Origin of the sequence: Lentzea terrae (genome assembly GCF_003265345.1) — a bacterium.
GTDB lineage: Bacteria > Actinomycetota > Actinomycetes > Mycobacteriales > Pseudonocardiaceae > Lentzea > Lentzea terrae.
Genome location: NZ_QFWW01000003.1, coordinates 113,408 through 171,078 on the forward strand (window position 1 = coordinate 113,408; position 57,671 = coordinate 171,078).

At 67.9% G+C, this 57,671-nt stretch carries 57 protein-coding genes (2 of these 57 running past the window's edge); 11 read left to right on the top strand and 46 right to left on the bottom strand.

All coding sequences use genetic code 11. The features are described from left to right. Together DI276_RS06215 and DI276_RS06220 are read right to left on the bottom strand one after the other, a co-directional pair. Positions 1 to 332 carry the beginning of an AfsR/SARP family transcriptional regulator gene (locus DI276_RS06215; RefSeq protein WP_112262323.1) on the bottom strand. 2,344 nt of this gene lie to the left of the window's left edge, so only the first 332 of its 2,676 coding nucleotides appear in the window; its start codon is at positions 330 to 332; its stop codon lies beyond the left edge, outside the window. A 3-nt stretch (positions 333 to 335) separates the two neighbouring features. After that, complete coding sequence (locus tag DI276_RS06220) at positions 336 to 3,167, bottom strand: AfsR/SARP family transcriptional regulator (protein WP_198680486.1); 2,832 nt, start codon at positions 3,165 to 3,167, stop codon at positions 336 to 338. A 138-nt stretch (positions 3,168 to 3,305) separates the two neighbouring features. Here DI276_RS06220 and DI276_RS06225 point away from each other — a divergent pair, with 138 nt between their 5' ends. Then, positions 3,306 to 6,035, top strand: a complete 2,730-nt coding sequence (locus tag DI276_RS06225; RefSeq protein WP_112262325.1) for an AfsR/SARP family transcriptional regulator — start codon at positions 3,306 to 3,308, stop codon at positions 6,033 to 6,035. Positions 6,036 to 6,240: 205 nt separating this feature from the next. Here the strand turns inward: DI276_RS06225 and DI276_RS06230 are convergent, their stop codons facing one another. From DI276_RS06230 to eccCa, 3 genes are all read right to left on the bottom strand, one after another. Then, complete coding sequence (locus tag DI276_RS06230) at positions 6,241 to 9,048, bottom strand: AfsR/SARP family transcriptional regulator (RefSeq protein ID WP_157984546.1); 2,808 nt, start codon at positions 9,046 to 9,048, stop codon at positions 6,241 to 6,243. A gap of 38 nt (positions 9,049 to 9,086) precedes the next feature. Beyond that, positions 9,087 to 11,780 (bottom strand): AfsR/SARP family transcriptional regulator, encoded by a 2,694-nt coding sequence (locus DI276_RS06235; RefSeq protein WP_157984547.1) that lies wholly within the window; start codon positions 11,778 to 11,780, stop codon positions 9,087 to 9,089. Positions 11,781 to 12,369: 589 nt separating this feature from the next. Next, entirely contained in the window at positions 12,370 to 16,398 is a 4,029-nt protein-coding gene (eccCa, locus tag DI276_RS06240) for a type VII secretion protein EccCa (RefSeq protein WP_112262328.1), read from the bottom strand. Between the two features lie 231 nt (positions 16,399 to 16,629). On the opposite strand from eccCa, the gene eccD reads away from it, so the two are divergent. Together eccD and mycP are read left to right on the top strand one after the other, a co-directional pair. Next, positions 16,630 to 18,033, top strand: a complete 1,404-nt coding sequence (gene eccD, locus DI276_RS06245) for a type VII secretion integral membrane protein EccD (RefSeq protein WP_112262329.1) — start codon at positions 16,630 to 16,632, stop codon at positions 18,031 to 18,033. Continuing rightward, a complete protein-coding gene (gene mycP / locus DI276_RS06250) occupies positions 18,030 to 19,433 on the top strand; it encodes a type VII secretion-associated serine protease mycosin (protein ID WP_112262330.1) in 1,404 nt (467 codons plus the stop codon). Before eccD ends, mycP begins: the two co-directional genes overlap by 4 nt. A gap of 61 nt (positions 19,434 to 19,494) precedes the next feature. Here the strand turns inward: mycP and DI276_RS06255 are convergent, their stop codons facing one another. The 4 genes from DI276_RS06255 to eccB form a co-directional block, all read right to left on the bottom strand. Continuing rightward, positions 19,495 to 19,830 (bottom strand): hypothetical protein, encoded by a 336-nt coding sequence (locus DI276_RS06255; protein ID WP_112262331.1) that lies wholly within the window; start codon positions 19,828 to 19,830, stop codon positions 19,495 to 19,497. A 77-nt stretch (positions 19,831 to 19,907) separates the two neighbouring features. Next, complete coding sequence (locus tag DI276_RS06260) at positions 19,908 to 20,975, bottom strand: WXG100 family type VII secretion target (protein ID WP_112262332.1); 1,068 nt, start codon at positions 20,973 to 20,975, stop codon at positions 19,908 to 19,910. Beyond that, the gene (locus DI276_RS06265; RefSeq protein ID WP_112262333.1) at positions 20,972 to 21,304 is read right to left on the bottom strand and encodes a hypothetical protein; all 333 of its coding nucleotides are present in this window, start codon (positions 21,302 to 21,304) and stop codon (positions 20,972 to 20,974) included. The genes DI276_RS06260 and DI276_RS06265 overlap by 4 nt, the downstream gene beginning before the upstream one ends. Positions 21,305 to 21,503: 199 nt before the next feature. Beyond that, positions 21,504 to 23,111, bottom strand: coding sequence for a type VII secretion protein EccB (gene eccB / locus DI276_RS06270; protein WP_112262415.1), 1,608 nt, complete (start codon positions 23,109 to 23,111; stop codon positions 21,504 to 21,506). Positions 23,112 to 23,375: 264 nt separating this feature from the next. On the opposite strand from eccB, the gene eccE reads away from it, so the two are divergent. The 3 genes from eccE (at position 23,376) to DI276_RS06285 (ending at position 27,095) form a co-directional block, all read left to right on the top strand. Then, positions 23,376 to 24,590, top strand: a complete 1,215-nt coding sequence (eccE, locus tag DI276_RS06275; protein ID WP_408610501.1) for a type VII secretion protein EccE — start codon at positions 23,376 to 23,378, stop codon at positions 24,588 to 24,590. Next, entirely contained in the window at positions 24,587 to 25,312 is a 726-nt protein-coding gene (locus tag DI276_RS06280) for a hypothetical protein (protein WP_112262335.1), read from the top strand. Before eccE ends, DI276_RS06280 begins: the two co-directional genes overlap by 4 nt. 220 nt (positions 25,313 to 25,532) lie before the next feature. After that, on the top strand, positions 25,533 to 27,095 hold the full coding sequence (locus tag DI276_RS06285) for a S8 family peptidase (RefSeq protein ID WP_112262336.1): 1,563 nt from the start codon (positions 25,533 to 25,535) through the stop codon (positions 27,093 to 27,095). Between the two features lie 185 nt (positions 27,096 to 27,280). On the opposite strand, the gene truA is transcribed toward DI276_RS06285, so the two are convergent. The 37 genes from truA to rpsL all read right to left on the bottom strand — a co-directional run bounded on the left by truA (position 27,281) and on the right by rpsL (position 51,096). After that, a complete protein-coding gene (truA, locus tag DI276_RS06290; RefSeq protein ID WP_198680487.1) occupies positions 27,281 to 28,072 on the bottom strand; it encodes a tRNA pseudouridine(38-40) synthase TruA in 792 nt (263 codons plus the stop codon). A gap of 59 nt (positions 28,073 to 28,131) precedes the next feature. After that, positions 28,132 to 28,692 (bottom strand): 50S ribosomal protein L17, encoded by a 561-nt coding sequence (gene rplQ, locus DI276_RS06295; protein ID WP_112262338.1) that lies wholly within the window; start codon positions 28,690 to 28,692, stop codon positions 28,132 to 28,134. Between the two features lie 48 nt (positions 28,693 to 28,740). Beyond that, on the bottom strand, positions 28,741 to 29,799 hold the full coding sequence (locus DI276_RS06300; RefSeq protein WP_089915248.1) for a DNA-directed RNA polymerase subunit alpha: 1,059 nt from the start codon (positions 29,797 to 29,799) through the stop codon (positions 28,741 to 28,743). A 151-nt stretch (positions 29,800 to 29,950) separates the two neighbouring features. Beyond that, on the bottom strand, positions 29,951 to 30,556 hold the full coding sequence (gene rpsD, locus DI276_RS06305; protein ID WP_030472035.1) for a 30S ribosomal protein S4: 606 nt from the start codon (positions 30,554 to 30,556) through the stop codon (positions 29,951 to 29,953). Positions 30,557 to 30,579: 23 nt separating this feature from the next. Continuing rightward, positions 30,580 to 30,987, bottom strand: a complete 408-nt coding sequence (rpsK, locus tag DI276_RS06310) for a 30S ribosomal protein S11 (RefSeq protein ID WP_030472036.1) — start codon at positions 30,985 to 30,987, stop codon at positions 30,580 to 30,582. 37 nt (positions 30,988 to 31,024) lie between these two features. Continuing rightward, positions 31,025 to 31,405 (bottom strand): 30S ribosomal protein S13, encoded by a 381-nt coding sequence (gene rpsM / locus DI276_RS06315; protein WP_045309821.1) that lies wholly within the window; start codon positions 31,403 to 31,405, stop codon positions 31,025 to 31,027. Positions 31,406 to 31,624: 219 nt separating this feature from the next. Continuing rightward, positions 31,625 to 31,738: a 50S ribosomal protein L36 gene (rpmJ, locus tag DI276_RS06320; protein WP_010148647.1), complete on the bottom strand. Its 114-nt coding sequence runs from the start codon at positions 31,736 to 31,738 to the stop codon at positions 31,625 to 31,627. A gap of 25 nt (positions 31,739 to 31,763) precedes the next feature. Next, positions 31,764 to 31,985 (bottom strand): translation initiation factor IF-1, encoded by a 222-nt coding sequence (infA, locus tag DI276_RS06325; RefSeq protein WP_005166804.1) that lies wholly within the window; start codon positions 31,983 to 31,985, stop codon positions 31,764 to 31,766. A 122-nt stretch (positions 31,986 to 32,107) separates the two neighbouring features. Further along, complete coding sequence (locus DI276_RS06330; protein ID WP_157984548.1) at positions 32,108 to 32,794, bottom strand: hypothetical protein; 687 nt, start codon at positions 32,792 to 32,794, stop codon at positions 32,108 to 32,110. Between the two features lie 95 nt (positions 32,795 to 32,889). Continuing rightward, a complete protein-coding gene (gene map / locus DI276_RS06335) occupies positions 32,890 to 33,672 on the bottom strand; it encodes a type I methionyl aminopeptidase (protein ID WP_112262340.1) in 783 nt (260 codons plus the stop codon). A gap of 139 nt (positions 33,673 to 33,811) precedes the next feature. After that, a complete protein-coding gene (locus DI276_RS06340; RefSeq protein WP_112262341.1) occupies positions 33,812 to 34,372 on the bottom strand; it encodes an adenylate kinase in 561 nt (186 codons plus the stop codon). Then, positions 34,373 to 35,683, bottom strand: coding sequence for a preprotein translocase subunit SecY (secY, locus tag DI276_RS06345; protein ID WP_112262416.1), 1,311 nt, complete (start codon positions 35,681 to 35,683; stop codon positions 34,373 to 34,375). 872 nt (positions 35,684 to 36,555) lie between these two features. Continuing rightward, on the bottom strand, positions 36,556 to 36,996 hold the full coding sequence (gene rplO / locus DI276_RS06350; protein WP_112262342.1) for a 50S ribosomal protein L15: 441 nt from the start codon (positions 36,994 to 36,996) through the stop codon (positions 36,556 to 36,558). Continuing rightward, complete coding sequence (gene rpmD, locus DI276_RS06355; protein ID WP_112262417.1) at positions 36,993 to 37,178, bottom strand: 50S ribosomal protein L30; 186 nt, start codon at positions 37,176 to 37,178, stop codon at positions 36,993 to 36,995. The genes rplO and rpmD overlap by 4 nt, the downstream gene beginning before the upstream one ends. Beyond that, positions 37,178 to 37,786, bottom strand: coding sequence for a 30S ribosomal protein S5 (gene rpsE / locus DI276_RS06360; RefSeq protein ID WP_030473451.1), 609 nt, complete (start codon positions 37,784 to 37,786; stop codon positions 37,178 to 37,180). Before rpsE ends, rpmD begins: the two co-directional genes overlap by 1 nt. Positions 37,787 to 37,820: 34 nt before the next feature. Then, the gene (rplR, locus tag DI276_RS06365) at positions 37,821 to 38,222 is read right to left on the bottom strand and encodes a 50S ribosomal protein L18 (RefSeq protein WP_030473452.1); all 402 of its coding nucleotides are present in this window, start codon (positions 38,220 to 38,222) and stop codon (positions 37,821 to 37,823) included. Position 38,223: 1 nt separating this feature from the next. After that, complete coding sequence (rplF, locus tag DI276_RS06370; RefSeq protein WP_090094708.1) at positions 38,224 to 38,763, bottom strand: 50S ribosomal protein L6; 540 nt, start codon at positions 38,761 to 38,763, stop codon at positions 38,224 to 38,226. A gap of 12 nt (positions 38,764 to 38,775) precedes the next feature. After that, positions 38,776 to 39,174: a 30S ribosomal protein S8 gene (rpsH, locus tag DI276_RS06375; protein WP_030473454.1), complete on the bottom strand. Its 399-nt coding sequence runs from the start codon at positions 39,172 to 39,174 to the stop codon at positions 38,776 to 38,778. A 120-nt stretch (positions 39,175 to 39,294) separates the two neighbouring features. Continuing rightward, positions 39,295 to 39,480, bottom strand: coding sequence for a type Z 30S ribosomal protein S14 (locus tag DI276_RS06380; RefSeq protein WP_030473455.1), 186 nt, complete (start codon positions 39,478 to 39,480; stop codon positions 39,295 to 39,297). Between the two features lie 4 nt (positions 39,481 to 39,484). Beyond that, positions 39,485 to 40,048: a 50S ribosomal protein L5 gene (gene rplE / locus DI276_RS06385; protein ID WP_112262343.1), complete on the bottom strand. Its 564-nt coding sequence runs from the start codon at positions 40,046 to 40,048 to the stop codon at positions 39,485 to 39,487. Between the two features lie 2 nt (positions 40,049 to 40,050). Then, positions 40,051 to 40,365 carry a 50S ribosomal protein L24 gene (rplX, locus tag DI276_RS06390; RefSeq protein WP_045309812.1) on the bottom strand — a complete coding sequence of 105 codons (315 nt, stop codon included), beginning with the start codon at positions 40,363 to 40,365 and terminating at the stop codon, positions 40,051 to 40,053. A gap of 2 nt (positions 40,366 to 40,367) precedes the next feature. After that, positions 40,368 to 40,736, bottom strand: a complete 369-nt coding sequence (gene rplN / locus DI276_RS06395; protein WP_112262344.1) for a 50S ribosomal protein L14 — start codon at positions 40,734 to 40,736, stop codon at positions 40,368 to 40,370. A 71-nt stretch (positions 40,737 to 40,807) separates the two neighbouring features. Then, positions 40,808 to 41,089: a 30S ribosomal protein S17 gene (rpsQ, locus tag DI276_RS06400; RefSeq protein ID WP_109628768.1), complete on the bottom strand. Its 282-nt coding sequence runs from the start codon at positions 41,087 to 41,089 to the stop codon at positions 40,808 to 40,810. Next, a complete protein-coding gene (rpmC, locus tag DI276_RS06405) occupies positions 41,086 to 41,328 on the bottom strand; it encodes a 50S ribosomal protein L29 (protein WP_089915286.1) in 243 nt (80 codons plus the stop codon). Before rpmC ends, rpsQ begins: the two co-directional genes overlap by 4 nt. Next, entirely contained in the window at positions 41,328 to 41,747 is a 420-nt protein-coding gene (gene rplP / locus DI276_RS06410; RefSeq protein ID WP_030473461.1) for a 50S ribosomal protein L16, read from the bottom strand. The genes rpmC and rplP overlap by 1 nt, the downstream gene beginning before the upstream one ends. 3 nt (positions 41,748 to 41,750) lie before the next feature. Beyond that, on the bottom strand, positions 41,751 to 42,587 hold the full coding sequence (rpsC, locus tag DI276_RS06415) for a 30S ribosomal protein S3 (RefSeq protein ID WP_112262345.1): 837 nt from the start codon (positions 42,585 to 42,587) through the stop codon (positions 41,751 to 41,753). Continuing rightward, positions 42,587 to 42,985, bottom strand: a complete 399-nt coding sequence (rplV, locus tag DI276_RS06420) for a 50S ribosomal protein L22 (protein ID WP_112262346.1) — start codon at positions 42,983 to 42,985, stop codon at positions 42,587 to 42,589. Before rplV ends, rpsC begins: the two co-directional genes overlap by 1 nt. Positions 42,986 to 43,019: 34 nt before the next feature. Beyond that, positions 43,020 to 43,301, bottom strand: a complete 282-nt coding sequence (gene rpsS, locus DI276_RS06425; RefSeq protein ID WP_015105260.1) for a 30S ribosomal protein S19 — start codon at positions 43,299 to 43,301, stop codon at positions 43,020 to 43,022. Positions 43,302 to 43,319: 18 nt separating this feature from the next. Beyond that, complete coding sequence (gene rplB, locus DI276_RS06430) at positions 43,320 to 44,153, bottom strand: 50S ribosomal protein L2 (protein WP_030473464.1); 834 nt, start codon at positions 44,151 to 44,153, stop codon at positions 43,320 to 43,322. A gap of 19 nt (positions 44,154 to 44,172) precedes the next feature. Further along, positions 44,173 to 44,472, bottom strand: coding sequence for a 50S ribosomal protein L23 (gene rplW, locus DI276_RS06435; RefSeq protein ID WP_030473465.1), 300 nt, complete (start codon positions 44,470 to 44,472; stop codon positions 44,173 to 44,175). Further along, positions 44,469 to 45,155 (bottom strand): 50S ribosomal protein L4, encoded by a 687-nt coding sequence (rplD, locus tag DI276_RS06440; protein ID WP_112262347.1) that lies wholly within the window; start codon positions 45,153 to 45,155, stop codon positions 44,469 to 44,471. Before rplD ends, rplW begins: the two co-directional genes overlap by 4 nt. Continuing rightward, positions 45,155 to 45,805, bottom strand: coding sequence for a 50S ribosomal protein L3 (gene rplC, locus DI276_RS06445; protein WP_112262348.1), 651 nt, complete (start codon positions 45,803 to 45,805; stop codon positions 45,155 to 45,157). The genes rplD and rplC overlap by 1 nt, the downstream gene beginning before the upstream one ends. Positions 45,806 to 45,832: 27 nt before the next feature. Then, positions 45,833 to 46,138: a 30S ribosomal protein S10 gene (gene rpsJ, locus DI276_RS06450; protein ID WP_003938093.1), complete on the bottom strand. Its 306-nt coding sequence runs from the start codon at positions 46,136 to 46,138 to the stop codon at positions 45,833 to 45,835. 589 nt (positions 46,139 to 46,727) lie between these two features. Further along, a complete protein-coding gene (gene tuf / locus DI276_RS06455; RefSeq protein ID WP_112262349.1) occupies positions 46,728 to 47,921 on the bottom strand; it encodes an elongation factor Tu in 1,194 nt (397 codons plus the stop codon). Positions 47,922 to 48,071: 150 nt separating this feature from the next. Then, entirely contained in the window at positions 48,072 to 50,174 is a 2,103-nt protein-coding gene (gene fusA / locus DI276_RS06460; RefSeq protein ID WP_112262350.1) for an elongation factor G, read from the bottom strand. Positions 50,175 to 50,251: 77 nt separating this feature from the next. Then, complete coding sequence (rpsG, locus tag DI276_RS06465) at positions 50,252 to 50,722, bottom strand: 30S ribosomal protein S7 (protein WP_065915967.1); 471 nt, start codon at positions 50,720 to 50,722, stop codon at positions 50,252 to 50,254. Then, positions 50,722 to 51,096, bottom strand: coding sequence for a 30S ribosomal protein S12 (rpsL, locus tag DI276_RS06470; protein ID WP_030473471.1), 375 nt, complete (start codon positions 51,094 to 51,096; stop codon positions 50,722 to 50,724). Before rpsL ends, rpsG begins: the two co-directional genes overlap by 1 nt. Positions 51,097 to 51,395: 299 nt before the next feature. On the opposite strand from rpsL, the gene DI276_RS06475 reads away from it, so the two are divergent. The 5 genes from DI276_RS06475 to DI276_RS06500 form a co-directional block, all read left to right on the top strand. Further along, a complete protein-coding gene (locus DI276_RS06475) occupies positions 51,396 to 51,914 on the top strand; it encodes a hypothetical protein (RefSeq protein ID WP_112262351.1) in 519 nt (172 codons plus the stop codon). A 111-nt stretch (positions 51,915 to 52,025) separates the two neighbouring features. Then, positions 52,026 to 52,523 (top strand): YbaB/EbfC family nucleoid-associated protein, encoded by a 498-nt coding sequence (locus DI276_RS06480; RefSeq protein WP_157984549.1) that lies wholly within the window; start codon positions 52,026 to 52,028, stop codon positions 52,521 to 52,523. Beyond that, on the top strand, positions 52,520 to 52,831 hold the full coding sequence (locus tag DI276_RS06485) for a WXG100 family type VII secretion target (protein ID WP_157984550.1): 312 nt from the start codon (positions 52,520 to 52,522) through the stop codon (positions 52,829 to 52,831). Before DI276_RS06480 ends, DI276_RS06485 begins: the two co-directional genes overlap by 4 nt. A gap of 21 nt (positions 52,832 to 52,852) precedes the next feature. Beyond that, positions 52,853 to 57,295, top strand: a complete 4,443-nt coding sequence (locus DI276_RS49755; RefSeq protein WP_157984551.1) for a WXG100-like domain-containing protein — start codon at positions 52,853 to 52,855, stop codon at positions 57,293 to 57,295. Further along, positions 57,288 to 57,671 carry the 5' end (the start) of a hypothetical protein gene (locus tag DI276_RS06500; protein WP_112262356.1) on the top strand. 1,572 nt of this gene lie beyond the right edge of the window, so only the first 384 of its 1,956 coding nucleotides appear in the window; its start codon is at positions 57,288 to 57,290; its stop codon lies beyond the right edge, outside the window. The genes DI276_RS49755 and DI276_RS06500 overlap by 8 nt, the downstream gene beginning before the upstream one ends.

Genomic DNA, 57,671 nt, shown 5'->3' on the forward strand with positions numbered 1-57,671 from the left:
CCGGAACCCGCCAGTGCGCGGAACCGCAGCAGGTCCAGCTCGTCCTGTCCGATCTCCGCCCGGTAGCCGCCGCTGGCCGTGCGCACGCAGCTGGCGGGGCCGAGCGCCTGCCGCAGGCGGGTGACGACCATCTGCAGGGTCTTGTGGCCCCGGTCAGGCGACGGTGGCTCGCCGTCCCACAGCCGTTCGACCAGCTCGTCGACTGAGACGAACTGGTTGGCGCGCAACAACAACGTCGACAACAGCACCCGTCCGCGACCAGCCGGCACCTCCACCGGTTCGCCGCCGACCAGCACTTCCAGCGGGCCGAGCACCCGGAACTCGACGGTCACCGATCACGCCTTTCGCCGGGCCTCCGCCAGCGCGGCCCGCAGTCGTTGCTCGGCAACTGCGTCACCGGCATCGGCGTAATCCTCCAGGGCGGCGGTGGCCATGTCGATCACCTTGCCGTACAGCTCAAGCGCCAGAGTCGCCTCGACGACCACGGCCACCGCGCGCACGGCGCCGCGCCGCTCGCCGAGTCCTTCGAACAGGGAAAGAGCTTGCTGCGCACCGGCCAGCGCGAGCGCCGCGTCTCCGAGCGCGAGATCGACCTGGGCCACCTGGGTCGTGCAGTAGGCGGTACCTCTGTTCTCATCGAGCTTCACCATCAGCTCCAACGCCTCACGGCTCGCCGCACTCGCCCGCTCGAGATCACCGTTGGCCAGTGCGCTCGACGCGATCCTGCTGAGCACGAGTGCGGCCTCGTCCGGGGCACCGCCACGAGCGGTCGCCAACGCCTCGTCCATGAGTCGCACCGATTCCTCGTAGCGCCCGCCGGCGGCGAGCATCATGCCCAGCTCCCGCAAGCTGCCCGACAGGAGCTGCCGCAGTCCACTCGCCCGCGCTGCGACCACGGCCCGCTCGGCCAGCGCCACCTGCGGCTGCCCGGTGTGGACCATCGTGTAGTAAGTCAGCGAACCCAATGCGACGGCCAGCTCCGCCTGAGCGTCGATGGCCTCGAATGCGTCGGCGCATCGCGCGTACCCGGCGAGATTCTCGTCGGTGACACCACGCGTCACCTGCTGGTGGAGCAGATCCAGGTGTGAGCGCCACGCCACGAGCTCGTCGCCGTTGGCGAACGCCGCCTCTCGAAGCAGTTCGCGGAGCTGTACGACCCGCTCGTGGGAGTAGTAGACGTCGAGGTAGTAGAGCGCGCGATCCTCGAGGTGAGCGGCTTCCTGGATCCAGTTCGCCCGCAGGCAGTACGTGATCGCCCGGTCGATGTTGACCATCTCGGCTACCAGGAGCCGCTGGTCGTCCCCTGCCAACCGCGCGATCTCGGCGCGATCCAGTGCGGTCGAGGCCACGATGGGCTGCAACGGCAACGCATCGGCTCCGACCCAGTCCGCGACGGCCACGTCGGCGAGGGTCGTGAGCAACGCGATGTAGTTGCGCATGGCCGCCTGCACGACCTGTTCGTCCTCCTCCCGCACGAGCTCGGCGGCGTACACCGCGAGCAGGTCGTGCAGGCGGTAGCGGGGCTCACCGGTCGCATCGACGCCCACCTCGTCGAGCAGGTTCGCTTCCACGAGCCGTTCGACGAGGCGCTCGCCATCACCGTCGGCCAACACGCCCACCGCCCACGACGCGACGTCCGTGGCGCCGAGCAGACCGAGCCTGCGGAACGCCGTGGCCGCGTCGGCCGGCAGCGCCTCGTAGCTGGGCCCGAACGCCGCACGCACCTCCAGGTCGCCCATGGTGAGCTCGTCCAGGCGGTGACGTTCGTCGGACAACCGGCGGGCCAGTGAGCTCAGCGGCAACGACTCACGCGCGACCAGGCGTGCCCCCGCGACCCGCAGTGCGAGCGGAAGGCCGCCGCACGCACCGGCGATCGCGCTGACCGCAGCCTGGTCAGTGGCGGCCCGTTCGGCTCCGACGATGCTCGACAGCAACGCGATCCCGTCGTCGCCCCCGAGCGGCGGCACGCGTACGCTCTGCGCCCCTTCAACCTGGACGAGCTGATTCCTGCTGCTGATCAGCACCGCGCACCCGGCCGTGCCCGGCAACAGCGGCCGCACCTGGTCGGGGCCGGCCGCGTCGTCCAGCACCACCAGCATCGCGCGATCGGCCAGCCGCGCGCGGAAAGCAGCACTGCGCGCTTCCACGCCGTCCGGCAAAGCGGAAGCGGGCACGTCCAAGGCGACCAACAGCTCGGCGAGGACCTCCACCGGTTCACGCGGGGCACCACCGGCGCCGTTGAGCCGGACGAAAAGCTGGCCGTCGGGAAAGCGAGGACGCAGCCGATGCGCGGCCTTGATCGTGAACGCGCTCTTGCCGACGCCGGGAGCACCGGTCAGGACGACCACCGGCACACCCGGTGCCGCGAGCTTCTCCTCGATCTTGCTGAACAGCTCCGCCCGGCCGACGAAGCCGGCGGTGTCGGGCGGCAGCTGGCAGACCGACTTCCGGCCGGAGGGCTCCAGCACGTCACCGTTGAGCAGCGCGAGGTGCAGCTGCCTCAGTTCCGGTGACGGGTCGACGCCCAGCTCGTCGGCCAGCAACCTGGTGAGCTCGCGGTAGCTCTCGAGCGCCTCACCCTGCCGTCCGGAGCGGTAGAGCGCGGTCATCCGCTGGGCCCAGAACCGTTCCCGCAGCGGGTGCTGCCTGGTCAACGCGATCAGCTCGGTCACGAGGTCGCTCGCCCGGCCGCGGCCGAGGTCGGCGTCGATGCGACGTTCCAGCGCGTCGAGGCGTTCGGCTTCGAGCCGCGGCAAGTCGTCGCGGTGCAACGCGTCCGACGCCACGTTCGTGAGCGCCGGACCACGCCACAGCTCCGTGGCCGACGCGAAGTCACCTGTCTTCACCAGCTCGCGGAACCTCAGCAGGTCGAGCTCCTCCGGCCGGACCTCAGCCAGATAACCGCCAGGAGTCGTGCGCACGCAGTTGGCCTCGCCCAGGGCCTGCCTGAGGCGCAGGACCGTCGTCTGCAACGTCTTGTGCGCCCGGTCGGCCGTGGGCGGCTCGCCTTCCCACAGGCGGTCGATGAGCTCGTCCACCGACATGAACTGGTTGGGGCGCAGCAACAACGTTGCGAGCAACACGCGCCCGCGTCCACCTGCGACGGTCACCGGCTCGCCGTCGAGCAGCACTTCGAGAGGTCCGAGCACGCGGAACTCGACGTTCACGGTCCCCCTTCCGCCGGGTGGACGAGTGTGACATCCGTTCACAAGTCTGCCCAAGTCCTGGTAGATCCACATGTCGCTGTCGCCGGTTTCACGCCTGCGGGACGTCGCAGGTTGCCCGACCGGCCATAGAATTCGCGCGTGCAGGGGGCGGAATATCGCGTGCTGGGGCCGTTGGAGGTGTTCTTCAACGGCGCACCGGTGGCGGTGCCCACCGGCAAGGGCCGCGTGCTGCTCGCGACATTGTTGTTGCGCCCCAACCGGTTCGTCTCGGCTGACGAACTCGTCGAGCGCCTGTGGAACGGCTCACCTCCGTCCGTCGACCGGGCGGCCAAGACCTTGCAGATGACCGTCCTTCGCCTGCGACAGGCGCTCGGCCCGGCGAACTGCATCTCCACCAGCGCGAACGGCTATCTCGCCGGGGTCGAGAACCTCGATCTCCTGCGCTTCCGCTCACTGGCGCACACCGAGCCGCACGCGGCGCTGGCGCTGTGGCGCGGCGCGGTCCTCGGAAACGTCGTCTCGGAGGCGTTGCACCGCGAGGACGTACCAGGGCTCGTCGAGGAGCATCTCGTGGTGCTGGAGCGGCGGATCGAGCACGACCTCGACGCCGGCCGGACGACCGAGCTGGTACCGGAGCTGCGAGCGTTGACCACCGAGCACCCCCTGCGGGAACGGTTCTGGGCGCACCTCATGATCGCGCTCTACCGCTCGGACCAGCAGGCGGCGGCGCTGGGGGCGTACCAGCAGGTCAGTCGCCTGCTGGCCGACGAACTGGGCATCGATCCGGGCCTGCTGCTGCGCGACCTGCACCAGTCGATCCTGCGGTCCGAGCCGGTGCTCGGCACGCGACGCGACGCCGTGGTGCCGCGGCAGCTGCCGGCTGATCTCGCCCGCTTCACCGGACGCACCGACGACCTCGCCCGGCTCGACGCGCTGTTGCCGACGGGCACCGTCGGACAGGCGGTCGTGATCTCGGCGATCGCCGGCTCCGCCGGTGTCGGGAAGACGGCTCTCGCCGTGCACTGGGCACATCGAGTGCGGGATCGGTTCCCGGACGGGCAGCTGGCGGTGAACCTGCGCGGCTACGACCGCGAGGAGCCGCTGACCCCGCACGACGCGCTCGGCCAGCTGCTGCGCGGCCTCGGTCACTCGAAGCACGAGATTCCCGTCGAGACCGAGCAGCGAATCGGCGTGTACCGGTCGTTGCTCGCCGACCGGCGCGTCTTGGTGCTCCTCGACAACGCGCGCACGGCAGAACAGGTGCGACCGCTGCTGCCCGCGGGCGACCGGTCCGTCGTCGTGATCACGAGCCGGTCCGATCTGCGCGGCCTGGTCGCGTTGAACGACGCCAAGGTGCTGAAGCTCGGTGTGCTGCCGCTCGACCAAGCGGTGCAGCTGCTGGAGAACGTGATCGGCGTGGACCGCACACGGGCGGAACCCGAGGCCACCGCCGAACTCGCCAGGCTGTGCGCATGTCTCCCGTTGGCGTTGCGCATCGCCGCGTCTCTACTCGTGGGCGAGCCGCAGCTGCGAGTGCGCGAGTTGGTGAACCAGCTCAGCACCGAGGACCGGCTGGCGACGCTGGAGGTCGACGACGACCGGCAAGCGGCGGTCAGTGCCGCGTTCGATCTCTCCTACACCGCGCTCACGCCGGAACAGCAACGGATGTTCCGCGTGCTCGGGCTCGCGCCCCGCGCCGACTTCACGCCGATGTCCGCCGGTGCCCTGTTGGGAGTGCCGAGCAGCCAGGCGCTCAAGCTGTTGCGCGCACTGGCACGGGCTCATCTCGTCGAAGAGCAGGCACCTCAACGGTTTTCCCAGCACGACCTGCTCCGGCTGCACGCCCGCGAACGTGCGCTGACCGAGGAATCCGCTGAGCAGCGACGGGCCTGCGCCGTGCGACTGCTCGACCACTACCTGCACTCCATCGACAACGCCGGTCGCCTGACCAACGCGCATGGTGCCGACAAGCCGCTGACGAAGCGTGACCCAGTGGTCGAAGCGGTCGGTTTCAGCGACAAGGACACCGCACTGGCGTGGTGCCTGGCAGAGCACGACCTGCTCGTCGAGCTCTGCGAGTTCGCGTCCACCGAGAGGCACTTCGAACACGCGTGGAAGCTGCCGTACGCCATGCTGGCCTACCTGTCGCGCCACGCGACGACCGGCGAGTACCTCCGCATCTTCACCATCGCGCTCAACGCGGCCCGGCAGCTGCAGGATCGGCACGGCGAGTCCGTCGCGTTGCACCTCCTGGGTCTCACCAACAAGAACCTGCACCGCTACGAGGAAGCGGAGCGGGCTCTGCTGGAAGCGCTCCGCATCCGGCACGAGATCGGCTTCCAGCGCGGTGTCGCCGTCACCGAAGCGGAGCTGGCGAGCACCTACCTCTGGCAAGGCCGCCACGACGAGGCCCAGCTGCACTACCGCGAATCCGTCGAACAGTGGCGGCAGCTGGGCAACGACGTCGGCTGGTCCGTTTCGATGAACAGCCTCGCGTGGACCCTCGTTCGCGGAGGCGACTTCGCCGAGGCGGTCGTGGTCGCGAAGGAAGCGCTCGCCGTGCAGGAACGGCTGGAAGCGCCGAGACATTCGACCTATGACACGCTCGCCCAGGCATATGCCGGATTGGGCGATCTGAACGAAGCGGCGCGGACCTACCGCGACATCTTCGCCTCCGGGACCCTCGCCAACGCGGGCGTTCGGGAGAAGGCCGAGATCATGTGTCACGGTGCCGACGTCCTCAACCGTGTCGGAGACCGGCAGGCGGCGCTGGAGCACGCTCGCGAAGGTCTGGCGCTCGCGGAGCGCGGTGGTCAGGCCCTGGCCGAGCGGGCTCGGCGGCTGGTGCAGGAAATCGAGGCGGGCTAAGCGATTTCGGCGATGCGGGCTCGCCGTCGAGCAGCACCTCCAACGGCGTCAGGACGCGGTGCTCGGCTCGCGCAACATCCACCCAGGTCATGGGCAGTGCAGACGCGCTGTGACGGCAGTGTGAGCAAAGTGTGAGCGGCCTCGGGCAGAGTTCTCCTCAGCGGTGCTGGTGGCGCAAGACCTGGGGGGCCACCAGCACCGCTCATCAGTTTTCGGGGAGCGCGGCGAGCTTGGCCCGCACTTTGTCCGCAAACGGATGCTGGTGGTGCTCGTAGGTCGCGAGCGCCTCAATCCACCAACGGCGCGCTTCGCCGATGTCACCGACACCCTGATGCGCCTCGCCCAGCCATCTCTGGACATTGACGATATCGGCCCAACTTCCCGCTCGTTCGAACAGACCGATGGCGGAAGTGAGTGCCGTGACGGCCTTGCCGAACTCACCGAGTTTCACGAGGATGGCGCCCTTGGTCATGAAGTCGTGCCCCCGGTCATAAGCGTTCTCCCTGGCCGTCCCCAGCGCTTCAAGCGCAGCGCAGCGCTCAAGTGCTTTCTGGTAGTCGCCCACGGCCAACAGGCCTTCAACAACCTGATGCAGAGCCATACCGATCCGCGCGGCATTCGCACTGACGTCCCGGCGCTGCAACTCAAGGGCCGCCTCGGCGACCTCCAACGACTCGTGGGGCCGATCCAGCAGCACCAGCGTCCACGCGATGCCGCTCTGGCAGCGCACCTGCCCAGGCACGTCTCCCAGTTCTGCATACGCACGACTGGCGGCTTCGAACCTGGACTTGCTTTCCTCGAACCCGCCGAGCCGGCTGCAGACGACGGCTCCGAAGAACATCATCTTCGCGGCGTGCTGGTGTTCACCGATTCGGGCCGCGGCCAGCTCCGCGCTGCTGAGCACCCACAACCAGTCCCGCCACGGACCGAACCGATCGATCAGGTCGAAGGCGATCCACGCCAGTTGCCAGGTGTGGCGATCGAAGTTTTGCGCCTCGCTGTGCGCGATCACCGCTCGCAACACGTTCTGCTCGGCACGGAACCAGCCGTGGACCGCCGAGAGGTCCTCGAACACTTCCGGACAAGTGCCCGGCGTCATGAGCGGCTCGTTCGGAAGCGGCCGGTGACTCGCCTGATGGGTCGCGTGGATGGCGATCAAGGTGTGGAGATAGTGGTCGAACGTGCGCTCCATAGCGGCTGCGCGAGCTTCGGCGGTCTCCTCCGCTGCCACCCGATCGGCTGCGTACACGCGCAACAGGTCGTGGCACGCGAACCGGCCGGGCACGTGCTCGACCAGCAGGTTCGCCCTGACCAGCTCTCGCACGCATTCCCGCGCCTCATCCGCGGACACGCCCGCGAGACTCGTCGCAGCGGGCACCGTGATGTCCGGCCCAGGATGGACTCCGATGAGCCGGAACATCCGCGCCGCCGCAGCGCTGAGCTGCTGGTACGACCACTGGAACACCGCACGGACGCTGGTCGCCGCGTCACCCGTGTCCAGGGTGTCGAGCCGGGTGCGTTCATCGGCCAGCTCCGCGACCAACGCGGACAGCGGCAGCTTCGGAGACTGCGCCGCACGTGCCGCCACGATCGCGAGGGCGAGAGGCAAGCCGCCACACCACTTGATCAGCTCGTCGGCGACCCCGACGCGTTCGGCACCCAGACGGCTGACCAGCAAGGCGTAGGCCTCGGCAGGACTCAGCACGTCCAGCGCCAACTGCTGCATGCCCTCGTTGACGACCAGCCCGGTGAGCCGGTCGCGGCTGGTGATCAGCACCAGGCAGGCGGAAGGACCCGGCAGCAACGGGCGAACGTGCTCGGCGTCGCGGGCGTTGTCGAGCAGGACCAGCATCCGGCGGTCGGCGACAAGGCTGCGGTACAGCGCAGCCTGAGCCTCAAGATCAGGCGGGATTCGGTCGGGGGCAATGCCGAGGGCGCCGAGGAAGCGGCTCAGCGCGTCGCCTGGCGCCATCGGGTCGCGGTGCTGGTCGAAGCCGCGCAGGTTCACGTACAGCTGGCCGTCCGGAAAACGATCGGCAACCCCGCGCGCCCAGTGCACGGCCAAGGTCGTCTTCCCGACACCAGCCGTGCCGGTGATGGCCGCGATCACCAGGTCTTCACCGCGCACCAGGTCGCTGAGGCCACCCAACTCGGAGGCCCGGCCGACGAACCGCGGCACGGCAGTCGGGAGTTGGCGAGGGATGGGCCCGCGCACACGCACCGAGCCGGACAACACCTGTTGGTGCACAGCCCGCAGTTCCGAGCCGGGATCGACGCCGAGCTCGTCAGCCAGCAGCGCGCGCACATCCTGGTACGCCGCCAGCGCCTGCGCCTGTTGCCCGGACTGCGCCAACGCCAGCATCAGCTGGCCCCAGAACACTTCCCGGAACGGGTGTGCGACAACGAGTCCGCGCAGCTCGGCGACCAGGTCGGCGGCTCGGCCGGCGTCCAGGTCGGCGCCGATCCGTCGTTCCAGCGCCAGCAACCACTCCTCGGTCACCGGAGCGACGTCGTGCTGGTGCAGTGGGTCGGACTGCACGTCGGAGAGCATCGGACCGCGCCACAAGCCCACCGCGGCAGCGAAATCGCCGCTCGAAACCAACGCGCGGAACCGCGTCAGGTCGAGAGCGGAAGGATTCAGCTCGGCTCGGTAGCCGCCGCGTGACGTCTGCACGCAGTTCGCCGGACCCAACGCCCGGCGCAACCTGGTCACGATCATCTGCATCGTCTTGCGCGCCCGGTCCGGCGTCGGCGGATCCCCGTCCCACAGCCGCTCCACCAGCTCACGGGTCGGCACGAACCGGTTGGGGCGCAACAGCAAAGTCGCCAGCAGCACGCGGCAGCGCCCGGCCGGCACCGGCACGGCGACGCCGTCGACGAGGACCTCCAGCGGTCCGAGGACCCGGTACTCGACGGACAAGGTTCCTCCTCCCGAGCGACATGTGACCGAAGTGTGAGCGCCGCACAAGACCATATGACTGGCCGGCCCCACCGCAGTTACCTCCCTCTTCACTGCGGCGGGGCCGGCCGCTCAACCAAGCTCAGCCAAGCTCAACCAAGCCGGGACAGCAGCTCGCGCACCTCGTCCGCCTTCGCGAAGCCGAGGTCGTCGTAGACGTCGAGCGCCGCGAGGTAGTGGCCGCGGGCCGCGTCGAGCTCGCCCAGCTCCCGTTTCAGGTCGGCCAGCCGCACCAGCGTGTCGGCCTGGTAGTGCCGGTACGACAGCGCGGCCTGGAGTTCCGCGGACCTGAGGTAGTTCGCCTCCGCGTCGGCGTACCGGCCCAGCGCGCGGTAGATGCTGCCGAGCGTGTCGCGGTTCGAGGCCACCGCTGTGTCGCGCTCGTCCGGCACCAGCTCCAGGAACAGGTCGCGGGCGCGCACGGCCCAGATCACCGCCTCCTCGTGGTCGCCGAGCTCGTTGTGCACGAACCCGAGCGACGCCGCGACACTGGCGATCTCGATCTGGTCGCCGCTCGCCGACGCCACCTCCAACGCACGCGACAGCGGTGCCAGAGCGTCTGCGTACTTGCCCTGACGGCCCAGCAGGTACGCGAGGCCACGCAGGTCGTTGGAGAGTCCGATCTGGTCGCCCAGCTGGGAGTCCAGGGCGACGGCCGCTCGCAGCTGGTCCGCTGCCTCGTCGAACTCCCGCTCCGGCACCAGGAACGACACCAGGCCGCGCCGGGCCCGGCACTGTCCCACCAGGTCACCGGACCGCTCAGAGGCCGCGATGGCCAGGCGTTGCAGGCGTTCGCCTTCCCGCCATCGGCCGGTCGCGAGCAGGAAGTGGCGGATCGCCCACACCGTGCGCCACACGTGCCCGTCCAGACCCGCCTCACCCGCCGCGGTCACGGCCGGACCGAACACCGCGCGTTCGGCGGCGAACCAGCCGTCGGCGTCCGTGGTCGTGAGAAACGTGAGCACGACCGCGCCCGGTGCCGCAGGTGGAGTCGTGATGGGCTGGCGCAAGGGGTCCGACTTGGCGACGGCGGCCAGCGCCGAGTGCATGAAGTGGTCGAAGAACCGGTGACGGGCCTCCGAACGTTCCGCCGGGGACAGCCGGTGAGCCGCCTCCTCCGTCGCGTACGACCGCATCAGGTCGTGCAGCCGGTAGCGGTCGTTCTGGCACGTGATCAGGCTGTAGCGGACCAACTCGTCCAACGCGTCGGCCGACCGCGAACCCAGCAGGCTCGTCGCGGCCGCCTCGGTCACGTCGGGGCCGGGGTGCAGGCCGAGCAGCACGAACAGCCGGGCAGCCGTCGGGCTCAGGCACCCGAACGTCCACGAGAACACCGCGCGCACGCTGGTCAACGGATCGTCGGTGTCCAACGCGTCCAACGCGGCGTGTTCGAGCTCCTCCACGAGCATGCCCAGCGGGTGCTGGTCGAGCGTCGCCCGTGCCGCCACCACCGCTAGCGCCAACGGCAGTCCCGCGCACAGCTCGACCAGCCGCGTGGCCGCCTCCGGTTCCGCCGCGACCCGTTCCGCGCCGACCCTCCCGCCGAACAGCACCATCGACTCGCCGGGATCGAGCACGTCCAACGGGAACGCGCTGGCAGAAGCCAGGCTGCGCAGGCAGTTGCGGCTGGTGATCACCGCGAGGCTGCGCGACCCGCCCGGCAGCAACGGCCGCACCTGCGCCAGGTCGCGGACGTTGTCGAGCAGCACCAGCACGCGCCGCCGCGACAGCAGCTCGCGGTAGCTGTCCAGCATCGCCTCGGTGCCGACCGGGATCTCGTCCGCCGGCATGCCGAGCGCCAGCAGGAAGTCGCGCGCCGCGCTGTTCGGGTTCACCGGCGCACCGGTCGGGTCGAAGCCGCGCAGGTCGGCGTGGAGCTGTCCGTCCGGGAACCGGCCGGCGACCCGGTGCGACCACTGCACCGCGAGCGACGTCTTGCCGATGCCGCCGCTGCCGCTGATCACCGCGATCAGCTGACCGGACGCCAGCACGGCGTCGAGTCTGTCCAGTTCGGACTCACGGCCGACGAAGTGCGGCAAGGCGGTCGGCAGCTGCCGCGGCACGTGCTGCGGCACCGGACTCGGCACGTCCCCGGCCAGCACCTGCCGCTGGGCGTCCCGCAGGTGCGGACCCGGTGCGACACCGAGCTGTTCGTCCAGCAGCACGGTGGCCTCACGGTGCGCGGCGAGCGCGTCCGCCTGCTGACCACCGCGGTGCAACGCGAGGATCAGCTGCGCCCAGAACTTCTCGCGCAACGGGTACTGCGCCGTGAGCACCCGCAGCTCCGGCACCAGCTCCACCGCGACGCCCCGTGCGAGGTCGTCGTCGATCCGGTGCTCCAGCGCAACCAGCCGTTCCTCGGCCAGTGCGGGCACGGCGTCGCGGTGCAACGACTCCGACGAGACGTTCGCGAGCACCGGCCCGCGCCACAACGCCGTCGCCTCCGCGTGTGCACCGCTGTGCAAGTGCGCCCGAAAACGCAGCAGGTCCAGTTGTTCCGGCTCGACCACGGCCGCGTAGCCACCCGCGCCGGTGCGCACGCAGCTCGCCGGCCCGAGCGCCTGCCGCAGCCGGGTCACGACCATGTGCACCGTCTTGCCCGCGCGGTCCCTGCTCGGCGGCGTGCCGTCCCACAGCCGTTCGACGATCTCATCGGTCGACACGAACTCGTTGGCGCGCAACAGGAGCGTGGCCAGCAGCACGCGACACCGACCGGCCGGCACCGCGACCGGGACACCGTCGAGCAGGACCTCCAGCGGTCCCAGCACGCGGTACTCGACTCGCACGTCGTCCCTCCCCCAGGTGAGAACGAACGTCGAGTCTATGGGCGTGGAGCCGGTGTGACCGAAGTGTGAGCGCAACAGTGCACAGTGGTGTTCAGCCGGACGACGAGAGTGACAACGAGGTTTTGGGGGGTGTCACGATCGTCGGCCTCCGACCGGGTCGGCCCTCCCCAGTGGGTCGTCCTGAAGACGAGATCCGGTCATGGGGGAACCGGACAGTCCCCTGCTGTTCGGTGTGGGCCCGCGGCTTCGGCTGCGGGCCCTTTTACTTTGTCCGCAAGATGCCCTGACGTCCGACGACAGCAGATGTCATCGAGGCGTGAGCAGCGCGAGAGAGGCGTCCGGCAAAGTCTTCCTCAACCGGTTCGACGGAGGCGGGCAAGACCTGGGGGAACCTCCGAAGAATCCCGGCCGGTGCGGTCTACTCCCTCTTGACCGCACCGGATCCGGGACCGGCAATGGGGGGAAGCAGGTAGAACCCCTGCTACCTGAGTGGGCCCGCGGCTTCGGCTGCGGGCCCTTTCACGTTGCGCGCAAACGGACGCGGGGCCCCTTCGAGTCGACGAAAGGGCCCCGCGTCCGGTGTTCGTGCTTAGTCCGGTGCGATCCAGGCGAACTGGATGCGCTGCTGACCGTGCTTGCGGGTCACCATCGTGCCCCGGCCAGGAGGCTGCGGCGACGGCTTGAGGTTGCCGACGATGTTGCCCTCCTCCTTCGAACCGGAACCCACGAAGATCGGCGCCGAGATCTCCTTCAGCTTGCCCATCACCGGGTCGTACATCGCGCGGGACGCACCACCCATGCGCCGGACCAGGATGATGTGCAGACCGACGTCCTTCGCCTGCGGGATGAACTCGGCGAGCGGCTGCAGCGGGTTCGTGCCACCTTGCGGCGCCACCAGGTCGTAGTCGTCGACCACGATGAACACCTCGGGACCCGTCCACCAGGACCGGTTCTTGAGCTGCTCCTGCGTGACGTCCGGGCCGGGCATGCGCTTGGTGAGCGAGCCCTTGATCTCCTGGACGTTCTGCGCGAGCTGGGTGCCCGACACCGCGTAGCTGAGCAGGTGGTCGGTGTCGATGAACCCGAGCATCGTGCGGCGGAAGTCCGCGAGCAGGATCAACGCCTCGGCCGAGGTGTAGCTCGTCATGATGCCGCGGACGATCGTGCGCAGGATGTTCGTCTTGCCCGCCTCGCCGTCGGCCAGCGCGAAGAAGTGCGGGTCCGCGTCGAAGTCCATGTAGACCGGCGCGAGCTCGTCCTCGTTGACGCCGACCGGGACCAGGTGGCCGCGGTTCGGGTTGACCTGCTGGACCTGTGCCATGAACTGCCCGTAGTCGAGCAGGTCGGGCAGCATGCGGACCTGCGGGGCCTGCGGGCCCTGCCACGCCTGGTTGAGCTTGACGCCGAGGTCCTGGACACCCGCCGAGACCGTGGTCGGGTCCTGCGAGGTGTCGATGCGCGGCAGGCCGACGAGGAAGTGCAGCTTCCGTCCGGTGGCGCCGTCGATCGTGATACCGCGGCCGGGCCGGCCGGGCGGCACGTTGACCGCGACCTTGCGGTCGACCTCCGACTCGCTGGGGTCACCGAGCCGCAGCTCGAACCGCGTGCCGAGGAGGTCCTTCATCGCGGGGCGGATCTCCGCCCACCGGTTGGCGGCGATGATCACGTGCACGCCGTAGGACAGGCCCTGCGCGGCCAGCGCCTGGACCTGCGGCTCGATCGTCTCGAACTCCTGGCGGAAGTTCATCCAGCCGTCCACGATCAGGAACGCGTCACCGAAGGCGTCGTCCTTGATCTCACCGCGGCGCTTGCGGTTGCGGAACTCCGTCATCGAGTCGATGCGCTGGTCGCGCCACCGCAGTTCGCGCTCGGTGATCAGGGTCTGCAGCTCGGCCACCATGCGGCGGACCTTGTCGACGTCGAGACGACCGGCGAAGCCACCGACGTGCGGCAGGTCCTCCATCGCGGCGAGCGTGCCACCACCGAGGTCGATGCAGTAGAACTGCGCCTCCTGCGGCGTGTGCGTCAACGCCATCGACGCGATCATCGTCCTGAGCAGCATCGACTTGCCCGACTGCGGACCACCGACGACCGCGCCGTGACCGGCGGCACCGGAGTAGTCCGCCCACAGCAGGTCGCGGCGCTGCTCGAACGGCTTGTCGACGATGCCGACCGGGATCTGCAGCGTGCTGTTCGCCGGGTAACCGGGCGACGTGAGACCGCGGTCCTGCGTCACGTCGAGCGGCGGCAGCATCGTGTCCATCGTCGGCGGCTCGTTGAGCGGCGGCAGCCACACCTCGTGCGCGGGCGGGCCCTGGCCGACGAGACGGTCGACGATGAGCTCGAGCTGGGTCGGCTCGTTCGCGTCGTCCTTGGCCGGTGCCTCGACCTTGACCGGTTCGATCGGCCGCTCCGGCTCTTTCGGGATCTCGATGAAGTCCGGCACGAAGAACCGCGGGCGCTTGTCGCTGCGGACCGCCACCGACTCGCCGACCGACTGCAAGCCGGACGGACGGTAGGTGCCGGACACGTAGAGCGCCTTGAACCTGGTCAGCGGCATGCCCTGCACGCTCAGGTAACCCGAGCCCGGGATCGGCGGCAGCTCGTAGGCGTCGGGCACACCGATCGCCGCGCGGGACTCCGCCGCGTTGAACGTCTTCAGACCGATCCGGTACGAGAGGAACGTGTCCAGACCGCGCAGCTTGCCCTCCTCGAGTCGCTGCGACGCGAGGAGCATGTGCATCTGCAGCGACCGGCCGACACGACCGATCTGGAGGAAGATGTCGATGAAGTCCGGCTTCGCGGTCAGCATCTCGGAGAACTCGTCGATGCAGATGAAGAGCGCGGGCAGCGGGTCGAGCTGGGCGCCGTTCTCGCGGGCCTTCTCGTAGTCCCAGACGTTCTTGTAGTTGCCCTTCGCCAGCACTTCCTGCCGGCGGGCCACCTCACCCTCGATGGCGTCCTTCATCCGGTCGACCAGGCTGAGGTCGCCGGCGAGGTTGGTGATCGTCGCGGCGACGTGCGGTGCCTTGTCCAGACCGAGGAACGTCGCACCGCCCTTGAAGTCGACGAGGATCATGTTGAGCGCCGTCGACGAGTGCGAGGCCAGCAGACCCAGCACCAGGGTGCGGAGGAACTCCGACTTACCGGAACCGGTCGCACCGATGCACAGGCCGTGCGGGCCCATGCCGTCCTCCGCGGCCTCCTTGATGTCGAGCTCGACCTGCTGGCCGTGCTCGCCGATGCCGAACGGGATGCGGTAGCGGTCGCGCTTGGGCCGGGGCCGCCACGCCTGCTGCACGTCGAACGTGATCGGGTCGCCGGGGATGCCCATGAACTCGAGCAGCGGCGGGTTGTTGGACATCGCCAACGGGTCCTCGCCGGAGTCGCCACCGGCCTCACCGGCTGCGCCCATGCGGTACGGCGAGAGCCTGCGGGCCAGTGCCTCCGCCTCCACGACGGACAGCCGGTCCGGCGCGCCGAACCACTCGACACCGCTCGCGGACCGGGCACCGAGCTGGTTGTTCTCGACGACCAGGCGCAGACCGCGGCGGGCCGTCAGGTTGCCGAGGCACTCGGAGAGGTCGAGCAGCGTGACGCCGACCAGACCCTCCTCGAGGATGATCATCTCTTCGCGGCTGATGTCGCCGTCGTCGATGACGATCACGATGTGCGGCTGGTCCGGCGGCGGCGGGGCGTTGCGGGTGAACCGCTGCCGGTCGCGCAGGTTCTCGTCCAGCATCGCCTCGATCTCGCCGAGCGAGTTCGCCATCATGCGGCGCTGGCCGATGCCGTCGATGTCGGTGGGGTGCTGCGCGTGCGGCAGCCACTTCGCCCACTCCCACAACTGCTTCGTGCGGCCCGCGCTGACGACCGCGATCAACAGGTCGTCGGGGGCGTGGAAGGTGACCAGCTGGGCGATGAGGGCACGCGCGAGGTCGCGGCGGTCCTCCATCTCACCGAGCAGGCCGACCGCGGCGAAACCGCGCAGTGCGATGGAGATCGGCAGGTCGGGCACGAGCGAGTGGGCGCGCACGAACCGGCGCAGTGCCAGCGTCGCGATCGGCTCGAGCTCCTCGACGGGACCGGTCTGCGGCGGCACCAGGCGGGTGGCGAGGCGCTGCGAGCCGCGGCCGGCGCGCAGGTGGCAGAAGTCGGGGTCGTTCTGGCGGCGTTCCCACATGCGCCGGGTGGTGGCGAGGGACCACAGCATCTGCGGGTCCGGGTGCACCCACTCGCGTTCGGCGCGCTGTTCGTCGGCCGCCTCGCGGGCGCGGTCGCGCATCTGGCCGAGGTACCGCAGGTAGTCCTTGCGGTCCTCGTTCATCTCGGCTTTCTTCTGCCCCTTGCCGGAGCCCATGCCGCTCGCCATCATGCCGATGGTCGAGATCATCATCATGCCGGGCATGATCATCGCCGCCGGCTGCCGCGGGGCGAAGTAGAACATCATGCCCATCATGCCCACGGACGCGAAGATCATGACGACGGGCATCGCCTTCATCATGATGTTGCCGGGGATGATCCGGGGGACCTCGGGTGGCGGCTCGAGGTGGACCTCGCCGCCGGGAGGCCGGGGAGCAGCAAGGCGTGCCGTTCGCTTGAACTGCAGCGTGCTCAACTGACAGGCACCTCTTCGACTCTCGTTACGCCACCAGTAGCAACCGACACTATTGCGCATCCGCGCGCGCCACGAAGGTGGGTCGGAAAAAAACCCAGTCGAACGTGTTCTGCGAACCACACGTGCAAAGGCAGCCGGTGCGGCCATACTAGGGCCGCCCGACGAGCGTCCGAGTGGACCAATAGGGTCGGGCCAAGATTTGTAAGTGCTGATCTGACTTAGGGGGCCCTGGTGGCGACCGGTACGACGGTGTTCAGCCGTGTCACGGTGGTGGCACCTCGAACGCGTATCGACGTCGCGCTGCCTGCCGACGTGGCGGTGGCCGATCTCCTGCCGATGCTGTTGGACATGGCGAGAGAGGCCACTCCGGACGGTGGCGTCCGTCACGGCGGCTGGTGCCTCGCGAAGCTCGGCGACAGCCCGCTCGACCCGGCGCGCACGCTCGCATCGCTCGGCGTCGTCGACGGCGAGCTGCTGCAGTTGCGACGCCGCAACGAGAACCCGCCGCCGCCGCTGTACGACGACGTCGTCGACGCGATCGCGGAGTCCGATCCGGACTCGTTCCGGCCGTGGACCAAGGAGACGGCGCAGAAGTTCGGTCACCTCGCGGGCGCGCTCGCGTTGATCGCAGCCGCGGTGGCTCTGTTCCTGTCCGGCCCGGTCACGGTCGCCGGTCAGGGCAGCGGGCTCGCCGCCGCCATCGCCGCGGGTGTCACCGCCATCGCCGCACTGGCCACCGGCGCGACCATCGCGCGGGCGTACAAGGCCGCGTCGACCGGTGTGCTGATCGCCGCGTGCGGTTCGCTGCCGATGGCGTTCGTGGCCGGCTTCCACGCCGTGCCCGGTGTCGGCTTCAACCCGAAGATGCTGCTCGCCTCGGCGCTGCTGATGATCTTCGCGTGGGGCGGCATCCTGCTGATCGGCCAGGGCATCACGGTGTTCATCGCGGCGGCGACCGGCGGCACGCTCGTGGCGCTCGCGTTCCTCGTCGCGACGTTCGTCGACCACCCGCTCGCCGGGGTGGCCGCCGCGACCGGCGCCGTGGCACTCGCCGCGCTGTCGATGCTGCCGAGGCTGACGCTGCAGCTGGCCAAGATCCCGCCGCCCGTCGTGCCGACGAACGCCGAGGACCTCAAGGAGGACACCGGCTTCCCGGAGTTCGCGGTCATCGAGCGCCGCACCGCCGTCGCGCACGAGTACCTGACCGGCATGATCATCGGCACCGGCGTGGTGGCCGCACTGGCCGCGATCGTCGCCGCGTCCGCCGACACGGTCTGGGGCCCGATCTACGGCATCATCGTCGCGATCGTGCTGATGATGCGCGGCCGTGCGTACGCGAACGGTGCGCAGGCCGTGGCGCTGCTGTCCACCGGCATGGTCGCCAGCGCGGGCATCCTGCTCGGCTGGCTGGTCGACGCCGACGAGCTCAACCGCATCGTCTTCGTGTTCGGCACGCTGCTGATCATCGGCGCGGCCGCGCTGGTGCTCGGTGTCATCTTCCCCGGCCAGAAGTTCTCGCCGCCGTTGCGCCGCACCGTCGACATCGTCGAGGCGGTCCTGATCGCCGCGGTGGTGCCGGTGGCGCTCGCGGTGATGGACATGTACGCCGTGTTCCGAGGCCTGATCAACGCATGAGGACCGGCTTGAGGCGCACCACGGCGGCAGCGACCGCCGGACTGCTGCTGCTGACGGGGGCGTTGCCGCACGCCTCCGCTCAGCCGTCCTCCACCCCGGCTGCGGCGAAACCGAACTCCGTTCCGCCGGACCTGCCGCCGAACGCCGAGGTGCCCAGGGACACCGGGGAGCCGGACGTCCCGTACGTCCGCACCACCAAGGGTTGCGTCGAGTCCGACACCAAGAACGAGCTGATCGAGCACATGCCCTGGGGCCAGGTCCAGCTGAACCTGGAGCAGGCGCACCGGTTCTCGAAGGGCAAGGGCGTCAAGATCGCGGTCATCGACACCGGCGTCGACCCGCGAAACCCCCGCTTCGGCAACCGCGTGATCCCGAGCGGTGAGTACGTCGACAAATCCGGCGGCAAGAACGGCAACGACGACTGCGACGGCCACGGCACCGAGGTCGCGGGCGTCGCCGCGGCGGCGAAGACCGAGGGCGACTTCGTCGGCGCCGCACCGGAGGCGACGATCCTCGCGATCCGCCAGACCAGTGACCGGTACGAGTACAAGCCCGACAACCGCACGTCCGCCGGCAAGGTGAGCACCCTGGCCATGGCCATCGTCCGCGCGGCGAACCTGGACGCCAAGGTCATCAACATCTCGCTGACGAACTGCGGCACTCCCAAGGGTTTCAGCTCGGACGACCAGAAGCTGCAGGCCGCGATCAGGTACGCGGTGGACGTCAAGAACGCCGTGATCGTCACGGCGGCCGGCAACCTCAGCGACCAGGGCACCGGTTGTCCCAAGCAGAACGACAACCTGGACCCGAACAACGTGAACTCCATCTCGTCGCCGGCGTGGTTCGCCAACGACGTGCTGTCGGTGGCGTCGATCGCCCGCTCGGGCGCGGTCTCGTCGTTCAGCGTCTGGGGTCCGTGGGTCAGCATCGCCGCTCCGGGTGAGGAGATCATCTCCGTCGACCCCAAGGGCACCGGCCTGACGAACGCGAACGTCACCGCGCAGGGCACCACCGACATCAAGGGCACGAGCTTCGCCTCGCCCTACGTCGCGGGCATCACCGCGCTCGTGCGCGAGCGGTTCCCGGATCTCAACGCGCGCCAGGTGATGAACCGGCTCAAGGCCACCGCCCTGCACCCCGGCAACGTGTCCGGAAAGGACAACAAGGTCGGCTTCGGCATGATCAACCCGGTGGCCGCGCTGACCGCGGTCCTGCCGGCGGAGGCGAAGGGTTTCCAGGCGCCGCAGCCGAAGCAGATGGACACGTCGGTCACACCGCCGCCCGGCATCGACTGGCCGCCGATCATCGTGGCGCTGTCGGGCATCGGGCTCGGTGGCGCGCTGCTGATGCTGACGCTGTTCGTGCGCAACTCGTTGAACCGCAAGCGCAGACAAGCCTGAGCACGAACTGAACGGCCCCGCGGAAGTCGGCTTTCCGTCGGGGCCGTTTTCGTTTCGCCGCTCATGCGTGGAACCAGGAACCGCAGAGGATCTTGTGGCTCTGCGTCTCGAAGCAGGTGCGCCACCAGTAGTTCTCGTGGCGCAGGCCGCCGGTCCAGTTCGAGTTGGTCCGCAGGCCCAGCCTCCCGTCCCAGCTGGACGCGTTCCTGCTGGTCGCCCTGTCCATCCAGATGGCGGGCAGCACCGCGCCGTTGCTGCCCTGCGCGTTGCCCTGCGAGAAGGTCATGTAGGTCGCGTAGACGCCACCGATGACCTCCCTGTGCTCGGTGGCGCTGGCCGGTGCCGCTCCCACGACGAGACCGGCGACCGCCGCCACCGCAATCAAGATCTTCCGCATTGCCAGATCCCCGAACAGATCAACAGCTACCGCCGACCAGCGTAGTGTTGATCTTGGTTCGGTGCGACCGGAAGGGGTCAGTCGTCGTCGCCGATCACCTTCGGCGCCGCCTTCTTGGGCTTGCCGAGCAGATCGTCGATCGAGCCGGTGAGCCGCTGCTTGGGCTTGTGCTCCTTGTCGCCGCCCTGCTGACCGCCGGCGCCGCCCATCATCGGGCCCATCATTCCGCCGCCCATCATCCCCGCACCGGCTGCCGCACCCCCAGCGCGTCCACCAGCGGCCGCAGCGGCCGGGGCGGCCCCAGCACCCTTCTCCGAGGGCGGAGGCTGCTCAGAGATGCCTGTGGCGCCACCGAACTGCATCGGCTGCGACGGCGCGGCGGTCGCGGCGGGAGCACCGACCGAACCGACACCGCCACCAACGCCACCACCACCGGTCGACGGCGCACCGCCGCCCTTGCTCGCGGCGGCGGCCGTGTCGGAGGCCTTACCCGGCTCCGGCGCCTTCAGCTCCGGCTTGGCGGGCGCGGTGTAGGTCCAGTCCTTGTCGGGGTACTTGTGCTCCATCCGCACGGACGAGAAGTTGCCGGCCTCACCGGAAACCCCGTCGCACAGCTTGAGAAACGCCTCGAGCACCTGCCGCGCCGACTCGTGCAGCTCGCGGACCGGGTCCTTGAGCTCCTCGATGTGCTTGATCGCGCGCTGGTCGCCCTCCAGGGGCAGCGCCGCCGTGCCGGACACCGAGTCGGCGGCGTCGGCGAGCACGTGCGCCATGTCCTGCACGATGCCGCGGATCCCGTCGGCGGTCTCCTCGAGCGCGTCCGCCATGGCGTTCATCGCGTCGGACATGTCGCCGCCCGCGAGGCCCACCTTGCGCATGTGGTCGAGGAACGCGTCGGCGTCCTTGCCCTCCCACCGCGCGTCGACGCCGCCGAGCGGTGCCGCGACGTGCTTCGTGACCGCCTCGGTCACCTTCGCCGCCTTGCGCCAGCGTTCGGCTTCCTCGCGCAGGTCGTTCCAGTCACCCACCAGCGGGTCGAAGAAGTCGTGCACGAGGTCGACGACACCGAGCTTGCGGCTCACCCGCGAGAGGTAGTCGAGCTCGGGACCGACCTCGGCCGCGATCTGCCTGCCGTCCTTGGTCACCGCAACTCCCCCAGGCGCCGATCGGCCTTCTTGACGAGCTGCAGTGCCTCGTCGTCGTGGTACCCGTGCTGCTTGGCGACCTCGTGCAGGCCCTTGGCGACCGCGTCGAGCGTGTCGCAGGCACGGGCGAGCTGTGAGTTGAGCAGCTCGGCCGCACGAGCGTAGCCCTGGGAGTTGCCCAGCGTTCTGCCGATCTCGCCGAACGACTCGGGCCGCAGCGGCGAGACCTTCATGGCGTCCCGCACCCTGCGCAGGTCGTCCGTCGTGCCGTCGATCCGGTCGGCGTACTGCTCCAACCACTGCGGATCAACGGTGATGCGACCGGCCACAACTCCCCCTAAAAAACCCGTCCGGGTGCTGGGTGCGGCGGCCACAATCACCACCACGTCTTTCGGCGCTCAGCAGGGCACCTCGCACCCGTCTGACCGGCGAAAGACGCGGCGGCGGTTAGTGACCGCCGCACCTCGTCGCAAATCCGACGATGATGCACCCGGAACGGTTCCGCTACTCCCGCGCCTACTTCTGGGCCTACTTCTGGGTCGACTGCGGATCCTTGATCTGACCCTTCTGGGCCGGGGTGATCGCGTCGAAGCTGCGGTTCGCCTCGTTCTTGTTGAGCTGCGGTCCCATCGGCAGCAGGCTCAGGATCTGGTTCGGCGCCGGCGGGAAGTCGCCCTCCAGCCCGAGCGCCCCCGCGGTGCCCGCGTCCGGAATCCCGTAGCGGACGCCACGTCCGGTGACGATCTGCACCGGGCCGGTCCCGAAGTCGCCCTTGCCCTGGCTCGCCCGCACCACGGCCTGCTTGCCCGGCAGCATCAGGAACTGGTCGATGATCTCGCCACCGGCACCCGCCGCGTTCAGCTCGACCGGGGTCATCTCCTTCGGGCCGGGCAGCTTGGAGCCGATCGTGACCGAGGTGTGCTCGGCCTTGGTCGCCTCCGTGTAGTTCTCTGCCTTCCAGCCGAGGCAGACCACCGAGTTGCCGGCGTTCGCCTCCAGCGTGGTCGGGATCTTGATCGGGTAGGAGTCGAGCTTGATCGGGTTCTTCGGGTCCTTGTTGTTCGCGACCGCGCTCGGCGAGAGCTTGATCGCCTGCTTGTTGTTCAGGTACGCGTAGCGCAGGAGGTCGCCGACGGTCTCGTCGACGGTCTGGAAGCCGTCCTCGAGCGCCACCATGTACTCCGAGCCCGCATTGCGCTCGACCTCGACGAGCTCACCGATGTTGACCGTCGTCTCGGTGACGTAGGTCGCCTTCTTGCCCTGGTTCGCGATCAGCGGCGCATTCAGCGGTGCGACCTCGGGGATCGCGTTCAGCAGCGCCGTGCTGATGGCGCGCGGCTGCTTGCCCTTCAGCTTGAGGGCGTTCAGCACCTTGTCGTTCTTCAGGTCCACCTCGGCGCGCACCGTCGTCGACGAGATGTCCTTCAGGGACTGGGGCTTCTTGTAGATCAGGTACGCCTTCTTCGCGCCGGTCCGCTGCTGGACCAGGACGGCCTCGTCGCCCAGCTCCGGGTTGCCTCCGCTGACGCCCGCGATCACGGAGGTCTTGATCTGGTTCTCCGCCGCCTGGTTCTCGCGGAACTCGTCCAGGTCGAGCGTGTCGCAGACGGACCACTGCGCGTCGATGCGGAGGTTCGGCTTCGGCAGCACGTCCGGCGCGTCCGGCAGGCCGGTGAGGCGGCCGCGCGGCATCGACGCCAGCGTCGCCTCGCTCACCAGCTTCGGCTCGCCGCCCGCGACCTGGCTCTGGCCGGTGGTGCCGGCCGGTGCGTCGCCGCCACCGGCCTGCTGGTCGGGGTTGTTGCGCGAGTACCAGAGCAACCGGGCCGAGGCCAGGTTGGTCATGGGGATCAGCCGCTTCGGCGCGTTGTCGACCACGTAGACCTGGCCGGTCTCCTTGCTGATGGCGATCTGCGTGTTCTCGTCGAGGCGGGGCGCCGGCTTGAAGAGCCCGTACACGAGGAAGCCGAGCAGACCGACGACGCCCAGGACCACACCCACCGCTGTCGCACGCGAGTGGTTGCGCATGGGGTCATGCAGCATCACGGCGTCTCTGCGGACCAGGGCGGACTGCATCCGCCGCAGGACGAATTGGTAGGCCTGGACCTGTGACTTGGTGGTGGGTGTTGATGCCATTCTCGGCTCGCTGCTCTCCCAGTCGCGGTACGGTTCGGCAGGATAGCCGGACGCAGGTTGCTCCGTGGGCCGGTTCGCCAAGCCCACCGACCATCGAGGGGAAAGAGACCACAACGGATGTCCGTCACCACTCCACATCCGCCCCGGCCGAACCCAGGGATGGCACGGCCGCAGGGACCTGGGGTTCCTGGCCAGCAGGCACCTGTGCCTCCACGTCCTGTCGGGCGTGTCCGGCGCAGAGGTGCCGGCGTCAGCCTCGGCTCTTTGCCCGTCTCGAACGTAGTCACGATCGAGATCGGTCTCGCCATCGCACTCCTCGTTCTCACCCTCATGGGCGTGAAGAACTCGGCGGGAGCGCTCAACGTCGTGTCGGTGTCGATCGCCGGCGGTGTGCTGTTGATCGCACTCATCCTGGCGTTCACCCGATCGCGTGGACGTTGGCTCACCCAGTGGATCGGCGTTCGGCTGCGCTACAACTTCCGTTCGCACAGCCGGACGGCGAAGCGCGTCGAGCCGCAGGAGTCCAAGCCCGGTGACGACGAGATGCAGGTGCTCGGCCCGGAGGACCCGCGCGTCGCGTTGCTGCGCCTGGCCATCCCGGACCTGGTGATCGCGAAGGGCGTCGACCACGAACGCCGCCCGCTCGCGCTGTCGTGGCACGACGGCGTGTGGACCGCGGTGCTGCTCGTCGACCCGACGCCGCCGCTGATCTCCGCGGTCGGCACGGCACCGTCGCTGCCGCTGGGCGCGCTGGCACCGTGCCTGGAGGACCGCGGCGTGGTCCTGGACGCGATCACCGTGATCTGGCACTGCTACCCCGGCAGCGCGGCACTTCCGCCGAACTCGCCGGCGATCAGCTCGTACATGGAGGTGCTCGGCCCGCTGCCCGCGGCGGCCAGGCGCACCACGTGGATCACGGTGCGGCTCGACCCGCGCCGGTGTGGCGAGGCGATCAGGGAGCGTGGCGGCGGCGTCGTCGGTGCGCACCGCGCGTTGATCGGCGCGTTGTCCCGTGTCCGCAACGCTTTGGAGTCCGCGGGCGTGACGATCCGCCCGCTCGACTCGGACGAGCTGCTGCGCGCGGCGATCTCGTCGGCCGAGCTGACCGCCGCCGTCGGCAACACGAACCCCGTGTCGCTGCGGGAGAAGTGGTCGGGCGTCACCGCGGGTGGCGTTGGTCACGCCAGCTACGCGATCACCGGCTGGCCGTCGAAGGGCTTGAAGGGCAACCTGAACTCGCTCACGGGCGTGCGCGCTCTTTCGTCCACGCTGGCGATGTCGATCTCACCGTCCCGCGAGGACGGTCAGGTCTCGCTGCGCGGCCTGGTGCGGGTGAGCGCCCGCACGCCGAGCGAGCTGGACCGCGCGGAGGACCAGTTGTCGAAGCTGAGCGACAAGCTCGACATCACGCTGACCCCGTTGCGGGGCATGCAGCTCGCCGGCCTGGCCGCGACGCTGCCGCTGGGAGGTGTGGCATGAGCTCGTCCCGTCTGCTCGACTCACGCGGCCGCGACGGCGTGGCACCGGAGTTCCTGGTGTCGCCGAACATGCTCGACGTGGTCAGCCCGAGCGGCGACCGCGGCGGCATGATGCTCGGCCAGGGCGTCAAGGGCGAACCGCTGTCGGTGTCCGTGCTGCGCCCCACCCCGACCCGCATGGTGGTCGTCGGCGGCCTTTACCTGGCCCGCCAGATCGCGTTGCGCGCCATGGCCACCGGCGCGTTCATCATCATCGCGACGGGCCGCCCGCAGGCCTGGCAGCCCGTAGTCCGCGCGGCGGGCCAGGGCCCGGACGGCCGCCCGTCCCAGCTGGTGCAGCTGCGCCGCCTCTCCCCGGCCGACCTGCCCAGGCCGACCGAGGACATGCCGCTGCTGGTGATCCACGACGGCGGCCACGTCCCGCAGGAGCTCTTCCCGCCCCGCGCGCCGTGGCAGACCACGATGTACGTGCTGCCGTACCTGCACCCGCAGGCCTCGTCGACGGCGAACAACGCGGACCTCGTGCTGCTGCAACGCCTCCCGATGGGCCAGGCCCAGCTGGCCGGTCAGATGTGGCGCCTGCGCCCGCAGATGTTCCAGCAGCTGACCCAGCTGAAGGACGACCAGGTCATCGCGATGGGCCAGGACATGTGGGCGCACCTGCGCCTGTACACCACGCCCGCCGAACAGCAGATCCTCGGCGCAGTGCGCAGAGGCGATTGAGACGCTCGACGAAATAGGCGAAACTTGCGCCCCGGACGGTGAACCGTTCGGGGCGCAATTGTTCTGTCCATAGCTCAGCGGCACCAACTAATTCACAGGCCCCGCAAATCTGTGGATTCGCCATTCGAAGGTAATTCCGTGGACCTTCTTGTGCGAAATCCGTCTGCGCCACTAAGAAAACTCTCACCCGCACGACCCTGCGACGAGGGAGCACGCTGCTATGGGAGAATCGTGGCTCAGACGAGCGGCTGGAATCGGACTGGTGGCGAGCACCGCGCTCGCACTGACGTCCGTCTCCGCCACCGCTGCGCCCGAGGGGGAGATTCGCAACCTCGGTGCGTCCAACGCGGTCAAGGACAACTACATCGTCGTGCTGAAGGACGTCAGCACCGCAAGCGTCGAGAACATCAGCGCTAAGTACAGCGCGAAGGTGAAGCACTCTTACAAGTCCGCTTTGCGCGGTTTCTCCGCCCAGATGTCCGAGTCCGACGCGAAGCGCCTGGCCCTGGACCCGAGCGTCGCCTACGTCGAACAGGACGCCGAAGTCCGCATTTCGGACACGCAAACCCCCACTCCGTCCTGGGGCCTGGACCGAATCGACCAGCGCACCCTCCCCCTGGACAACAGCTACACCTACCCGAACCGCGGCGCAGGCGTCACCGCCTACATCATCGACACGGGCATCCGCATCTCCCACACCGACTTCGGCGGCCGCGCCGTCCACGGCCGCGACACCGTGGACAACGACAACGATGCCACCGACTGCAACGGCCACGGAACCCACGTCGCGGGCACCGTGGGCGGCACCAAGTACGGCGTGGCCAAGGACGTGAAGCTGGTAGCCGTCCGAGTCCTGAACTGCGCGGGCTCCGGCACCTTCGCGGGCGTGATCGCCGGCATCGACTGGGTGACCGAGCAGGTCAACAACAACCCGGCCAACAAGCCCGCAGTCGCCAACATGTCCCTGGGCGGCGGCGCCAACCAAACCGTCGACGACGCCGTGAAGCGCTCCATCACCGCAGGCGTCACCTACGGCCTGGCCGCAGGCAACGACAACGGCGGCAACGCCTGCAACACCTCACCGGCCCGCACCCCGGAAGCCATCACGGTCGGCTCCACCGACCGCACCGACGCCCGCTCGTCGTTCTCCAACCTGGGCAACTGCCTCGACATCTTCGCCCCGGGCCGCGACATCACCTCAGCCTGGCTGACCAACGACGACGCCACGAACACCATCAGCGGCACCTCAATGGCCACCCCGCACGTCGTAGGCGCAGCGGCGGTCTACCTGGGCTCGTCCCCCACGGCCACCCCGCAACAGGTCCGCGACGCCCTGGTCGAGAACTCCAGCCCCGACGTCGTCAGCAACCCAGGCGCAGGCTCCCCGAACAAGCTCCTGCACATCACCGGCACCGCCCCGGGCAACCCGCCGGGCCAGTGCCCATCGGCCACCAACGACACCGACACGGCCATCCCAGACGCCTCCTCGGTGACCTCGTCGATCACGATCGCCGACTGCAACGGCAAGGCCAGCGCAGCGGGGACCGTGAAGGTGGCCATCAAGCACACCTACCGAGGCGACCTGGAACTGGCCCTGATCGCCCCGTCGGGCGCAGTGAAGCTCCTGAAGGTCTCCAGCGGCAACGACAGCGCAGACGACATCAACGCCACCTACAACGTCAACGTGTCCACTGAGGACGCAAACGGCGCCTGGCAACTGAGGGTCCTCGACCTCTACCGCCAGGACACGGGCCACATCGACTCGTGGACGCTGGACATCTGACCCACACACCACCCACCCCTCGGAGCCCCCGGTCCCCCCGCCGGGGGCTCCTCCCTTTCCAGCGCAAGGCCGAAGGCGAGGTGCCTACGCAGCGCGCAGCCGCCCACAGCAACAGGCGTGCCATCAACCCGAGAGCGGCGTGGGAAACGCTACGAACCCGGCGCAAACACGCCGGAACGGCGGCCTCAGGACAGCGTCCGGACCTTCCGAGTCGCCTCAGCCCGAGCCGCCAACTCCGAATCAGCCGGAAAGTCCACCCGAACCAGGCTCAACCCATGAGCCGGAGCCACCGTCACCCCGCTGGCCCGCCCAGAGAGCGACAACAACGACGAAGGCCACGCAACAGCCTTCCGCCCCTCCCCAACAGCCAGCAACGCCCCAACGAGCGACCGAACCATCGAGTGGCAAAACGCATCAGCAGACACAAACGCCGTGATCACACCATCAGAAGCCGACCGCACCAGCTCAAGCCGCTGCAACTCCCGAATCGTCGTGGCACCCTCACGCCGCTTGCAGAAGGCACAAAAATCGTGCTCCCCCAACAACAACCCAGCCGCGACGTTCATGGCGTCCACATCCAACGGACGCGGCCAAGCCAAGGTGTCCAACCGCCGCAACGGATGCGCCCCAAACGCAGCATCCGTGATCCGGTACTCGTAATGCCGCCGCAACGCAGAAAACCGAGCGTCAAACGCAGCAGGCACCACACGCGCGGAGAACACACGCACGTCAGCAGGCAGCACACGGGCCAACCGCCGAGGCAAGCCCTCGACATCCACAGTGGACGGCAAATCAGCATGGGCGACCTGTCCGGACGCGTGCACCCCAGCATCCGTCCGCCCGGCCACAGTCAGTACAACGTCCTCACGCAACACCATCGACAGGGTGTCCTCGAGAACGCCACAAACGGTCCGGCGAGAAGGCTGACGAGCCCACCCGGAGAACTCGGTCCCGTCATACCCCAGATCAAAGCGCACACGAACGAGCCCGCCGTCCCCAGCAGCGGGAACGACGGGCTCGTCAGCAGTCGTACGACTCAGGACTCGTCCTTCTTGGACTCGGCCTTCTCGTCCGCCTTCTCCTCGGCCTCGACGGCCTCAGCGGTCGGCTCGCCGTCAACCTCGACAGCGTCCTCGGCCTTGGTCTCGTCGGCGTCGGCCTCGACGACAGCGGCCTCAGCCGGCTTCTCGTCCTTGGCGAACTTGGTCTTGCGCGCAGCCTCGGCCTCGGTGGAGACGAGCTTCTGCTGCACCAGCTCGATGATGGCCATGGGGGCGTTGTCGCCCTTGCGCGCCAGCGTCTTGGTGATGCGGGTGTAGCCACCGGAACGGTCGCTGAAGAACGGACCGATCTCGGCGATCAGCTTGTGCACGACGTCCTTGTCGCGGATCGTCTTCATGATCTCGCGACGGTTGTGCAGGTCACCGACCTTGGCCTTGCTGATGAGCTTCTCGGCGTACGGACGCAGCCGCTTCGCCTTCGCCTCAGTGGTCTTGATCCGGCCGTGCTGGAACAGCGCCGTCGCCAGGTTGGCGAGCAGCAGCCGCTCGTGCGCCGGAGACCCACCGAGCCGGGGGCCCTTGGTAGGGGTGGGCATCGCTTACTCCTGTAACTAAAAGAGATCCTCTAGCTCTGAATCAGAGCGTCAGAGCTGCTCGGTCTCCGCGTAGTCCTGACCGTCGTCGTGCGGGTCCAGGCCGGCACCGGCGCCCCAGCCCGTGTCACCGGGGTGGTAGTCGGCAGCAGCCGCGGACGGGTCGAACCCAGGAGGCGAGTCCTTCAGGGCGAGGCCGAGGCCGACGAGCTTCATCTTGACCTCGTCGATCGACTTCGCACCGAAGTTGCGGATGTCCAGCAGGTCCGCCTCGCTGCGCGACACGAGCTCGCCGACGGTGTGGATGCCTTCCCGCTTCAAGCAGTTGTAGGAACGGACCGTGAGGTCCAGATCCTCGATAGGCATCGCGAACGCGGCGATGGTGTCGGCCTCGGCCGGCGACGGGCCGATCTCGATGCCCTCGGCGTCGATGTTCAGCTCGCGAGCGAGGCCGAACAGCTCAACCAGGGTCTTACCCGCGGAGGCAACCGCGTCCCTCGGGGTGATCGAGGGCTTGGTCTCCACGTCGAGGATCAGCTTGTCGAAGTCCGTGCGCTGCTCGACACGAGTCGCCTCGACCTTGTACGTCACCTTGAGCACCGGCGAGTAGATCGAGTCGACGGGGATGCGGCCGATCTCGGCGCCCGCCTGCTTGTTCTGCACCGCAGGGACGTAGCCGCGACCGCGCTCGACGACGAGCTCGATCTCCAGCTTGCCCTTGCCGTTCAGGGTCGCGATGTGCAGGTCGGGGTTGTGCACGGTGACACCGGCCGGAGGCACGATGTCGCCCGCGGTCACCACACCGGGGCCCTGCTTGCGCAGGTACATGGTCACCGGCTCGTCCTCCTCGGACGAGACGACGAGCTCCTTCAGGTTCAGGATGACGTCGGTGACGTCCTCCTTCACCCCGGGAACCGTGGTGAACTCGTGCAGCACGCCGTCGATGCGGATGCTCGTGACAGCAGCACCGGGGATCGACGAGAGCAGCGTGCGGCGGATCGAGTTGCCGAGCGTGTAACCGAAGCCCGGCTCCAGCGGTTCGATGACGAACCGGGAACGGGTCTCGGAGACCGCTTCCTCGCCGAGCGAGGGGCGCTGGGAAATCAGCACTGGGTTCTTCCTTCCACCAACGACGCCCGCTATTTGACGCCGTCAACAACAGCCAGCCACGAGGACCGGCAAACGCACTCGGCACACCCTTCGCGCCGATGCGGGACCCGACCCGAGCGACCGTCCGCAGTGGACGGTCGCTCGGAGAGGATCACTTCGAGTAGAGCTCGACGATGAGCTGCTCGGTGACAGGCGTGTCGATCTGCGCGCGCTCGGGCAGCTGGTGCACGAGGATGCGCAGGTTCGAGGGAACGACCTGCAGCCAAGCCGGGATCGGGCGGTCACCGAAGGACGCGCGAGCAGCCTCGAAGGGCAGCGTCGGCATGGACTTCGGCTTCACGTCGATGATGTCGAACTTCGACACCTGGTAGCTCGGGATGTTCACCTTGTGGCCGTTGACCAGAAAGTGCCCGTGGCTGACCAGCTGGCGAGCCTGGCGACGCGTGCGGGCGAGGCCCGCGCGGTACACCACGTTGTCGAGGCGGGCCTCGAGGATCTGGAGCAGGTTCTCACCGGTCTTGCCCGGACGACGAACCGCTTCCTTGTAGTAGCGGACGAACTGCTTCTCGAGGACGCCGTAGGTGTAGCGAGCCTTCTGCTTCTCCTGGAGCTGCAGCAGGTACTCGGACTCCTTGACCCGGCCGCGGCCGTGCTGGCCGGGCGGGTACGGACGGCGCTCGAACGCCTGGTCCCCACCAACGAGGTCGACCTTCAGGCGGCGCGAGATACGCGTCGCAGGTCCCGTGTAACGAGCCATTAGTTCTTACTCCTCCCCGTGCCTCAGACCCGGCGCCGCTTGGGCGGGCGGCAGCCGTTGTGGGGCTGCGGGGTCACGTCCTGGATGGTGCCGACCTCGAGACCGGCGGCCTGCAGCGAACGGATCGCGGTCTCACGGCCGGAGCCGGGACCCTTGACGAACACGTCCACCTTGCGCATGCCGTGCTCGGCGGCCTTGCGGGCGGCGTTCTCGGCAGCCATCTGCGCCGCGAACGGCGTGGACTTGCGCGAGCCCTTGAAACCCACGTGGCCGGCGGACGCCCAGCTGATCACGTTGCCCATCGGGTCCGTGATGGACACGATGGTGTTGTTGAACGTGCTCTTGATGTGCGCCTGGCCGTGCGAGACGTTCTTCTTTTCCTTGCGCCGGATCTTCTTGACCCCGGCGCCCTGACGGGACTTCGGTGGCAAAACGAGCTCCTAAGTTGAGGGCAGTAGACGCGAGGTCTTACTTCTTGCCGGCCTTCTTCTTGCCGGCCACGGTCTTCTTCGGACCCTTGCGGGTACGGGCGTTCGTCTTGGTGCGCTGTCCGCGAACGGGCAGGCCACGACGGTGCCGAAGACCTTCGTAGCAACCGATCTCCATCTTGCGACGGATGTCGGCCGCGACCTCACGGCGAAGGTCACCCTCGACCTTGTAGTTCGTCTCGATGTGGTCCCGCAGCTTGGCGAGGTCGTCGTCCGTCAGATCCTTCACCCGGAGGTCCGGGGAGATCTCCGTGGCGGCGAGCAGCTCCTTGGAGCGCGTACGACCGATGCCGAAGATGTAGGTGAGCGCGATCTCCATCCGCTTTTCGCGGGGGAGGTCGACGCCAGCGAGTCGTGCCATGTGGCGGTTAACTCCTGTCGATTACTTCCAGGTCTGCTCCTCGTCCAGTTCCGGTGACTGACTCGCTGTGTGTCGTTCCGGCTGTTCTCACAACCGGTGTCCCGGCCCCGGCCTGGAATCCGGGGGTGTCCGCACGCCTGAAGCCCTGCGTGCGGCAGGTACGAGGAGGCTTCTCGTTACTGCGTCATCGAGGATCTCGACGAGCGCGAGTGGAACTGCTCAGCCCTGGCGCTGCTTGTGGCGCAGGTTCTCGCAGATCACCATGACCCGGCCGTGACGGCGGATCACCTTGCACTTGTCGCAGATCTTCTTGACGCTCGGCTGAACCTTCACGCCTGAGATCTCCTGCTACTGGAGGTCACTTGTAGCGGTAGACGATGCGCCCGCGGGACAGGTCGTAGGGCGAGAGCTCCACGACAACCCGGTCCTCAGGGAGGATGCGGATGTAGTGCTGTCGCATCTTGCCGCTGATGTGCGCGAGTACCTTGTGACCGTTCTCCAACTCGACCCTGAACATCGCGTTGGGGAGCGGCTCGACTACGCGGCCCTCGACCTCAATGGCCCCGTCCTTCTTGCCCATGTCCTCCGCGTTTCGTGACGGTGATAATAACCTTTGGACGCGCGTCAGTCCGGCTCGATCTCACCAGCAAGGGCATGACAGAACCGGCGCGACGGATGCGCCACCTGACCAGTGTACGCAGTTCACTCCGGCAACCCAAATCGGCCCCGCTCTGCGCCGTCACCCGGTCGTGCGTGGCTGGCCAGCAGGGCCCTGAGCCGGGTGATCTCGTTGATCTCCGACTCGTGCAGCCCGAGCACGGACTTGAGCGTGCGGACCCGCTGAGCTGCGATCGCGCTGCCGTAGCCGGTCTCGTCGGAGCACTCCTGAGCTGCGTTGTCGAGCGCCAGGTCGCCGGATCCGATGCCGTAGCTCTCGAGGCTCGGGTCGCCGGGGCCGCGCTGCGTGAACCCGGCCCGGTCGAGGCAGTGCAGCAGCGTCACCGAGAGGGCGCGCGTCTGGGCGGCCTCCGGCCCGGATTTCAGCCGTGCCTCCCACTCGCGGACCACGGTGTCGTGCAGTGCCGTGATGCGACTCACGGCGCCGACGTACTCCGGCCCGGCAGCAGCCCTGGCCGATCCCCCGCAGCCATCGGCCGCCGGCGGCGGACTCAGGAAGTTGGGCCGGACGATCCGCACGTCGGCGAACGGCGGCTCGCACCTCTCCACTTCGGCGATGGTGTCGGCCAGGAAGATCCGGTTGGCGATCTGCTCCGGCGGAACGTCCTGGTAGGTGTAGTCGGTGGCCGGCTTCGTGGCAGCGCAGCCTGAAACGGAAATCAGAAGGGCGGACAGGACGAAGCGGTGCACCCGCACAATGCCCCCAGACATTGGATTTCGCTCGTCACCTCGACCATATCCGAGCTGACAAACGAAATAACCCCGCTCACCTCACGGCGAACGGGGTCATTCCAAGTCTCGAGGGCTTAATCCTCCTCGGGCGCGGTGAGCACCCAGGGGCCTTCCTCGGTGATCGCGACGCTGTGCTCCCAGTGCGCGGCCCGCGTCCCGTCGAGCGTGATGACGGTCCAGCCGTCCTCGAGCTCCTGGGAGTCGTCCGTGCCGAGGGTCAGCATCGGCTCGATCGCGATGGCCATGCCGACCTTGAGCTTCGGGCCCTTGCCGGGCTTGCCGAAGTTCGGCAGGAACGGGTCCATGTGCATCTTGGTGCCGATGCCGTGGCCGCCGTAGTCCGCGACGATGCCGTACTCGATGCCGTCGCGCTCGCCCGACTCGATGGCCGACGACTCGATGGCGAACGAGATGTCCGTGAGCCGTCCACCCGGCACCGCAGCCTCGATGCCCGCGAGCATCGACAGCCTGGTGGCCTCGGACAGCTTGTGGTCGGCCGGCGAGAGCTCACCGCAGCCGACGGTGACGGCCGAGTCGCCGTGCCAGCCGTCGAGGATCGCACCGCAGTCGATCGAGATCAGGTCGCCCTCGGCGAGCACCTGCTTCTTGCTCGGGATGCCGTGGACGATCTGCTCGTTCACCGACGCGCAGATGCTCGCCGGGAAGCCGTGGTAACCCTTGAACGACGGGATGGCGCCGGCGTCGCGAATGGTCTGCTCGGCGATCTCGTCGAGCTCCCACGTGGACACGCCGGCCTTCACCGCGTCGACGACGTTGCGCAACGCGCGCGCCACGACCAGGCCGGAGGCGCGCATCGCCTCCAGCTCGCCGCGGGTCTTGATCTCGATCTTGCTCATGCCTTCACCAAACGATCAACTAAGCGCGCCTAAGGCACGAAACGTTCGGGCGCGCACCGCCCGAACACGCGGGGCCGGGGGTCGTCCCCGAAAAGCACTGCGGGCTTCGACCAGCGTCAAAGCCCGCCTCGGCCACCCGTCACTTCTCGCCGCGCAGCGAGTGCAGCGCCGCGAGGGCACGCTCGCTGATCTCGTCGATCTCACCGACGGCGTCGATGGAGATGACCTTCTCCGCGTAGTAGCTGAGCAGCGGCGCAGTCTCGTTGCGGTACACCTGCTGGCGGTGCCGGATGACCTCTTCCTTGTCATCCGTGCGCCCGCGCGCGAGCAGCCGCTCGACCACGACGTCCTCGTCGACCCGGAACTCCAGCACGGCGTCGAGCTCGTGGCCACCTGCGGCCAGGAACTCGCCCAGCTTGTCGGCCTGCGCCACGTTGCGCGGGAACCCGTCGAGCAGGAACCCGTGCTCCGCATCCGACTCGGCCAGGCGCTTGCGCACCATCTCGTTCGTGATGGAGTCAGGAACCAGCGCGCCCTCGTCGAGGATGCTCTGCACCTCGAGGCCGAGTTCGGTCTGGTTGCTGATGTGTGACCGGAAGAGGTCGCCCGTCGAGATGTGCGGCACGCCGAGCTTGCGGCTCAACACTTCAGCCTGGGTGCCCTTGCCCGCACCGGGCGGGCCAACGAGAACGAGTCGCATCTAGCGGAGGAACCCTTCGTAATTGCGCTGCATGAGCTGGCTCTCGATCTGCTTCACGGTGTCGAGACCGACACCGACCATGATCAGAACCGCGGTGCCGCCGAACGGGAAGTTCTGGTTCTGCCCGTCACCGGTCAGGTCCAGGAACAGGTTCGGCAGGATCGCCACGATGCCGAGGTAGAGCGAGCCGGGGAGCGTGATGCGACCCAGCACGAACTTGAGGTACTCGGCGGTCGGACGACCAGGACGGATGCCGGGGATGAAGCCACCGAACTTCTTCATCTCGTCAGCACGCTCGTCCGGGTTGAACGTGATGCCGACGTAGAAGTACGTGAAGAAGACGATCAGCAAGAAGTACGACGCGATGTGCACCCAGCTCGACTGCTTGACCAGGTAGGTCTGCACGAAGGTCGAGAACCAGTTCGTCTCGGTCGAGGACCCCTGGGTGAGGCGCACGATCAGGTCCGGCAGGTAGAGCAGCGACGAGGCGAAGATGACCGGGATGACGCCGGCCTGGTTCACCTTGAGAGGAAGGTACGTCGAAGTGCCGCCGTACATGCGACGGCCGATCATGCGCTTGGCGTACTGCACCGGGATGCGGCGCTGGGCCTGCTCGACGTAGATGACGCTCGCGATGATGAGAAGAGCGGCGACACACACGAGAGTGAAGGTGATCGGGCTCTTGTCGAGGATGTTCTTGCCCTCGGCCGGAATCCGGGCGGCGATACCGGTGAAGATCAGCAACGACATGCCGTTGCCGATGCCCTTCTCCGTGATCAGCTCACCCAGCCACATGATGACCGAGGTACCGGCGGTCATGGTGATGACCAGCACGATGAGGGTGAAGATGCTGTCCTTGCCAGGAATGACGTCCTGGTCGCACTCGCCGAACAGCTGCCCGCGCACCGCCAGGGCGACCAGACCGGTGGACTGCAGGATCGCCAGCCCGATGGTCAGGTACCGCGTGTACTGCGTCAGCTTGCCCTGACCGGACTGCCCTTCCTTCTTCAGCTGCTCGAACCGCGGAATCACCACGGTGAGGAGCTGAATGATGATGCTCGCGGTGATGTAGGGCATGATGCCCAGCGCGAACACGGACAGGTTGAGCAACGCTCCACCGCTGAACAGGTTGATCAGCGAGTAGATGTTCTGGCCTTCAAGCTGCTCGGCACACGCCCGCACGTTCTTGAAGGACACGCCCGGCGCGGGCATGGTCGCACCAAGCCGGTACACAATGATGATCCCGAGCGTAAACAGGATCTTCTTGCGTAGATCCGGCGTCGCGAGAGCCGAGCGGAATGCGCCGAGCACGCGAACCTCCTGAGCGTTGCCGACCCCCAGGGACCGGCACATGCGGTAGTTGGCAGGCCGCAGCAGGCAGCCACGACCAAGCGACCCGGAGGACATCCGGGTTCAGCCCGCAACACTAACAGCCCCCCACGTCCACCCCGTACCCAGTGGCCAATCACAGGTTAGAACCGGTTGATCTCTGCCCGCCCCACTAGGCCATCCGGGGTACCGCAACCGCCAGATCCGTGCTACGAGCAGCGATTTCGCCCACCGCGAACGTTTGCGCCCGGCCCACAGTTCCCAGCCACAAGGCCAAAATTTCAGCCGCCGGCAGAACCCCACTTGAACGCCACCAAACACCAAGCCGGCGGTGAAAGCCGAGCCGAAGGCGAGGCCCCTCAAGCGCGATGCCGAAGGCGAGCCGACCCGATGGCGCAGCCGAGGCGCTTGAAAGCTTGAAACGCGGTGCGGGCGGGTCCCCGAACGCACCACCTGCGCAGCGCGCAGCCGCCCAAAGCAACAGGCGTGCCCATCAACCCGAGAGCGGCGTGGTACCCCCAGATCAGATTGGCGGGGGTTTGGGGGCGGCGCCTCCCAAAGGGGAAGCACGCACGGTGAACGGGAGCACGCAACAGGGGAACGCTACGAAACCGGAACCCCACGCACGCAAGGCCACCCCGCACGGACAACAAACCGACGCCCGCCGACGAAACAGGGCGACGACCTACGCAACCGGCGCGCCCCACCAACGGACCCCAACCGGCTCGCTAACGCAGGCGTCCCCCCGAACCGGGAACCCCTACATCTCAACGTACTCAGAGGGTCTGACACCCCCGGAGAAACGCCAAAGGGCCCCGAGGCAAAGCCTCAGGGCCCTTCAGACGCAATACCAACTACAGCACAGTGGAAGTCCCACCAGCAGCAGCCAGCTTGTCCACGGCGGACTTCGAGAACTTGTTGGCCACGACGTCCAGCTTGACCGAAACCTCACCGTCGCCCAGGACCTTGACCAGCTGCCCCTTGCGGACCAGTCCGGCCAGGATCAGCGCAGCAACATCGACAGACCCGCCCTCGGGGAAGGAGGCAGCGATGTCGCCGACGTTGACGACCTGGTACTCGGTGCGGAACGGGTTGCGGAAGCCCTTGAGCTTCGGCAGCCGCATGTGCAGCGGCATCTGGCCACCTTCGAAGCGCGGCGAGACGTTCTTGCGAGCGCCCGTGCCCTTCGTACCGCGGCCGGCGGTCTTGCCCTTGGAGCCTTCACCACGACCAACGCGGGTCTTGGCGGTCTTGGCGCCGGGGGCCGGACGCAGGTCGTGAATCTTGATGGTCACGACTGGACCTCCTCAACAACCACCAGGTGGCGCACGGCGTGGATCAAGCCGCGGACCTGGGGGGTGTCCTCACGCACGACCGACTGACGGATCTTGCGCAGCCCGAGGGTGCGCATCGACTCGCGGTGGTTGTGCTTCGTGCCGATGGTGCTCTTCACCTGGGTGATCTTGAGAGCCATGATCAGACCCCCTGGCCCGCGCGGGCGCGGATCATGCCGGCGGGAGCGACGTCCTCGAGGGGCAGGCCACGACGGGCCGCGACCTCTTCCGGACGCTGCAGGCCCTTGAGGGCCGCCACGGTCGCGTGCACGATGTTGATCGCGTTGTCGGAGCCGAGCGACTTCGACAGCACGTCGTGCACGCCGGCGCACTCGAGGACGGCGCGAACAGCGCCACCCGCGATGACACCGGTACCGGCCGAGGCCGGACGCAGCAGAACCACACCAGCGGCCTTCTCACCCTGCACCGGGTGGGGGATGGTGCCGGCGATGCGAGGCACGCGGAAGAAGTTCTTCTTCGCCTCCTCGACACCCTTGGCGATGGCCGCGGGAACTTCCTTGGCCTTGCCGTAGCCGACGCCGACCATGCCGTCGCCGTCACCCACCACGACGAGCGCGGTGAAGCTGAAGCGACGACCACCCTTGACCACCTTGGAGACGCGGTTGATCGCAACCACGCGCTCGAGGTGGGGGGTCTTCTCCTGGGCCGCGCCGCCGCGGCCGCCGTCACGACGGTCGCGGCGCTCTCCGCGCTCGCCCCCGCCGCCTTCGCGACGCGTACGTCCTGGCATCAGGCGTCCCTCTCAATTCCAGTGATCTTCATTGTCAGAACTCCAGCCCCGCCTCGCGAGCGGCATCCGCCAGTGCGGCGATCCGGCCGTGGTACGCGTTGCCACCGCGGTCGAACACGACCGCCGTGATGCCGGCGTCCTTGGCACGGGCCGCGGCCAGCTGACCGACCTTGGCCGCGCGGGCCTTCTTGTCGCCTTCCAGCGCACGGACGTCGGCCTCCATCGAGGAAGCGGACGCGACCGTGTGGCCCTTCAGGTCGTCGATGATCTGCACGGTGATGTGCTTCGACGACCGGTGCACGACCAGGCGCGGACGCTCGGCGGTGCCGCTGACCTTCTTGCGGAGGCGGAAGTGGCGACGGGCCTTGGCAACACGACGCCTGGTGGAGATGTCCTTGCCCACCGGCTTGCGCTTCGTAACAGTCGACTCGCTCATGTCACTTACCCGTCTTTCCGACCTTGCGACGGATCTTCTCGCCCGAGTAGCGGACGCCCTTGCCCTTGTACGGGTCGGGCTTGCGCAGCTTGCGGATGTTGGCGGCAACCTCACCGACCAGCTGCTTGTCGATACCCGAGACGGAGAAGCGGGTCGGGGTCTCCACCGCGAAGGTGATGCCCGCGGGGGCCTCGACCTTGACGGGGTGGGAGTAACCGAGCGCGAACTCGAGCTCAGAGCCCTTGAGCGCGACGCGGTAACCGACGCCGTGGATTTCCATCTTCTTTTCGTAACCCTGGGTCACACCGACAACCATGTTGTGCACGAGCGTGCGCGACAGGCCGTGGAGCGCGCGGTTGCGGCGCTCGTCGTTCGGGCGCTTGACCTCGAGAGTGCCGTCCTCAGCCTTCTCCAGGCTGATCGGCTCAGCGATCGTCAGCGTCAGGGTGCCCTTCGGGCCCTTGATGCTCACGTCCTGGCCGGCGATGTTCACGTCGACCCCGGAGGGGACAATGATCGGCTGCTTTCCGATGCGCGACATGTCTACTCCCCCTTACCAAACGTAGGCGAGGACTTCTCCGCCCACGCCTGCCTTGTTGGCCTGACGGTCGGTCATGAGACCGCCAGAGGTCGAAATGATCGCCACGCCGAGGCCGCCGAGAACTCGGGGCAGGCCGGTGGACTTCGCGTACACGCGCAGACCGGGCTTCGACACGCGGCGGAGGCCCGCGATGCTGCGCTCACGGTTCGGGCCGTACTTCAGCTCGACGACGAGGTTCTTCGCGACCTCGCCCTCCTCGTCGCGGTACGAGGCGATGTAGCCCTCGCGCTTGAGGATCTCGGCGATGTTGGCCTTCAGCTTCGAGTGCGGCATCACGACCTTGTCGTGGTAAGCCGAGTTCGCGTTCCGCAGACGAGTGAGCATGTCTGCGATGGGATCGGTCATCGTCATGGTGACCTGGTCAACCTTTCTCGCTGCGGTTCACCGCTCAGGGTCCAGACCTGCCCTCCTCCGAGGAGGAGGGACAGGACGGTCGTGTGCGGGCCTACAGCGAAGTAATGGAGCTTTGAATTACCAGCTGGACTTGCTCACGCCAGGCAGCTCACCGCGGTGAGCCATCTCGCGCAGGCAGATCCGGCAGAGGCCGAACTTGCGGAACACCGCGTGGGGGCGGCCGCAACGCTGGCACCGGGTGTAACCCCGGACCTTGAACTTCGGCTTCTTCGCGGCCTTGTTGATCAACGCCTTCTTGGCCATCGACTCAGTTCTCCTTGAACGGGAAGCCCAGGTGCTTCAGCAGCGCCCGGCCCTCCTCGTCGTTCGTGGCGGTGGTGACGACGGTGATGTCCATGCCGCGAGGCCGGTCGATAGCGTCCGGGTCGATCTCGTGGAACATCGACTGCTCGTTCAGACCGAACGTGTAGTTGCCGTTGCCGTCGAACTGCTTGCCCGAGAGGCCGCGGAAGTCGCGGATACGGGGCAGCGCGATCGTCAGCAGACGGTCGAGGAACTCCCACATGCGGTCGCCGCGCAGCGTGACGCGCGCGCCGATCGGCATGCCCTCGCGCAGCTTGAACTGCGCGATGGACTTGCGGGCCCGACGAACCTCGGGACGCTGGCCGGTGATGATCGAGAGGTCCCTGACGGCACCCTCGATCAGCTTGCCGTCACGGGCGGCGTCGCCGACACCCATGTTGACGACGACCTTCACGACGCCCGGGATCTGCATCACGTTGGCGAAGTTGAACTGCTTCTGCAGCTCGCCCTTCACCTCGTCGCGGTAGCGCGTCTTGAGCCGCGGGATGATCTTCTCTGCGGTAGTCATGATCAGATGTCCTTCCCGTTACGACGGGAAATGCGGACCCGCTTGCCCTCGTCGTTCGTCCGGTAACCAACACGGGTCGGCTTGCCGTCCGAGTCGACCACCATCACGTTGGAGACGTTGATCGGGGCTTCCTGGGTCACGATGCCACCAGACTGCGCGCCCCGCTGGGTCTGCGTGATCTTGGTGTGCTTCTTGATCCGGTTGACGCCCTCGACCAGGACCTTGCCGGTCTCCGGGTAGGCCTGGATGACCTTGCCCTTCGCGCCCTTGTCCTTGCCGGCGATTACGACGACCGTGTCGCCCTTCTTCACCTTCATGGTCAGAGCACCTCCGGAGCCAGCGAGATGATCTTCATGAACTTCTTGTCGCGCAGCTCACGGCCGACCGGGCCGAAGATGCGGGTGCCGCGCGGCTCGTTGTCGTTCTTGATGAGCACAGCGGCGTTCTCGTCGAAGCGGATGTACGAGCCATCCGCGCGACGGCGCTCCTTGACGGTGCGGACGACGACCGCCTTGACGACGTCACCCTTCTTCACGCCGGCACCGGGGATCGCGTCCTTGACGGTCGCGACGATGATGTCGCCGATGCCCGCGTAGCGGCGGCCGGAGCCACCGAGAACACGGATGCAAAGGATCTCCTTCGCACCAGTGTTGTCGGCGACACGAAGCCGCGACTCCTGCTGAATCACTTACCTGCTCCTTGACCATTCCTGGCCCGCCGGATTTCCGACCCGACGGGCTCGGTCTGTCTAGAAAGGAATTACTTGGCCTTCTCGAGGACCTCGACGAGCCGCCAGCGCTTGGTCGCCGACAGGGGCCGGGTCTCCATGAGCAGGACGCGGTCGCCGACGCCCGCGGTGTTCTCCTCGTCGTGCGCCTTCACCTTGGTGGTGGAGCGCATGACCTTGGAGTAACGCGGGTGCTTCTTGCGGTCTTCCAGCGCAACCACGATCGTCTTGTCCATCTTGTCGGACACGACGAGGCCCTCGCGGACCTTGCGGTCGTTGCGCTTCTCGGTCTGAACTTCGTTGCTTTCGGTCATGCCGCACCCTCACCAGTGGAATCCGGCGAAACGGAGAGCCCGAGCTCCCGCTCCCGCATCACGGTGTAGATCCGGGCAATGTCGTGCCGGACCGTGCGCAGCCGCCGGTTGTTGTCGAGCTGGCCCGTGGCCATCTGGAAGCGAAGGTTGAAGAGCTCTTCCTTCGACTCCTTCAGACGCAGCACGAGCTCTTCCTCGGTGAGCTCACGCAGCTCGGAAGCGGTGGTACCCGCTGCCATCAGAACTCACCACCCTCACGCGTAACGATGCGGCACTTCATCGGGAGCTTGTGGATCGCGCGGCGGAGCGCCTCGCGAGCAACCTGCTCGTTCGGGAAGGCCATCTCGAAGAGGACGCGACCCGGCTTGACGTTGGCCACCCACCACTCCGGCGAACCCTTACCGGAACCCATGCGGGTCTCGGCCGGCTTCTTCGTCAGCGGACGGTCCGGGAAGATGTTGATCCAGACCTTGCCGCCACGACGGATGTGGCGCGTGATGGCGATACGAGCGGACTCGATCTGCCTGTTGGTGACGTACGCCGGCTCCAGAGCCTGGATGCCGTACTCACCGAAGGTGACCTTCGTGCCGCCCTTGGCAGCACCCGACCGCTTGGGGTGGTGCTGCTTGCGGTGCTTGACCCTGCGCGGGATGAGCATGACTCAGCTCTCCGTCTTCTCTGCTGCGGCCGGGGCCTCAGCAGACGCAGCGTTGGCGTCAGCTGCGGCACGACCGGCCTCGGTGCTCGTCGCGGTGGTGCCACTGGCACCGGAGCGACGGGCCCGGTTCGGACGCTCGCCACGGTCGCGGCGCGGGGCGCGGTCGGCCTGCGAAGGCGCAGCCGCGTCGAGCGCGCGCTTGGCGGAGATGCCACCGACGATGTCGCCCTTGTAGATCCACACCTTCACGCCGATACGGCCGAACGTGGTGCGGGCCTCGAAGAAGCCGTAGTCGATGTTGGCGCGGAGCGTGTGCAGCGGCACGCGGCCGTCGCGGTAGTGCTCCGAGCGAGACATCTCGGCGCCGCCCAGGCGACCGCCGCACTGCACGCGGATGCCCTTGACCTGCGGCGAACGCATGGCCGACTGAATGGCCTTGCGCATCGCGCGGCGGAAGGCAACGCGGTTGGACAGCTGCTCGGCGACACCCTGTGCCACGAGCTGCGCGTCCGACTCGGGGCTCTTCACCTCGAGGATGTTCAGCTGGACCTGCTTCTTGGTGAGCTTCTCGAGCTCACCGCGGATGCGGTCCGCCTCGGCACCGCGACGGCCGATGACGATGCCCGGCCGGGCGGTGTGGATGTCGACGCGAACCCGGTCACGGGTGCGCTCGATCTCCACCTTGGAGATACCGGCACGCTCCATGCCGCGCGAGAGCAGCCGGCGGATCTTGACATCCTCGGCCACGTACTCGGCGTACTGCTTGTCGGCGTACCAGCGGGACTTCCAGTCGGTGGTGATCCCCAGCCGGAAGCCGTGCGGGTTGATCTTCTGGCCCACTACCGGGTTCCCTTCGCGCTGGTCTTCTTCGGACGCGACTCCACCTCGATGGTGATGTGCGACGTCCGCTTGCGGATCCGGTACGCGCGGCCCTGGGCACGCGGGCGGAAACGCTTGAGGGTCGGACCCTCGTCCACGTAGGCCACGGCAACCCAGAGGGTGTCGGGGTCCAGGGACAGGTTGTTCTCGGCGTTGGCCATAGCGCTGGCGAGCACCTTCGCGACCGGCTCAGAGGCGGCCTGGGGCGCGAACTGGAGCACGGCCAGGGCCTCGCTGGCGTTACGACCCTTGATGAGCTCGATGACGCGACGCACCTTCATGGGGGTGTCGCGAACGTAACGAGCCCGAGCCACGGCGCGCGGAAACTCCGGCGCCTCAGCGTCCTTACGGGCGTTCATCGCTGCTTTTCCCTTGCTCTTCTCAGTTCGACGCCTAGCGGCGACGAGACTTCCGGTCGTCCTTGATGTGGCCCTTGAAGGTGCGGGTCGGGGCGAACTCGCCCAGCTTGTGCCCGACCATGGCCTCGGTCACGAACACCGGGACGTGCTTGCGGCCGTCGTGCACCGCGATGGTGTGACCCAGCATGTCCGGGATGATCGTGGACCGACGGGACCACGTCTTGATGACGGTCTTCTTGCCCGACTCGTTGAGAACGTCCACCTTCTTGAGCAGGTGGTCGTCCACGAAGGGGCCCTTCTTAAGGCTGCGAGGCATCCTTCACTCCCTCCCTGCTCAGCGCTTCTTACCGGTGCGACGACGCCGGACGATGAGCTTGTCGCTTGGCTTGCGGCGGCGAGTACGACCCTCGGGCTTACCAGCCGGGTTGACCGGGTGGCGACCACCGGAGGTCTTGCCCTCACCACCACCGTGCGGGTGGTCAACGGGGTTCATGGCGACACCACGCACGGTGGGCTTCTTGCCCTTCCACCGCATGCGGCCGGCCTTGCCCCAGTTGATGTTCTGGTGCTCCTTGTTGCCGACCTCGCCGAGCGTGGCGCGGCAGCGCACGTCCACGTTGCGGATCTCGCCCGAAGGCATCCGCAGCTGGGCGTACGGGCCGTCCTTCGCCACGAGCTGCACCGAGGCACCGGCGGAGCGAGCGATCTTCGCGCCGCCACCGGGGCGGAGCTCGATCGCGTGGATCACCGAACCGACCGGGATGTTGCGCAGCGGCAGGTTGTTACCCGGCTTGATGTCGGCCTTGGGGCCGTTCTCAACCGTGTCACCCTGCTTGAGCTTCTCCGGGGCGATGATGTAGCGCTTCTCGCCGTCCGCGTAGTGCAGCAGCGCGATGCGCGCGGTGCGGTTGGGGTCGTACTCGATGTGAGCGACCTTGGCCGGCACGCCGTCCTTGTCGTGGCGACGGAAGTCGATCAAGCGGTAAGCCCGCTTGTGACCGCCCCCCTTGTGCCGCGTGGTGATCTTGCCCGACGCGTTGCGGCCACCCAGCTTGTGCAGCGGGCGGATCAGCGACTTCTCCGGCGTCGACCGAGTGATCTCGGCGAAGTCGGAGACGCTCGCACCGCGACGACCGGGAGTCGTCGGCTTGTACTTGCGAATGCCCATCTCTACGCAGTCCTCGTCATCAGGCGGCAGGGCCGCCGAAGATCTCGATCGGCTTGCTGTCCGAGGACAGGGTCACGATCGCGCGCTTCGTGTCCTTGCGCTTGCCGAACCCGGTGCGGGTGCGCTTGCGCTTGCCCTGCCGGTTGATGGTGTTGACGCTGACGACCTTCACGCCGAAGACCTTCTCCACGGCGATCTTGATCTGGGTCTTGTTCGAACCCGGCGCCACCAAGAAGGTGTACTTGTTCTCCTCAAGAAGCCCGTAGGACTTCTCGGAGATCACCGGCGCGAGCAAGATGTCCCTGTGGTCGGGGATCACTTGGAAGCCTCCTCGTCCACCACGACCGCCGCGCCCTCAGCCGAGCCAGAACCCTGCTGGGCCTTGCTGGCGAGGAACACGTCGAGCGAGTCCTTGGTGAACACCACGTCGTCGTTGACGAGCACGTCGTAGGTGTTGAGCTGGTCGGGCGCGATCACGTGCACGTGCGGCAGGTTGCGCACGCTGACCCACGCGACCTCGTCGGTGCGGTTCAGCACCACGAGAACGCGACGAGCCTGGGTGACCGACTCCAGGACCTTGCGCGCGGTCTTGGTCGACGGGGTGTCCCCGTCCACCAGGCCGGACACGACGTGCACCTGGTTGGCGCGGGCCCGGTCGGAGAGGGCGCCACGCAGAGCGGCGGCCTTCATCTTCTTGGGCGTCCGCTGCGAGTAGTCACGCGGCTGCGGGCCGTGGACCGTGCCACCGCCGGCGAACTGCGGCGCACGCGTCGAACCCTGGCGGGCGCGACCGGTGCCCTTCTGGCGGTACGGCTTCTTGCCACCACCGGACACCTCGCCGCGGGTCTTCGTCGAGTGCGTGCCCTGGCGCGCGGCGGCCTGCTGGGCCACGACGACCTGGTGCAGCAGCGCGACGTTCGCCTGCGCGTCGAAAACAGCCGAGGGGAGCTCGACCGTGCCGGCGGACTTGCCGTCCGGCGTACGGATCTCAACCGTCGACATCAGGCACCACCCTTCGCGGCAGTCCGGACGAACACCAGACCACCCTTGGGGCCGGGAACAGCGCCCTTGATGAGCAGCAGGCCGTTCTCGGCGTCGATCTTGTGCACCTTCAGGTTCTGGGTCGTGACGCGCACGTGGCCCATGCGGCCGGCCATGCGCAGACCCTTGAAGACGCGACCCGGGGTGGCGCAGCCACCGATGGAACCCGGCGAGCGGTGCTTGCGCTGGGTGCCGTGGCTGGAGCCGAGGCCCCGGAAGTTGTGGCGCTTCATGACACCCGCGGTGCCCTTGCCCTTGCTGGTGCCGGTGATGTCGACAACAGCGCCGGCCTCGAACACCTCTGCGGTGATCTCCTGGCCGACCGTGTACTCGCCGGCGTCCGTCGTGCGCAGCTCCACCAGGTGGCGACGGGGCGTGACCCCGGCCTTGGCGAAGTGGCCCGCGACGGGCTTGTTGACCTTGCGCGGGTCAATCGCGCCGGCCGCCAGCTGGACGGCCGTGTAGCCGTCCTTCTCCTGGGTGCGAACCTGGGTGACGACATTGGGCTCAGCCTTGACGACGGTCACCGGGACAACCCGGTTGTTCTCGTCGAAGACCTGAGTCATGCCGAGCTTGGTGCCCAGGATGCCCTTCATCTGCCTGTCAGACATTGGTCCGTTACTCTCCGCGCCCAACGCTTACTGGATGTTGACGTCGACGCTGGCCGGCAGGTCGATGCGCATGAGCGCGTCCACCGTCTTCGGCGTCGGGTCGAGGATGTCGATCAGTCGCTTGTGCGTGCGCATCTCGAAGTGCTCGCGCGAGTCCTTGTACTTGTGCGGCGAGCGGATGACGCAGTACACGTTCTTCTCGGTGGGCAGCGGCACCGGCCCGACGACCCGAGCGCCGGTGCGCGTCACGGTCTCCACGATCTTGCGCGCTGACGCGTCGATCGCTTCGTGGTCGTAGGCCTTGAGCCGGATGCGGATCTTTTGTCCCGCCATGATGGCTTGCCGTTCCTCTGCTTCTCGTACCGCTGCGGTGCGGTGCCTCGGATGAGGCCTGTTACAGCCTCTTGGCGCGCTCCGCCCCTGTTGAAGTGTCATGGTGCCCGGTCCACGCGGTCGGGCGTGTCGCGCCCGGTGCGCATACCGGTCCCACTCAAGGTCTCCCCGGTGGGATTGGGCCTACCACAGCCCATGCACCCTGATGCCCATCTCCGCAAGGAGGCGTTCACTAACAGGGCGCGGACGCTCGGTCGAAGGGCTCAGGCACGCACGGATGCGACCCGGCCTTCGTCGAGCAACCCGTAAAGGATGCCACACGGTCGTGAGGCACTCCAAATCGGGGTGGGTGAGTTGGAGGCAGATCACGTGCGGATCTTGGCCGATGAACCGCCCTGTCCGTCGCGTGTGGAGCGACGGTCGCAGCGGTTCCTTTGTCCGGCAACGGAATCTCCGCGACGGATCTGCCGCGCTCACCCTGCGCGGTTTTGACGTGAGCTGACGCACACATCGGGGTCCTGCAATGACGAAGGCCGGGCCAACAGACTCGTTGGCCCGGCCTTGCGACGTACTGCTGGCTACAGCTGGGTCACTTGACGATCTTGGTGACCGAGCCGGCGCCGACGGTGCGGCCACCCTCGCGGATCGCGAAGCGGAGGCCCTCGTCCATGGCGATCGGCTGGATCAGCTTGACCGACATGAAGGTGTTGTCACCCGGCATGACCATCTCGGTGCCCTCGGGCAGCGTCACAACGCCGGTCACGTCCGTCGTCCGGAAGTAGAACTGCGGACGGTAGTTGTTGAAGAACGGCGTGTGGCGGCCACCCTCGTCCTTCGACAGGATGTAGACCTGAGCCTCGAACTCGGTGTGCGGGGTCGTGGTGCCCGGCTTGACGATGACCATGCCGCGCTCCACCTCCTCGCGCTTGATGCCGCGGAGCAGCAGCGCGGCGTTGTCACCGGCGCGACCCTCGTCGAGGAACTTCTTGAACATCTCGATCGAGGTGACCGTCGTCTTCTTCGACGTCTCCTTGATACCGACGATCTCGATCTCGGAGTTCACGTTGATGATGCCGCGCTCGATGCGACCGGTCACCACGGTGCCGCGACCGGTGATCGTGAAGACGTCCTCGACGGGCATGAGGAACGGCTTGTCGACCTCGCGCTCCGGCTCCGGGATCGCCGAGTCAACGGCGGCCATGAGCTCGAGAACGGACTTGCCCCACTGCTCGTCGCCCTCGAGCGCCTTCAGCGCCGAGACGCGCACGACCGGCAGGTCGTCGCCCGGGAACTCGTACTCGGAGAGCAGCTCGCGGACCTCGAGCTCGACGAGCTCCAGGATCTCCTCGTCGTCGACCATGTCGGCCTTGTTGAGCGCGACGACGATGTAGGGGACGCCGACCTGGCGGGCCAGGAGGACGTGCTCCTTCGTCTGCGGCATCGGGCCGTCGGTCGCCGCGACCACCAGGATGGCGCCGTCCATCTGCGCCGCACCGGTGATCATGTTCTTGATGTAGTCGGCGTGACCGGGGCAGTCAACGTGCGCGTAGTGACGGTTCTCGGTCTGGTACTCGATGTGAGCGATCGAGATCGTGATACCGCGCTGCTTCTCTTCCGGCGCCTTGTCGATCTGGTCGAACGCGAACGAAGCGTTCACATCGGGGTACGCGTCGTGCAGAACCTTGGAGATCGCCGCGGTCAGCGTGGTCTTGCCATGGTCGATGTGACCGATGGTGCCGATGTTGACGTGCGGCTTCGTCCGCTCGAACTTCGCCTTCGCCACTGGATTGTCCTCCTGGACTTCTTCTTTGCTGGTCCGGCGGGCAATGTATGTGGCAGCCCGCCGGACTTACACGTCAGGGTCGGATAGTGCGGACCCCAGGGACTTAACCCCGGAGAGCCCGCGGTGGAACTGCGGTGCTCCGGTGCGGGGTTATTCCCCAGTCGCCTTCGCGATGATCTCCTTCGAGACGTTCGCGGGAACCTCTGCGTAGGAGTCGAACACCATCGAGTAGTTGGCACGACCCTGGGTCTTGGACCGCAGGTCACCCACGTACCCGAACATTTCCGACAGCGGGACCAGCGCCTTGACGACACGGGTACCACTGCGCTCCTCCATGGCCTGGATCTGGCCACGGCGGGAGTTCAGGTCGCCGATCACTTCACCCATGTAGTCCTCGGGCGTCGTGACCTCGACGGCCATGATCGGTTCGAGGATCGCGGGAGACGCCTGACGGGCGGCTTCCTTGAGGGCCATCGAACCAGCGATCTTGAACGCCATTTCCGAGGAGTCGACCTCGTGGTAGGCGCCGTCGAGCAGCGTCACCTTCACGCCGACCAGCGGGTAGCCCGCCAGCACGCCGTACTGCATCGCGTCCTGTGCACCCGCGTCGACCGACGGGATGTACTCACGCGGGATGCGACCACCGGTGACCGCGTTGACGAACTCGTAGAGAGCGCCGTCCTCGGTCTTCGGCAGCGGCTCGACGGTGACGAGCACCTTCGCGAACTGGCCGGAACCACCGGTCTGCTTCTTGTGGGTGTAGGAGTACTTCTCCACCGCCTTGCGGATGGTCTCCCGGTACGCCACCTGAGGCTTGCCGATGTTGGCCTCGACCTTGAACTCGCGGCGCATGCGGTCCACCAGGATGTCCAGGTGGAGCTCGCCCATGCCGGCGATGATCGTCTGGCCGGTCTCCTCGTCCAGGTTGACCCGGAAGGTCGGGTCCTCCTCGGCGAGCTTCTGGATCGCGGTGCCCAGCTTCTCCTGGTCGGCCTTCGTCTTGGGCTCGATGGCGACCTGGATGACCGGCTCCGGGAACGTCATCGACTCGAGGACGATGGGGTTCTGCGGGTCGGCCAGAGTCTCACCGGTCGTCGTGTCCTTCAGACCGATCACGGCGTAGATGTGACCGGCGATGGCCTCGGTGACCGGGTTCTCCTTGTTGGCGTGCATCTGGAAGATCTTCCCGATGCGCTCCTTGCGGTCCTTGGTCGCGTTGATGACCTGGGTGCCCGCAGCGACCTTGCCCGAGTAGACCCGGATGTAGGTCAGCTTGCCGAAGAACGGGTGCACGGCGATCTTGAAGGCGAGCGCGGAGAACGGCTCGTCGCTGGCGGCCTTGCGGAACGCCGGCGTCTCACCGTCCTGCAGCGTGCCCTCGACCGGCGGGAGGTCCAGCGGCGACGGCAGCAGGTCGATCACCGCGTCGAGCATGGGCTGAACGCCCTTGTTCTTGAACGCGGAACCGCACAGCACCGGGTAGGCCGTGCCCTCGGCGACGATCTTGCGGAGACCCGCCTTGATCTCGGCGACGGTGAGGTCGCCTTCCTCGAGGAACTTCTCCATCAGGGTGTCGTCGGTCTCCGCGACGGCCTCCAGCAGTCCCTCGCGGAACTCCTGGGCCTTCTCGACGAGATCCGCGGGGATCTCCTCGATCGCGTAGTCCTCACCCTTCTGGACCTCGCCACGCCACGTCAGAGCGCGCATCTCGACCAGGTCGACGACGCCGATGAAGTCGCTCTCGGCACCGATCGGGATCTGGATCGGCAGCGGCTTCGCGCCGAGACGCTCGGAGATCGTGCGGATGGTGAAGTAGAAGTCCGCGCCGAGCTTGTCCATCTTGTTGACGAAGCAGATGCGCGGGACGTCGTACTTGGTCGCCTGCCGCCAGACCTGCTCGGACTGCGGCTCGACGCCCTCCTTGCCGTCGAAGACGGCAACGGCGCCGTCGAGGACGCGCAGGTTGCGCTCGACCTCGACGGTGAAGTCGACGTGGCCAGGCGTGTCGATCAGGTTGATCTGGTGGTCTTTCCAGAAGCAGGTCGTCGCGGCCGACGTGATCGTGATGCCGCGCTCCTGCTCCTGCTCCATCCAGTCCATCACGGCAGCGCCGTCGTGCACCTCGCCGATCTTGTAGCTGATCCCCGTGTAGAAGAGGATCCGCTCAGTCGTCGTGGTCTTGCCCGCGTCGATGTGGGCCATGATCCCGATGTTGCGGACCTTGGCAAGATCAGTGAGCACGTCCTGTGCCACGGGTCTTTCCCCTGTCTTGAGCTTGTCAGCTCACTAGGGCTGGGAGAGCCCGGCTCCTCGCGGAGCCGGGCGTCACATCACCAGCGGTAGTGGGCGAAGGCCTTGTTGGACTCGGCCATCTTGTGCGTGTCCTCACGGCGCTTGACGCTCGCACCGAGACCGTTGCTCGCATCGAGCAGCTCGTTCATCAGACGCTCGACCATGGTCTTCTCACGGCGCTGCCGCGAGAAGGTGATCAGCCAACGCAGCGCCAGCGTGGTGGAGCGGCCGGGCTTGACCTCGACCGGGACCTGGTAGGTCGCGCCACCGACGCGGCGGCTCTTGACCTCGAGAGCCGGCTTCACGTTGTCGAGCGCGCGCTTCAGCGTGACGACCGGGTCGGTGCCGGTCTTCTCGCGAGCGCCTTCGAGCGCTTCGTAGACGATCTTCTCGGCCACGGAACGCTTGCCGTCGACCAGCACCTTGTTGATGAGCTGGGTCACGAGCGGCGAGCTGTAGACCGGGTCGGAGATCAGCGGCCGCTTGGGGGCCGGTCCCTTGCGGGGCATCAGCTCTTCTCCTTCTTCGCGCCGTAGCGGCTGCGAGCCTGCTTGCGGTTCTTCACACCCTGGGTGTCGAGAGAGCCACGGATGATCTTGTAACGAACACCCGGCAGGTCCTTCACACGACCGCCACGCACGAGCACCATCGAGTGCTCCTGGAGGTTGTGGCCCTCACCGGGGATGTACGCCGTGACCTCGATACCGCTGGTCAGCTTCACGCGAGCGACCTTGCGCAGTGCGGAGTTCGGCTTCTTGGGGGTGGTGGTGTAAACGCGGGTGCACACACCGCGCCGCTGCGGCGAGCCCTTGAGGGCCGCCGTCTTCTGCTTCGCCACCTTGTCCTGGCGGCCCTTGCGGACCAGCTGCTGGATCGTTGGCATTCGCCGGCTGCTTCTTCCGTCTTGGCGGGTTCCCCTTGCGGTTCACCCTCGTGTTTCTTGATCCCTCTCTGCACCCGAGGTCGGGCGTGTCGCCCGCTCCCAAGGTCCGCAAGCAACAGTTCAACTGCCACTGCGAGTGGAGGACACCGCTGCCTCACGGGCACGCGGAGCGGCCCGACATGGGTCGGGCACGAGTAGCAAAGATACCCGCCCACGTCTACCTGGGTCAAAACGGGGGTGCTGCACGCGCACGTGCAGTAGACATATCGCGCCTGTTCAAGATTACCTGGGGGGACGAGTTGTCGCAGAAGCGCAACTTCGAGAAGCGGTATTACATCGTCATCGCTGCCGTTTTCGGCCTCGTGCTCGCCGTACCGATCGCCTACTTCGGCTATCGCGGGCTCGCGCCGAACCCTCAGGTCGGTGAGTGCGTGAAGCAGGTGAACCACAGCGCGGCCGACCTGACGTTCGAGGAGGTCAGCTGCTCCAGCGCAGGGCGGAGCTCGCGGTCGACGGGCAGGGAGTTCGAGGTCGGGGCGATCGCGTCGACCTGCCCGCCCGGTGACTACACCGCGGTGCCGAGGGGCGACGAGAAGACCTGTTACCTGCCGAGCTTGAACGTCGGGCCGTGCTTCGTGGCCAAGCAGTTCAAGAACACCGGCCAACCGGTGTTCGTCCGCGGCGACTGCAAGGAACCGGGCGCGCGGAAGGTCGAGAGCAACATCAAGGACGTGTCCGACACGTCGAAGTGCAAGAACCCGGAGATCTCGCTCACGTTCTCCGAGCCCGCCAGGACCGTCTGCATGGTGAAGCCTTGATCGACCGTTCCACCAACAGGCCCTGTGCGGATTCGGTAGGTTGCCGTAGTGCTCGATGACGATCAGCTAGCCGCCCGTAACGCAGAGTTGCGCGGCACTCTCGACAACCTGATGCGTGAACTCAAGCAACGCACGGACGGGTTGCGGGACGCACAGGCAGCGATCGCGGCGATGTCCGGCGTGGCGTCCTCACCGGACGGCAACGTCGTGGTGACCGTGGACTCGACCGGCGTGCTGGACAAACTGGAGCTGGGTCCGCGGGCGTTCGAACGGGTGACACCCGAACAGCTGGCGCAGACGATCACTCAGGTGGCCCGCAAGGCCGCGCTGAACGTGCGCGAACAGGTCAACGCGCAGATGGCCCCGCTCACGTCGGAAGAGGGCATGGTCGACCTGTCGGACATCGTCCCCGGAGCGCCGTCGTTGAAGGACATCTTCAAGGTCGAGCAGCGCGACGAGCCCGCGCCACCGCCGCCACCGTCCGATGAGGACTTCGGTTCCTCGGTGCTGCGCAAGGAAGCCCGGCCCGTTCAGCGTGCCGCTTCGGCAGCGCACGATGACGACGACTTCGGCGGCGACTCCATCATGGGGCGGGGCAACAAGTGGTGAGCGGTGGCCACACCTGGATGGACGCGGCCGGCGTGCGCTCGGCGGCGGCCAAGATGGTCAGCACCGGTGAGGACATGGCCGGCGGCGCTTCGGCTCTGGCACGTGGCCTGGACGCGGAAGGCCAGTGCTGGGGCAACGACGAGGCGGGCCAGAAGTTCGGCACCGACTACGTACCCGCGGCCGACGGCGTCCGCAAGGTGATGGCCGAGGTCGCGAAGACGTTGCAGGACATCGGCAAGAACCTGGAAGAGTCCGCGAACCTGATGGAGCAGCAGGACGCTTTCAACGCACGCGGCATCAGCGGCTAGCAGTCTGGGGGGATTGCTGCGATGGGCATCGAGATGCCCGCCGAGGTCAAGTGGCTCATCCCGATCGTGGTGGGTGACAGCTGGCCGGAAGGCGACGAAACGGCGCTGCAACGACTCGGCGAGGTCTGGCAACAGGCCGCGACCGACGTCGACGAGGCCATGCGCCAGGCAGAGGACGCGGTCAAGCAGGCAACGTCCCACATGGACGGTGAGGCCGCGGAGGCCTTCAAGAAGTACTGGGAGAAGTTCGTCAAGGGCGAGGAAGCCACCCTCCCCAAGATGAAGGACGTCTCCGAGAAGCTCGCGACGGCCTGCCGCAACTGCGCGATGCAGATCGAGTACGCCAAGCTCTCGATCATCATCGCCCTGGTGATCCTGGCCATCCAGATCGCCGTGATGATCGCTTCGGCGGTGGCGTCCTTCGGCGCCTCGACCGCGGGCATCGTCCCGGCCCAGCTGGCCACACGCGCCGGCGTCCAGATCGTCTTCCGCCAACTCGTCCAGCAGCTGATGCAGCAGGTCGGCCGCAACCTCATCGGCAAGCTGGCCATGCAGGTCGGCATCGAGGTCGCCACCTCGGTGGCCACCGACCTGGCCGTCCAGGGCATCCAGCTGGCCAAGGGCACCCGCGACTCCCTCGACACGTCGCTGACCCTGGACGCCGCCAAGTCGGGCCTCATCTCCGGCATCGTCGGCGCCGGCGTCGGCGCCGGCATGGGCAAAGCTTTCGGCGACGGCCTGGGCGACTCGCTCGGCAAGTCCATCGGCCGCAACGCCGCCGAGGAAGCGATCACCGGCGCCGGCACGGCCTTGGCCGAAGGTGCCCTGAGCGAGGAGGGCATCCAGGCCGAGGACGTGTTGTTCGGCGCCACCTCGGGTGCCGTGAGCGGCACGGTCTCGGGTGCGAAGTCAGGCATCGAGGGCCTCAACGCCGACATCGACGTCCCCACCGCAGGCGACATGCCCACGTCCCGCCCAGACGCCCCACCCCGCATGGACGCGCCTCCGGCTCCCACGTCGGCGCCTTCGACACCTTCGCCGTCTTCGTCCACTTCGGACGCCCCACCACCGCCCCGCGCCGCCGACGCGATGAACATGTCGTTCGCGGCTCCTCCCGTCGAACAACCGGCGCACCGGCCGGCCGCACCCGACACCGCACCTGCCTCCTCCGCTCCGCCACCCCCGCAGGGCTTCCAGCAGGGACCCGCTCAGTCCGCCCCGGCAGCGGCACCGCAAAGCGCACCGGCCGCACCACGCTCGATGCCCGCGGCTCCGATGAGCGCGCCGTCGAGCGGCTTCTCCCCGAGCAACAGCCCCACTCCGGTGGGCAGCGCGACAGCAGGCCCGGCGCCTTCCGGTGGTTCTCACTCGCCCAGCGCAGGCGGTCCGCCACCGAGCGGCTCATCGCCCGCCGGTAGCAGCCACTCATCAGCCGCGAGCGCCCCGGCGCCGAGCAGCGCGGGCCCTGCCCACAGCGGTCCTGCGCCGGCCAGTACGCCCGTTCACGGTGGTCAGACACCCTTCGGCACGGCTTCCGGCGCCGCGCCGACTTCTTCCGCGCCCGGTGGCCACACCCCAGCGGGACCAACTCCCGGAGGCTCGCCTGCGGGAGGTCCGGCTCCTGGCAACCACGCACCCGGCGGCCTCGCCCACAGCACTCCATCGTCAGCGGGCCCGACTCCAGGCGGCCCGACCCCAGGCGGCCCGGTGACCGGCAGCCCGACCCCAGGCGGCCCGACGCCCGCCGGCCTACCCCACGGCGGCCCGACCCCAGGCGGCCCGGTGGCCGGCAGCCCGGTGCCCGGCGGTCCGACTCCTGGCGGCCCGATGCCTGGCGGCCCGACTCCAGGCAGCCCGATGCCCGCCGGCCTACCCCACGGCGGCCCGACTCCAGGCAGCCCGACCCCAGGCGGCCTACCCCACGGCGGCCCGATCCAAGGCAGTCCTACGTCCACGGGTCCCGGCCACACGCCGGCCGGCCCCCTCGCCAGCGGACCCGCTCCGCTGCACTCGTCGCCGACGACCGGAAGCCCGAGTCCCGCGAACAACGGCTCCGGCCTCCCCGGACCACTGAGCCAGAACCAGGCACCGGCGAACACCCCGCAGCGGCCCACGTCCCCGGACGGCGTCCATCAGGCGGCGGTCGGTACGCCGCTCGCGCCGCCACCGAACCGCACGCCCGCTGACACCCCGCCACCCCAGCAACAGCCACCGGCACATGTGCCGCCGCAACAAGGCAACGCGCCCGCTCCACAACACCAGGCGTCACCCCCTCGGCACCAAGCACCGCCGCAGGGTCCTCAGGCGCACCAACCTCCTCGCCACCATCAGGGTCCGTTCCCGCAGCGGTCGCCACAGCATCAGTCGCTCGCCGGTCCGCCGCCTCAGCGCGCACCGCACCCGGCAGGCCCGCCCTCGCATGCCGCGCCACCGCACCCGGCAACACCACATCTGGCAACACCACATCTGGCAACACCGCACCACGCAGGGCCACCACACCCTGCCAACGGACCACACACACCGGCCGCCAACGCGCCACGTCCGCCCGCCGACGCCGCCACACCGCACGAGCGGCCCACGCGCACGCCGTGGGAGGAGAGCAAGCGCCTCAGGGCCCCGGTGCCGCTGCCCGACAACCTCAGGCATCTGCAGAACGACGTCAAGCACACCCCGGCCGGCTTGTCGTTGCACGACAACAACTTCAAGGCCTACCCGCACTCCGCGGCCGCGGTTGCCCCCGACCCCCACCGCTACACCGTCGACCTGCACGGCTCTACCGACAACGTCCGCGTCGGCAACACGAACCTGTCCCCCAAGGACCTCGCCGACATCATCCGCGGCAGCGGCGACTGGGACGGCAAGCAGCCCATCCGCCTGATCTCCTGCCAGACCGGCACGAAGTCCGACGGTTTCGCCGCCCAGCTGAGCCAGGAGCTCGGCGTCGACGTCGTCTCACCCACCAAGGACGCGTGGGTCGACGACATGGGCAACGTCTTCGCGAGCTCGTCCCACTTCGACACCCAGCGCGGCGACTTCTCCCCCGGCTGGCCCCCGAACGGCGACTGGGTCACCTTCAAGCCCGACGGCACCAGCACCAAACACGACAGGGCCACCCCGCCCGGCACCACCCCGACCTGGGGCGACAACACCCCCGAGAACCGCCCTCGCGCGTGGCGGCGCGGCGAGCCGCTGAGCCAGTTCGTCCGGGACAGCTTCGGCAACTGGCACGAGGTTGCTCCCCCGCGCAACCCCCGTCCTCCGCATCCGTTGCCCCCACCGCCCGGTTGGGCAGGACAACGCCCTCCCATGCCGCCGCCTCAGCGGCCGACGCACGCTCCACAACCCCGGCGGCAGTGGGGCAATCCACCGCAGCGTCCGCCGATGCCTCCTCCTGCACCTCCTCAAGGGCCTCGGGGCAACGCACCGTTGCCTCCCCGGCCGGCACCGTGGCAGCCGCCGCTGGGCCGGCAACAGCCACCGATGCCGATGCGGCACGAGCCCGCGCAGGCTCCCGAACGCAGGTGGGAGCAATCAGCCGCGCCCGTGCACCCCGCGCCGGTCCGTGCCGAGCTGCGGACGGACGTGCAGTGGTTCCGAAGCGACGGCGTCGAGGTCACGCCGCACCGGGAACCCGCGCCGCAGGACTCCGATCCGATCCGCGACACCTCACTCGACAGCACCCACGAGACAGTTCCTGACGATCACACCGCAGCCGACACCGGTCATCCTGTCGGTGGCGAGCCGGAAGCAGTCGCGGAACCGGAGCTGCCGGCGCGGAAGGCCGAGCCGGATTTCGGTGACCTCGCCGGCCTGAAGCAGAAGTTCCAGCAGGACCAGAGCAAGTGGGCCAACCACGGCGCCGAGCTGCGTGCGGGGGCGATCGCCGAGGGCGCGACCGACCACCGCGGCATCGACGACCCGGCCGCACGCGCGTTCGGCACGCAGGCCGCCATGCCCGGTGCTGAGCTGCACTTCGAGGACGTCAGCTCCAACGCGGTCTGGCGGGTCGACGGGGAGCCGCTCCACCGGATGGACCGCAGGCACCCCTCGGAGATCGACGAGGCAGGTGGCTTCGACGTGCGTCCGGACAAGCAGGGCGGCGACACTCACGACCAGATCGCGAACAACCAGGGACGCGTGGTGTCCGCGACGCGCGACGAGTTCTACTACGAGGCAGTGCAGTACGGCGACGACCCGCCACAGCACGGCGAATCCCGGTGGAACTACAAGATCGACGCGCCCGGCGGGCTCGACCTGCTCGCCACGCTGCGAGAGGACGGCAACCACGCCCTGGCCCTGCAGGCCGACTGGGAAGCCGAGATCGGGTTCCTCGGTGGCATCGACAAGAAGCACATCCCGCACGCCAAAGAGGTGAAGTGGGATGCCGGTGCGCAGAAGTGGATCCCCACCGGGGAGATCTACTACTTCGGCACCAAGGATGGGGAGAAGGGCTCCGATGTCTGAACGCCAGCCCAAGGCCGTCGAGGTCGTCGCGTTCCGCGGCGGTGACGAGGTCGCGGTGACGCTGACCTACACCGCGAACCCCGAAGGCGCTTCCCGAGTGGCCGTCGCCGGGCCGTGGGGAGAAACCGAGGCCTCCGCAGGCGACCTGTTCGCCTCACTGCGAGCGGTGCGGGCCGAGCTCGAACGCTCCGGCTGGTTCCTCGCGGTGAACGGCGCGCGGCGGGACGTCGTGTGCTTCGGTGCCACCAGGGACATGAACCTCGGTGGAACCGTGCGCCGAATCGACGGAGCCGGCCAGCAGCAGTACGCGACCTTCGGCGCCGCGCCGCGGCCGTCGATCGGCACGGTGGCCGAGCAGGACCTGGCCGCGGCGGTG

Bases quoted from the DNA above. Each gene is read 5' to 3' on its own strand.
- mycP (WP_112262330.1), top strand. From the start codon at position 18,030: ATGAGGACCGGCTTGAGGCGCACCACGGCGGCAGCGACCGCCGGACTG.
- DI276_RS06255 (WP_112262331.1), bottom strand. From the start codon at position 19,830: ATGCGGAAGATCTTGATTGCGGTGGCGGCGGTCGCCGGTCTCGTCGTG.
- eccB (WP_112262415.1), bottom strand. From the start codon at position 23,111: ATGGCATCAACACCCACCACCAAGTCACAGGTCCAGGCCTACCAATTC.
- DI276_RS06280 (WP_112262335.1), top strand. From the start codon at position 24,587: ATGAGCTCGTCCCGTCTGCTCGACTCACGCGGCCGCGACGGCGTGGCA.
- DI276_RS06285 (WP_112262336.1), top strand. From the start codon at position 25,533: ATGGGAGAATCGTGGCTCAGACGAGCGGCTGGAATCGGACTGGTGGCG.
- rplQ (WP_112262338.1), bottom strand. From the start codon at position 28,692: ATGCCCACCCCTACCAAGGGCCCCCGGCTCGGTGGGTCTCCGGCGCAC.
- rpsD (WP_030472035.1), bottom strand. From the start codon at position 30,556: ATGGCTCGTTACACGGGACCTGCGACGCGTATCTCGCGCCGCCTGAAG.
- rpsM (WP_045309821.1), bottom strand. From the start codon at position 31,405: ATGGCACGACTCGCTGGCGTCGACCTCCCCCGCGAAAAGCGGATGGAG.
- infA (WP_005166804.1), bottom strand. From the start codon at position 31,985: ATGGGCAAGAAGGACGGGGCCATTGAGGTCGAGGGCCGCGTAGTCGAG.
- DI276_RS06330 (WP_157984548.1), bottom strand. From the start codon at position 32,794: ATGTCTGGGGGCATTGTGCGGGTGCACCGCTTCGTCCTGTCCGCCCTT.
- map (WP_112262340.1), bottom strand. From the start codon at position 33,672: ATGAGCAAGATCGAGATCAAGACCCGCGGCGAGCTGGAGGCGATGCGC.
- DI276_RS06340 (WP_112262341.1), bottom strand. From the start codon at position 34,372: ATGCGACTCGTTCTCGTTGGCCCGCCCGGTGCGGGCAAGGGCACCCAG.
- rpsE (WP_030473451.1), bottom strand. From the start codon at position 37,786: ATGCCAGGACGTACGCGTCGCGAAGGCGGCGGGGGCGAGCGCGGAGAG.
- rplR (WP_030473452.1), bottom strand. From the start codon at position 38,222: ATGAGCGAGTCGACTGTTACGAAGCGCAAGCCGGTGGGCAAGGACATC.
- rplF (WP_090094708.1), bottom strand. From the start codon at position 38,763: ATGTCGCGCATCGGAAAGCAGCCGATCATTGTCCCCTCCGGGGTCGAC.
- rpsH (WP_030473454.1), bottom strand. From the start codon at position 39,174: ATGACGATGACCGATCCCATCGCAGACATGCTCACTCGTCTGCGGAAC.
- DI276_RS06380 (WP_030473455.1), bottom strand. From the start codon at position 39,480: ATGGCCAAGAAGGCGTTGATCAACAAGGCCGCGAAGAAGCCGAAGTTC.
- rplE (WP_112262343.1), bottom strand. From the start codon at position 40,048: ATGACTACCGCAGAGAAGATCATCCCGCGGCTCAAGACGCGCTACCGC.
- rplX (WP_045309812.1), bottom strand. From the start codon at position 40,365: ATGAAGGTGAAGAAGGGCGACACGGTCGTCGTAATCGCCGGCAAGGAC.
- rpsQ (WP_109628768.1), bottom strand. From the start codon at position 41,089: ATGACCGAAAGCAACGAAGTTCAGACCGAGAAGCGCAACGACCGCAAG.
- rpmC (WP_089915286.1), bottom strand. From the start codon at position 41,328: ATGGCAGCGGGTACCACCGCTTCCGAGCTGCGTGAGCTCACCGAGGAA.
- rplP (WP_030473461.1), bottom strand. From the start codon at position 41,747: ATGCTCATCCCGCGCAGGGTCAAGCACCGCAAGCAGCACCACCCCAAG.
- rplV (WP_112262346.1), bottom strand. From the start codon at position 42,985: ATGAACGCCCGTAAGGACGCTGAGGCGCCGGAGTTTCCGCGCGCCGTG.
- rpsS (WP_015105260.1), bottom strand. From the start codon at position 43,301: ATGCCTCGCAGCCTTAAGAAGGGCCCCTTCGTGGACGACCACCTGCTC.
- rplB (WP_030473464.1), bottom strand. From the start codon at position 44,153: ATGGGCATTCGCAAGTACAAGCCGACGACTCCCGGTCGTCGCGGTGCG.
- rplD (WP_112262347.1), bottom strand. From the start codon at position 45,155: ATGTCGACGGTTGAGATCCGTACGCCGGACGGCAAGTCCGCCGGCACG.
- rplC (WP_112262348.1), bottom strand. From the start codon at position 45,805: ATGTCTGACAGGCAGATGAAGGGCATCCTGGGCACCAAGCTCGGCATG.
- rpsJ (WP_003938093.1), bottom strand. From the start codon at position 46,138: ATGGCGGGACAAAAGATCCGCATCCGGCTCAAGGCCTACGACCACGAA.
- rpsG (WP_065915967.1), bottom strand. From the start codon at position 50,722: ATGCCCCGCAAGGGACCGGCCCCCAAGCGGCCGCTGATCTCCGACCCG.
- rpsL (WP_030473471.1), bottom strand. From the start codon at position 51,096: ATGCCAACGATCCAGCAGCTGGTCCGCAAGGGCCGCCAGGACAAGGTG.
- DI276_RS06480 (WP_157984549.1), top strand. From the start codon at position 52,026: ATGCGTGAACTCAAGCAACGCACGGACGGGTTGCGGGACGCACAGGCA.
- DI276_RS49755 (WP_157984551.1), top strand. From the start codon at position 52,853: ATGGGCATCGAGATGCCCGCCGAGGTCAAGTGGCTCATCCCGATCGTG.